Below are 56,928 nucleotides of genomic sequence, written 5' to 3'. Positions count from 1 at the left end.
CGAACACGGAAGTTAAGCTTCTCAGCGCCGATGGTAGTTGGGACGAAAGTCCCTGTGAGAGTAGGACGTTGCCAGGCTAAACTTTATTTTTTGGCGATTAAGGCGTCAAGATTTAAAGTGGCCCCTTGGTCAAGCGGTTAAGACACCGCCCTTTCACGGCGGTAACACGGGTTCGAATCCCGTAGGGGTCACCATTATTGGAGGATTAGCTCAGCTGGGAGAGCATCTGCCTTACAAGCAGAGGGTCGGCGGTTCGATCCCGTCATCCTCCACCATATAAATCAACTATATTTTTCATTCCTATGCCGGGGTAGCTCAATTGGTAGAGCAACTGACTTGTAATCAGTAGGTTGGGGGTTCAAGTCCTCTCGCCGGCACCACTTTACTTTTCATTTATACGCGCCCTTAGCTCAGCTGGATAGAGTGTTTGACTACGAATCAAAAGGTCGGGAGTTCGAATCTCTCAGGGCGCACTTTAACGGGAAGTAGCTCAGCTTGGTAGAGCACTTGGTTTGGGACCAAGGGGTCGCAGGTTCGAATCCTGTCTTCCCGACCAGTCCTAACTATTTAATAATTTGGGGGCCTTAGCTCAGCTGGGAGAGCGCCTGCCTTGCACGCAGGAGGTCAGCGGTTCGATCCCGCTAGGCTCCACCTTAATTAAATTTTATATTTGGCGGTGTAGCTCAGCTGGCTAGAGCGTACGGTTCATACCCGTAAGGTCGGGGGTTCGATCCCCTCCGCCGCTACCATATATGTACGGAGGAATACCCAAGTCTGGCTGAAGGGATCGGTCTTGAAAACCGACAGGCGGGTCATACCGCGCGGGGGTTCGAATCCCTCTTCCTCCTCCATATTTCTTTTAAAATTTTTACCGTCACGGGGTGGAGCACGTTCGAATAAGCTTCTTCGAATGATCTACAGCGCAACGATTGAGCCACAGCTTGAATATGCTTTCCGAAATCGGGGCGGTCTTCAAACTAAGGTCATGCACAAAATGTAATATTTTCTATTGTCGCGGGGTGGAGCAGTCCGGTAGCTCGTCGGGCTCATAACCCGAAGGTCGCAGGTTCAAATCCTGTCCCCGCAATATGGTCTGGTAGTTCAGTTGGTTAGAATGCCTGCCTGTCACGCAGGAGGTCGCGGGTTCGAGTCCCGTCCAGACCGCCATTTTTCTAGATATATTAAATCTAAATATGCGGGTGTAGTTTACTGGTAAAACCTCAGCCTTCCAAGCTGATGTAGTGGGTTCGATTCCCATCACCCGCTCCATTTAGGGGCCTATAGCTCAGCTGGTTAGAGCGCACGCCTGATAAGCGTGAGGTCGATGGTTCGAGTCCATTTAGGCCCACTAGAAAAGGAAAAAGCGATTGCTATTAAGCAGTCGCTTTTTTTGTGTTAATTTTAATTCCGAAATTTAAGCTGCCTCAAGTAGTTCCTTTTCTCTTTCCACTTCTAATGCTGATACAATGTAAGCAAACCCATTCATTAAAAAGTAAATAACATTAGACTGTACCCGTTCAGTTTCTCCTAAATAGGTATTTACGATAATGGTAACAGAGTATAAAATGACAAAAAATAAAGCAATTTTATTGAAAATATTCATTCAACCGACCCCTTTTTTAGGATTCTTATTTTAATCATATTTGTTATTAGCGTATCTTATGCAAGCCACATCCCAATTGCCTATTCAACAGGTCAATTTTAAAAAGAAGAAAGGAGCTATTTAGATGTCATTTTCCTTCGATCACTTAGTGATATTTCTAAAAAAGCCAGAGGAGGCACTAGTGCCTTTATACGAGAAAGGAATTCATGCCATTAACGGAGGTCATCATCAATGGTGGGGAACGTATAACTCTTTGTCCTACTATGGGTTAAGCTATATTGAGTTTTTAGGAATTGAAGATTTATCAATTGCGGTGAAACAAAGAAATAATCGATTGATTACAGAAGTTGTGGAGAAGCTCTCAAAAAAAGGGCAAGAGGGACCGGCTAAAATAGCGATTCGAACAAATAGAATCCATCAATTAGCTGCAAGGCTTAAAGAGGAGGGACGTACAGTGTATGGTCCATTCCCTGGTGAGCGAGTTCGTGCTGATGGGCAAATCATTAAGTGGTCACTATTATTTCTAGAAAATGACCCCAATGAACTTACCATGCCATTTTTCATTGATTGGGAAAAGTCTGATGAAGAGAGGTTTTTAGATTTAAAAGAGCAAGGATTAATAGGTAACCATCAGATAGGGAATCCAACATTTGGGAGTGTAGGGTCTGTGGTTCAAAACTTAGAAAATACCATAACCAAGTGGGGAGAATTATTAAACCTTGAGCCTAGTGAGGAATTTATTGATGCAGCCATGAATGCTATATGCCAAAAACTAGACCTCTCAGGCACAAGTCTATTGTTCTGTACACCACTTGGAGAGGGACCAGTCAAAAAGGTATTAGAGAAAAAAGGAGAGACTCCTTTCCTAATAAATCTTGAGGGAACAAGTCAGACTGGTATGTTTGAGTTGTTTGGTGGATTATGGAGAGAGCAGTAACCTAAAGCGATGTAGAAGAGTCATATTCTGCTATGGAAATGTATCATCAAAGTCGATCTGCGGTGCCTCTAATAAAAAATAGGCGTTTTGCTAGTTTTTGGGATAGCTAGACTATGTTGCTTGGTGTAAAATTACATCTTATCAGCGAATTTTTAACTTTTATCAGCGAATTCCATGCGTTTATCGGCGAATATACATGTTTTATCGGCGAATCATAAATCACCGCTACAAATTTTAAAGGCGAACAGAATCCAACTGTTCGCCTAACTCAGCATCTTACTTTATTTTCGCTACAATCTTCCCCTTCACATGTCGTTCAGCAAGACGGGATAGTGCTTCAGGTACTTGTTCAAGTGTGATCACTTCTTTTAACATAGACGAAATTTTTCCTTCTGCCAATAATGCGAGCATTTCGTTCCCCATCACACCTAAATCTTCTTGTGCCTTTCGATCTCCGGATTGATGGGCAGGCCCAAGAGCAATCTCATGGAAAGAAATTGCTTTGGTAAAAGGCTTCACCTGTGTGTAATCAGGGGCACCAGAAATATGAACGATGTGTCCTAAAAAGGCGAGCATGTCCAATGAATCGGTGGCACTTTGACGGCTTACCGCATCAATCACGGCATCTACTCCACGGCCATTAGTAATCTCCATTACCTTCGCCTTCACATCTTCTTCCCGATAATCGATAACATAGTCCGCACCAAGTGATTGCACATACTCGTGATTATGCCGAGAAGCCGTAGAGATAACTGTTTTACCAGCCGACTTCGCTAATTGAACAGCAAACCCACCTACGCCACCAGCACCGCCGTGAATGAGAAGGGTATCAATGTGGTCCATTGGAAGCTTACGGAATAAGGATTGATAAGCAGTATATCCCGCTGTTGGCAAAGCCGCAGCATCTTCGAAGGTTACTTGATCTGGAATCCGTGAAACTGTATGAGCAGTTGTCACTGCGTATTCAGCATAACCGCCTTTTTTCGTAAGATCCCCATGATACACTACTCGATCGCCTTTTGCCCAACCAGTTACACATTCGCCTACTTCTGCAACTACCCCAGCAACATCTAATCCTAGAATATGAGGGTATGCCCAATTTGAATTGCCGCCTGTTGCCGTTTTATAATCAACCGGATTGAGTCCTACTGCATGAACCTCAATCAATAACTCACCTGCACTTGGTTTCGGAATATCTATTTCTTCTACCTTCATCTCTTTCCAAAGACCTTTTTCATGTAAAAGTAATGCTTTCATCACTATCATCCTTTGTTAAAAATTGTTAATCTAATTTTTCCAACACAGTTAATAATATATACTGTTGAAAACTATCACAAGAAAACTGAACTTTTCTTAGTTGACTAAAATGATAATCCATGTTAATTTGTATATGCAAATGAAAAAAGGGACTGAGCAATAATGAATGAAGAAGAACAAATATTAATTCATTGTTTATATTTTACAGCAAGCCGTTTTGCTCGTAACATTTCAAAATTGGCAGAGAAGACGTTCGATTTCGGGGAACTTGCACCTTCTTATTTATACATGATCATGATTGTAAAATTCCATCCTGAGATCAATCAAAAAGATTTATGCCATAAGCTCTCCATTGCACCTTCGACCAGTACGCGGTTTATAGATAAACTAGAAAAACTTAAGCTGGTTACACGAAAAATGGATGGAAAACAAACGCATATCTCTTTAACTGATGAAGGAGAAAAAGTATACCATCAATTCCGTGTTTCTTTAAAAGAATTGTTCGTGGGTTATTCCGACATTTTAGGGCGAGAATTCAGTATGGATTTAAGCAAGATGCTTCATGAAGCAAGCAATAAGCTAGAAAAAGAACTGTAATTTTTTTACCCTATCATTTGCATATACAAATATAGATGGTTTAGAAACTTGAATATGGAGGCCATTTTATGAAAGAAAAGGTATTGTTGATTGTCGGTGCAGGGCCTGGAATTAGCTTAAGTACTGCAAAGAAATTCGGTAAAGAAGGCTTTAAAGTTGCCCTTGTATCACGACGTATAGATGCTTTACAGAAGTACGAAGAAGAGCTACGAGCTGAAGGAATTACGGCAAATGGCTTTCCGGGGGATGTTTCATCAGAAGTATCTTTAAAAGCAGCAATAGACTCAGTGATTAAAGTTTACGGAAAAATTGATGTTCTATTATACAACGCGGCAGCAGTTAGACTAGGTAAGCCGACAACATTAAGCATAGATGACTTAGTTAAAGATTTTAAAATCAATGTGGCTGGGGCCCTTTCAAGTGTAAAAGAAGTCCTTCCTTACCTTGAAAACGGAACGATCCTTTTAACTGGCGGAGGGTTGGCGATTCATCCATTTGCTGATTATGCATCCTTAGCGATTGGCAAAGCAGGCATCCGCAGCTTAGCACATAGCTTACATCAAGAATTAAGTGTTAAAGGTGTTTATGTCGGAACTCTAACAATTAAAGGATTTGTTAAAGAAGGAACGTACTACTCACCTGAAAATATTGCAGATACTTTTTATAGCATGTATGAAACAAGAAAAGAAGTAGAAGTCATTTTTGAAGAAAAGTAATATTTTTTTAAGTATTCATTTGTATGTACAAATAAATGCTATTTTGGAATGAAACATTTTTTGAGGCTAAACCTAATATTAGACAGAAAAAGGAGACTAAATGATGAAAACACTTGTAATTATTACTCACCCTAATCTTGAGCAATCTAGAATTAATCGTGCGTGGATGGAAGAGTTGAAAAAGCATGAAGAGTTAACCATCCATACACTTTATGAAGCATACCCTGATGGAAAAATAAATGTTGAACAAGAGCAAAAACTATTAGAGGCGCATGACCGTATTATTCTTCAATTCCCATTCTACTGGTACAGCACACCACCTTTGTTAAAGCAATGGCAGGATGAAGTGCTTTCCTATGGATGGGCATATGGAGAAGGCGGCGACAAGCTTCACGGAAAAGAACTAGGACTTGCGATTTCAACTTTTGGTCCAACAGATTCTTATCAGCCGACAGGATACAATCATTTTACCATGGAGACATTAACCACACCGTTACAACAAACAAGCAATTTGATTGGAACACGTTTCATGCCATTATTTGTGTTGAATGGTGTTGCCTATGTTACAGATGAACAGCTTGCACAAAGCACAAAAGATTACGTAGAATATGTTCTTCAACCGTCATTGATTAATGCTTAACCATTTAATAGAGGTGTTTTGAGAGAAAATACCTCTAGATATATTTTTTATTAATCATTTGTATATACAAATTTAAAGGAGAATTCATCATGAAGACATTAGTTATTGTCGCACATCCAAACTTAAAAAACTCAGTTATAAACAAAATGTGGGCTGATCGATTACATCAAGAAAAAGATATTACGGTGCATGAATTATACGCAGCCTATCCTGATGGAAAAATTGACGCCGCTCATGAACAAAAACTATTGCTTGACCACGACAGAATTGTCTTCCAGTTCCCATTCTACTGGTACAGCAGTCCTTCTCTATTAAAGGAGTGGCAGGATGTTGTTCTCACTTACGGATGGGCATATGGCTCTGAAGGAACGAAATTACGTGGAAAAGAATTTATGCTTGCGATTTCAACTGGCGGACCGGAAGCAGCTTACCAAGCGGGTGGTTATAATCACTACAGCATGAGTGAGCTAACGAAGCCATTCCAAGCCACAGCAAACCTGACAGGAATGCGCTTTTTACCAACATATACAGCACAAGGTGTCCGTTTCCTAACTAGCGAGCAAGTTCGAGAAAGCGCGGAAAAATTAGTAGAACAGTTAAAAGCTTCATATTAATCTTTTGGCTGTTTTCGCGAAGTTTGTTGTTATTAATATTAGAATTCATCAACCATGTCAGAAGTTGGCTCATGTTCTGACAGAGTTGACCAAAAATATATCAACCCTGTCAGAAGTTGGCTCATGTTCTGACAGAGTTGACCAAAAATTCATCAACCCTGTCAGAAGTTGGCTCATGTTCTGACAGAGTTGACCAAAAATTCATTAACCCTGTCAGAAGTTGACTCATGTTCTGACAGAGTTGACCAAAAATTCATCAACCTTGTCAGAAGTTAGCTCATGTTCTGACAGAGTTGACCCAAAAATTATCAACCTTGTCAGAAGTTAGCTCATGTTCTGACAGAGTTGACCAAAAGCTTATCAACCTAGTCAGAAGTTGGCTCATGTTCTGACAGAGTTGACCAAAAATTCATTAACCCTGTCAGAAGTTGGCTCATGTTCTGACAGAGTTGACCAAAAATTCATTAACCCTGTCAGAAGTTACCTTTAAATTAGGAACAATAATTGACAGAGAGAAACAAGTATACGAAATGAGCTATTTTTTAAGAAAAGAGGGCTGTTTCATGAAGTATAAATTACTAGGAAAAAGCGGATTAAGAGTATCAGAGTTAGCATTAGGTACAATGACGTTTGGGGAAGATTGGGGTTTTGGTGCCTCAAAGGAAGAAAGTCAAAAAATCTTTCAAGCATTCGTAGAAGCAGGCGGGAATTTTATCGATACGGCAGTAAATTATACGAATGGAACCAGTGAGAAATATGTGGGAGAGTTTATCCGGGAACAACGAGAGCAATATGTTGTGGCAACAAAATATACACTCAACACTCGTCCAAACGATCCGAATGGCGGAGGGAACCATCGGAAAAATCTTGTCCAATCCGTTGAAAAGAGTTTAAAGCAGCTTCAGACAGATTACATTGATTTACTATGGCTCCATGCCTGGGATTTCATGACCCCTGTAGAAGAAGTAATGAGAGCACTTGATGATTTAGTTCGTTCAGGAAAAATCCTTTATGTTGGAATCTCTGATACGCCTGCTTGGATTGTCTCTCAAGCGAATATGCTTGCCTCATTACGAGGTTGGACGCCATTTATCGGCTTGCAGGTAGAATACAATTTATTGCAACGGACTCCTGAAAGAGATTTATTACCTATGGCGCGAGCACTTGATATAGGTGTGACTGCTTGGGCGCCGATGGCCGGTGGTGCATTAACAGGAAAATATAATAACCCTTCCGCTGTAAACGGTAGATTATCTCCGCAAAGTGCACGATTAAATGAAAGAAACCGAGCGATTGCTGCAGTCGTGGAGGAAGTGGCGAAGGAACTTAACGTTTCACCTGCCCAAGTAGCATTAAACTGGGTGCGTCAGCAGTCAGGAACGGTGATTCCGCTAATTGGAGCAAAACGAGAAGAACAAATGAAAGATAATCTAGGAAGTTTATCCTTCGAGCTTTCAGATGAACATCTTAGCCAACTAAGTGACGCAAGTAAAATTGAACTAGGGTTTCCTCATGACTTTCTTGCATCTGAGCCTGTCCTAAATGCTATCCATGGCAAAACCTACAGAAAAATTGAAAAGAGAATGTACTAAATAAGATATTTTAAGGGGAGAACTCGAGATGAAGGGGAAAATTTGTTTAATAACAGGCGGTAACTCAGGGATAGGCAAAGCAACAGCAATGGAATTAGCAAGAAAAGGGGCAACGATTGTTCTGTTGTGCAGAAATGAGGAACGGGGACAAAAAGCGCGCCAAGAAATCATTGAAAATACAGGTAACATCCATGTAGACCTGCTTTTAGCCGATTTATCCTCTCAACGTTCAGTTAAACAAGCGGCAGAAGAATTCAAGAAAAAGTATACCAAGCTCGATGTACTCATCAACAATGCTGCTGTCTTTTTATCAAAGCGTTCTGAAACAGAAGATGGGATTGAGACGACATTTGCCACGAATTATTTATCTCATTTCATCCTCACACATTTGTTATTAGATTCGCTTGAAGCAAGTGGTGAGGGGCGCATTATTAATGTAGCATCGAAACATAATGGGATTAAAATGAATTTTGATGACCTCATGACCGAGCAAAACTATGCATTTTTCAGAGCGGTCGGTCCGACAAAGTTAGGATTAATCTTGTTTACAAACGAGCTTTCGAAACGCCTTGCAGGAAAGCCTATTACCGTCAACAGCCTGCACCCTGGAATTATTCGATCCAATCTTATGCATGACATGCCATGGGTTCTTCGGACATTATTTAAGACACTCTCAGCTAAAGCTGAAAAAGGTGCAGTGACACCTGTCTATCTTGCTTCTTCTCCTGCTGTTGAAGGTGTAAGTGGTAAGTTCTTTGTCAACTGTAAAGAAGCAGAAACCACTGATGCTGCAAAAGACCAAGAAGCAACACGGAAACTGTGGGACATTAGCATGAGCTTAATCAAGCCTGGAATTCTCTAAACATAAAAAGGAAGTGCGCATCGAGAATGAACCCCCGATGGCACTTCCTTTTCTCACATAATATGGAAGTGTGAAATTCGACTTCGAGAAATGTCCAGCTCCAGCGCCTAGCCCCTCGGGTCAAATAACCTTCTGCAATAAAAGTCAAAGAGCGACTTTTCTTGCAGAAGAACATTTGCCTGTCGGGGCTGACCAAGGCGCTTGGGCTTTTCTTATTTTACAATCCCAGAAAGAATTAATTTCCAAACAATCTCAAATTCCTGCTCAATGGTAGGCGAGGCCCATTCTTTTGCAAGGGCAGGATGATGGAAACGAGCCGTTGCCATAAAGACACCGCTAGCTGTGCCTGCAGCATCCGTTGATTTAAACTCTCCACTAGCAATTCCAGCTTCAACAATGGGGATGATTTGTCCAATCAATTCTCGAATATGAGTATCAATCGCTTCCACCGACTCTTCCACAAGCATCGAGTACATGGCAAATAACGCCGGGTCTTCCTTCACCTTGGAATGTTTAATCTGAATCAGCGTCTTTACCCATAAATATAAACGCTCTGTTGCAGAGCAATCCTGGTTAAAAACAGCCGCTAATGGTTCCGAGATACTATGAAGCCATCTTGCCGCCACCGCTTCCTTTAATGCTGCCTTACTAGGATAATGACGATAAATAGTTCCGTGACTGACATTTAATGCCCGAGCAACATCCACCACACTAGTTTTCTCAGGACCAAATCGGCGAAGGACTTCCTCCGCCGTATCTAGGATCGTTTCTTTGGTTAAGATTTGATCAGCCACTTTATTCTACTCCCAGTTGGTTCATTTGTTCAGCAGCATAACGGGTGCCAGCAACTGCTTCCGGTGGAACTGCCGCTTCAATTCTTTCAAGGTCAGCAGGACTTAACTTTAAGTTCACCGCATCAAGGGCATCTTGAAGCTGAGCCTGTTTACGCGCACCAATTAACGGAATGACATCCTCTCCGCGTGAAAGAACCCAAGCAATAGCAAGCTGTGCTACATTGGTTTGTTTTTCCTCAGCGATTACACGCAACGCCTCAACAAGTGCTAGATTCTTATCTAAATTTTCACCCATAAAGCGTGGGGCGAAAGAACGGAAGTCAGGTGCTCCTTGGCGATCCTTCGACCATTTTCCACTTAACAAGCCTCGTGACAGGACACCATATGCGGAAAGACTGATTCCTAGTTCACGTAAGGTTGGTAAAATTTCTTTTTCAATACCACGGCTAAAAAGGGAATATTCAATTTGAAGCCAGCTAATCGGATGGACGGCATGTGCACGCCGGATCGTGTTTGCATTTGCCTCTGAAAGACCAATGTTTCTCACATAACCCGCTTTCACCATGTCGGCAATCGCACCCACGGTTTCTTCAATAGGTACGTTCGGATCGACACGTGCTGGTTGATACAAGTCAATATAATCCACGCCTAATCGTTGTAACGTGTAAGATAAAAAGTTCTTTACTGCCTGCGGACGGGTATCAACGCCAACCCAACCTCCATCAGGAGAACGCATGGCACCAAACTTAACGGCAATAAAGGCATTATCACGCTTTGTTCCTATTAGTGCTTCGTTTAAAAGTAACTCATTGTGACCCACCCCGTAGAAATCTCCAGTATCAAATAAAGTGACACCTGCTTCTAATGCAGCATGAATCGTAGCGATACTTTCTTTACGGTCAGCTTTACCATAAAGATCGGACATTCCCATACAACCAAGTCCTATAGCAGAAACGTTTGGACCATTTTTTCCAAGTAGTTTATTTTGCATAAGTAACGTACCTCCACTGATAAGATGAATTTATTTTAGCAAAATCAATGACAATAATCAAATGACAAATTTTGTTTTTTGTCATTTGTTATATATGAGATTAAAATTTGTATTTTTCAAAACAAGCAAATCGTATCTATTTTTTGTTCAAAGTGTAAGAAAATACAATGTATAATAAATCCCCTTTGAATGGAACATGATAATTGATAAGTAAAGGAAATAAGCAAACATCGAAGGGGTCAACTTGAATGGTTTTATTCTTTTATATCGTCTTAAATGTGCTTGCTATATTTCTTTTTATCAAAAAAAAGAAGATGCTCCATATACTCGAAATCATCGTGTATTGGATGATCAGCACCTATCTCTATCAAAACTTCTCCGCGATTTGTTTTATGAATTTTAAAACATTGATTGTCCCTGAAAAACTAAGCTTGGAATTTTCTCACTTCCTTAACCGAACTATTCTATTTCCTATCATCATGGTTATTTTTCTTCATTTCTTTCTTATTTTAACGACAAACTGGAAAAAGTTTCTTTTATTCAGTAGCTTCGTCTTCTTTTTAACAGGCTTGGAATATTTATCAGATCTCTTAGGTGTTCTGATTCATAAACATTGGCGGGTGTGGTGGTCATTTGCTTATTGGGTGGCAACTCTATCGGTGTTACTTGTTTGTATGAAGGTCTTTCGCAGAATCCTTTATAAAGGGGGCAACCATTTATGAATGTGACCTTTGATTGGAATGAATGGTATTTTATTTTAACCACTGCTGTAATCATTTTATTAACTATACCAATTAGAAAGTATTTTCCTCTTGTTATTGTAATCATTATTTGGATATGGAATATCGGATTTGTTGCAACGATTGATTATTTTCTTCTTGCCACTCCTTTCAGATTATATATTTATGGTGACAATCCTACCTATGAGGCTTCTGGTGCACTATACCATCTGTTTATATATCCATGTGCCTCTTTACTATTTTTGTTTGGTTACGATAAATTTCAGCTCTATGGAAAAAAAACATTTTGGTATATTCTATTTTGGACAGGCTTTTCTCTCTTATTTGAATGGATTACTGTAAAAAATCATGCGCTGACATACACGGGATGGAAGCTTTATTATTCCATTCCTTTTTATCCAGTTACGGCAATATTGTTGATCCTTCTTTTCCGCTTTACAAAAAAGAAACTGCTGGAACTGCCGCTTCTAAATAATAATTAAGTTGCAATCCATTTCATTATTCTATTTAATAGATGCGTAATGAAAAATCTACAGAATGAGGTAATTTAGTTGAAAGCACTTGTGTTTAATACATTTGGAGGGCAAGAAGTCCTGGAGTATGCGAAAATCCCTAATCCGGTCATCGGTCCTAATGAAATATTGGTGAGAATGAAAGCAATTGGTTTAAACTTTGCTGATATATATAGAAGAAAAGGAAACTACCACCTTGCGGGAGAACCTCCCTATATTCTAGGGTATGAAGGAGCAGGTATCGTTGAAGAAATCGGGGCGAATATTCAAGGAATCCAAGTTGGCGACCGGATTGCTTTTGCGGATGTGCCTTATGCGAACGCTGAGTTAGTAGCGGTTCCGTTTGAAAAAGCGATACCTGTACCTGAAACAATTTCATTTAATGAGGCGGCATCCGTCATGCTGCAAGGCTTAACTGCCCACTATCTAACACGTGATAGCTATGCTGTGAAAAAGAATGATGTGGTTCTCGTCCATGCGGCAGCAGGTGGAGTCGGACAGTTGTTGGTACAAATGGTCAATTTGCTCGGAGGAAAGGTAATTGGCTTAACATCTTCTGCTGAAAAAGCAGCAGTAGCAGAAGAAGCTGGAGCATCCAAGGTATTCTTGTACAAGGATGATTGGAAGAAGCAAATATTCGAGGCAACAGACGGTAAAGGTGTGGACGTAGTTTATGAATCAGTAGGTTCAACGCTTCAAGATAGCTTTGAAGTAACCCGTATCGGTGGGACGGTAGTATTTTACGGAATGGCGGGGGGAGATCCAGCACTGGTTGATCCAAGAATGTTAATGGATACATCAAAAACCTTGACCGGTGGAGACCTATGGAATGTCCTTACTTCTCGTGAAGAGCGGGTAGCTCGTTCAAGTGAGTTGTTCAGCTGGATGCAGGAGGGAAAAGTACGATTAGCCGAACCAACAACCTTTGCACTAAGTAATGGCCAAGAAGCACATTGCTATCTAGAGAGCCGAAAAAGCACCGGCAAAATTGTATTAATTCCTTAGGGAAAGAGGAGAAGTAATGATTCTATTTAGAAATGAACACATCACCGTGTTTCAAAGTGCACTCTACCAAACGACATGTACGGTTGTAGATACGAAGGATTTTGTTCTCGTGGTAGACCCAAATTGGCTGCCTCAGGAAATAGAAGAGATCCAAAGACATGTTGCTAGCATTCAAGGGGAAAAAGAGCTTTACCTTCTTTTTACACACGGAGATTTTGACCATGTCATTGGTTACCTTGCTTTCCCAGGGGCAAAGGTTATCGGAAGTAAAGGACTCCAAGAGCATCCTGATAAAGAGAAAAAGGTAGATATGATTCGTCAGTTCTATAATGACTATTACATACAACCGCCATATCCGATTGCCTTTCCAGAGGTGGATATGGTGATTGGTGAAGATGGGCAGAAGCTTGTAATTGGAGGGTCAACGCTCACCTTCTATCTGGCGCAGGGACATACGCATGATGGGTTATTTACAGTGATCGAACCGCTTGGGCTTTGGATTGCGGGGGATTATCTTTCTGATTTTGAATTGCCGTTTATTTATCACAGTGCTAAAGCATACGAACAAACTCTTCGAAAAGCAGGGGAAATTCTTGTAAACCATAAGATTTCTGTATTGGTTCCAGGTCATGGCAAAACGACAACAAATCTTCAAGAGATTCAGCGCCGGATTCAAGTATCTCAAGATTATCTCGAGCGATTGATTTCTGCTGTGAAGAACGAGGACGCAGAGGCATTGACAGCCTTAGAAGAGGAAATGTCTTTTCCATCTAACTTTACGAAGCAATGCCATAAAGACAACATAGCGATTGTTCGGAAGGAATACGCGTAAGGGGGGGATCAAATTTTGGTAGACGTTTTTACAGAGATCATCATCGACCGCCCCGTTGGGCAAGTTTCACAGTATGCAATGGATCCTGACAATGCCCCCGAATGGTATATTAATATTCAGTCCTCTGAATGGAAAACGGAAAAACCGCTGGCCATGGGTTCACGAGTGGCCTTTAAGGCGCAATTTCTTGGGCGGGAGCTTGCCTATATATATGAAATTATAGAGCTTGAGCCGGAGAAAAAGCTGGTGATGAGAACCTCACAGGGTCCATTTCCAATGGAAACCACCTATACGTGGGAAGCTCTGGAGGGCAATCGAACACGAATGACATTAAGGAACAAAGGAATTCCAACAGGCTTTTCCAAAATCTTTGCTCCGTTTATGGCTCCCATGATGAAAAAGGCTAACAAGAAAGATTTACAAAAAATAAAAGAAATACTTGAATCGAGTAGTGAGAACTAGATAAAAAAGGGGTATCCATAGAAAAATAAACCGTTCTCTTTTGGAGTACCCGCATAGGAAAAAGCAAATATAAACACAAGTATAAAAGCAGTGGATTTCGCACCTGAAATCGCACTGCTTTTAGCATTATTTCGAACAAATATCTAGTAAGATAACCAGAGAAGCTTATTTTAACCATTGGGGTAGGTTAGAGAATAAAAATACGAGGTTTTCAATAGGTATAAATAAATTAATAAATTGGAGAGTGGAATAATTGGGGATTAGAACAGCAAATGTGGAGGATTGGAAGCAAATTTCTTTATTGTTAAACCAGCTGAACTATCCAGATACCGAGACTTTCATAAAAGAAAAAATAGAAACACTCCTTACTGACCCAAATGAGGAGTTATTGGTTTACGATAAAGATAGTAGGATTATCGCTTTAATTTCCATACATTTTATACCTCAATTGGCTGTCAAAGGAGATTTCGCAAGGATAAGTTATTTTGCAGTTGATAAAAACATTAGGGGTATGGGAATAGGACGAGAGATTGAGGAGTATTGTACTAATTTAGCCAATAAAAGAAATTGCGATAGAATCGAAGTGCATTGCCATTCAAGAAGGATAGATGCACATAGGTTTTATGTCCGACAAGGGTTTACCGAATCCCCAAAATACTTTGTTAAGATGTTACCCCAATCCGATTAATATCTACAATTTTAAAAAACACCTTCTAACCAAAAAAAGGCAGAGCGAATTCATATGCGAATTACTCTGCTATTTTTTCTGACTTTATATGTGTTTTTATAGCTGCGGGTACCTCAAAAGAGAACGGCTTAATAGAAAAAATGGGTGCCCTTTTTGTGTGAAAAAACTAATCAAACGTTTAATTGGATTTCTGAATATTCAAATTGGAATAAAAATACATTGACGGTCACTTTACTAATGTTATATATTTTTACATATTGATGTTAGGAAATATAACATTAGGGGCTGATTCTTTGAAAAAGATTGAGGCGATCATTCGACCGGAGAGGCTCACGGATACGATTAAAGGATTAAAGAAAATAGGAATTACAGGATTTACCGTTTCTCAGGTGGTAGGTAGAGGGAAACAAAAAGATACGCAAGGAGTATACCGGGGGAAAAATTATCAGGTCACCCTTCATCCAAAAGTGAAATTGGAAATTGTTCTTTCGGATTATTTGGTGGAATCCACTATTAAGACTATTGTTACTGCTGCTCAGACAGGTGTAGATGGAGATGGGAAAATATACGTATATCCTATTCTAGAAGCTTACAATATTCGAACAGGCACAATTGACTATGATATCGATGACTTAGCGAGCGAAAAGGGGTGATCTTTTGGAGTTAATGTATATCAATACGGTTTGGGTCGTCCTTGCTGCAGCGATGGTGCTGTTTATGGAAGGTGGATTTAGTTTATTAGAAGCCGGGTTTGTCCGTACGAAAAATGCAGTGAATGTGACGATGAAAATTTTCGTAGACTTAACCATTGGAGCCTTAGCCTTTTGGTTGATCGGATTTGGAATTATGTTTGGTGAGGATACCTTTGGATTTATAGGAACGACTCTTTTTGGAAGTCCCGATAAAATCGCTCTTTCGATGGAGCTGCCAAGCGTTGCATTTGTTCTTTTTCAAATGGGGTTTGCAGTAGCTTGCATTTCGATTATTTCAGGTGCAGTTGCTGAACGGATGAACTTTAAAGCCTATGTGGTTACAGCTGTATTGATCAGTATGATTATCTATCCGCTATCTGGTCATTGGATATGGAATAGCGATGGTTGGTTAGCAAAGTTAGGAATCAAGGACTTTGCGGGATCAGCAGCTATACATGCTGTTGGTGGGTTTGCCGCTTTTGCAATGGCCAAATTACTGGGTCCAAGAAGAGGAAGATTTAATTCGGATGGCAGCGTGAATGTGTTTGCACCGAGTAACATTCCATTAGCATCAGCGGGTGCCTTTATTTTGTGGTTCGGTTGGTTTGCTTTTAATGCAGGCAGTACATTGGATGCATCAAGTTCAGCGCTAGCACCCATTGCCATCAACACGATGTTAGCCGCAGCGAGCGGTGGTTCTGTTGCTTTGTTTCTAACGATGAAAAAGTTTGGAAAAGCAGATCCAAGTATGACGATCAATGGTGTATTAGCTGGATTGGTTTCCATAACTGCTGGCTGTGCTTATGTTTCTGAGTGGAGCGCTATTTTAATTGGAGCCATTAGTGGGTTGATAGTGATTTATGCTACCTTATTTGTTGATTTTTTGAAGGTGGATGATCCGGTGGGAGCTGTGGCTGTTCATGGTTTCGGCGGTGTGTTTGGAACCATTGCTGTCGGCTTGCTTGATAAGTCACAAGGATTATTGACCACTGGTGATTTCTCGCTCTTAAAGGTACAACTTTTAGGTGCAGCAGTTGTAATCGTCTGGGGCCTAATTGGTGGCACCTTTATTGCAAAAGTATGCCAAATGACAGTCGGTTTCCGAGCAACTATACAGGAAGAAGACGAGGGCTTGGATATGTCTTATCATGGTATTCCTGCTTACAATGAATTAGAGCGATTTACTGACTTGCCTTCAAGTCTATTTAATTTTGAGGAAACAACGGGAATCACCGTTGCTTCTCCTGCTATTAGGAAAGAGAAGCAAGTGATGTAGTTTGATTCTTTATCTTTTCGCTAAGGAATTCCTTCATAAAGGGATTCTTTTTTTGATAGCAGCGAGTGGGATCGACTAGTGCCTTTGAAAAAAGAAAAACAGAGTGTAGCGGTAACTAGTCGGAGCGACTAGTGCCCGAGAAGGGAGAAAAACAGAGTGAACGGTAACTAGTCGAGGTGACTAGTGCCCGTAAAGGAGGAAAAATGGATAAAACGGTAACTAGTCAAGGATACTAGTAATTTTAGGTAAAAATGGAAGAGGTTTATTTAGAATAGAAATACCGAGGATGACTTGTCGCTAGAAGGAGACTATGACAATATATAAGCATATGAAAAACTCCCAGGGAAGGTTTATTATTATGTACTGGGGGTGATTGGAGGATATGAGATCGTGTCTAATTTACCAAATTGCCCAAAGTGTAATTCAGAATACACATACGAGGATGGAAGCCTTTTTGTATGTCCGGAATGTGCGCATGAGTGGAGTGTAGTAACAGGACCCGAGACGAATGAAGACCAAAAGATTGTGAAAGATGCAAACGGGAATACGTTAAACGATGGTGATACGGTATCCGTCATCAAGGACCTGAAAGTTAAAGGAAGCTCATCCGTTTTAAAAATTGGAACTAGGGTTAAAAACATTCGTTTGGTTGATGGCGATCATGATATTGATTGCAAGATTGATGGTTTTGGTGCAATGAAATTAAAATCGGAATTCGTGAAAAAGATTTAAAAAAAGAGAGAAGAAGAGCGAGATGGAATGCTTTGCTCTTCCTCTTTCTTTTTGTGATTATCCGCTAATATTGTCCCATTTGTACATTGCAACTTTTCTCTAGTAGGGCATGATAAAGCTGTTCAATATGTTCGTGATTTTTTGTTTCAACAGAAATCTCGATTTGGGCAAAACCAGGATAGATATTTTTCCCCATCCGATGTAGATTAACAGATTGAACATTGGCGTCGAGATCAGTAATCGTGCTTAGGACTCTTTGAAGCTCACCAGGTTTATCTTTTAAGGTAATGGTAAAATCAGCATACCTGCCTGCCTCGACCATGCCGCGTTCGATGATTCTTGAGATAAAACTCATATCCACGTTTCCGCCGCTCAAAATGGCGACCACTTTTTTCTCTTTCAGCTTTACTTTTTCGAAAAGCAGGGAGGAGAGGGAAGTAGCCCCGGAACCTTCCACCAGCAACTTGTTTCGTTCTAAAAGCATCAACATCGTTCGGGCAATTTCCATTTCATCGACACAATAAATATCGTCCACGTACTTCTGAACAATCTCAAAGGTTTTCTCACCTGGTTTTTTAACAGCAATTCCATCGGCCATCGTGGGTGACGACTGAACTATTACAGGTTTATTCGCTAATATGGACTCTTTCATACTTGGACAGGCGACTGTTTGAACACCATAGACAGATACATGAGGATTCTTCTCCTTCACTGCCATCGCAACCCCGGCTATAAGTCCGCCGCCGCCAATAGGGCAAATAATGGCCTCAACTTCTGGCAGTTGCTCAAGGATTTCTAATCCGACTGTTCCTTGTCCGGCAATAATGGCTTCATCATCAAAAGCATGAATAAATGTGGTTTTCAGTTGGCCTTTCAATTGTAATGCATACGCGAGGGCATCATCAAAAACCGCACCTTCTAAAATAACCTCGGCCCCATATTGCTTAGTGGCTTCTATCTTACTAAGAGGAGCGCCTTTAGGCATGACAATTTTACAAGGAACGCCTAGCATTTGGCTTGAATACGCAACCCCTTGGGCATGGTTCCCAGCAGACGCTGCGACGACCCCATTTTTTAATTCATCTTTTGAAAGGGAGGTCAGCTTATTGTAAGAGCCTCTCACTTTAAAGGATCCTGTTTTTTGAAGATTCTCTAGCTTTAAATAGACTTCATTATGCGAGAGCCGGCTAAATGTCTTGGAATAGTCAAGGGGAGTGGTGTGGACAATTCCCTTCATTTTCTCCCGAGCAATGATAATATCATCTAGATTCACAAGTACAACCTCCTGTTTACTCTACTGATGTAAGTGATTTTTCATGGATTGATTTGATTAAGTGGAAAAATAATATCGTGCATGGCTGGACTATTAAATAAATAGGTAAGGAATAAATGGGTTTCCAGCTGCTATATTTTAAATATCCAATGAAGCTTGAACCTGTGAGCCATTCAAATCCAATACTTCCAATCGAAAGTATGACTATAAATAAAAGAAGGATAACCCCTTTCAATTGGAATTTGTCATAGAGATAGATAAAGACATATCCAAACGGGGCATAAGGCACATAGCACAACAAATCAAAAAGCTCAAAGTCCCCCGAGTCCATGATGTCGTATAAATCAACATGTGGACCTGCGATCACATGATCAACAACCCTTGCTACTGTTACCGTGAACATTAGTAATAAGATAGTAATAGAGGTTGGAAATCTCTTTGGCAATTTATATAATAAGATCACTAAAGCCAGGATATGAAAGAGAATAAACCATTCATTTGCATCGAATTTTTCCGGTAATGGTAAAATTGTCATTTGCTAATCCCCTCTTTAAAAAGGATCCGGCTAAAAAGACCTTGCAGGATTTGGAGGAAAGATAGAAAGGTGAACCATACGATAATGGAACCCCATACCTTCCACTTTTCATAGGTGAAAATATGGACATGGCTTAAAATCGTCTCTACTCCTACTAAAACACCTACCCAAAGCACAGTTATAATAAGCTTCTTTGAGAAGGTGCTGCCTCTTTTTACCGATTCAATATACCAAAGAAGCAGTAATGGAAAAACCACTACTTCAGTGACACGAAACATAATAAAATATCTGGTACTCTTTGTGACAGTCCATAGCTTGGCATTGTCTACAATAACAGAGATAAAACTGGTGAAGAAGAACTCGATCACCATCAATAGAAAAATAAGCGTTAAGGTATGATTAGCTTTTTTTATTGTAAAAAACGAAATAATACCAATTAAGGTGAAAGAAAAAAAGAGTGAAACGGTTATCATAATGACCTCATTTTAACAGACATAAATTACTTTTAGCTTTATCTTTAAGATGGAGTCCTATTCAAATGAATAGGAAAAGCCCCAACCAGCAAAAAGGTTAGGGCTAAATCTATTATAGGATTAAAGCTTACGTTCCCAAAAACGAGCCTGGGCAATGCCTTCGATAAATGGTTGGATATCTGTTTTTGTTAAATCAAAGACACCTGCTTCATCTAATTGAATGCGGCTGTACTCTAATGCATTAGGTTCACTGACAGAAATCGCCAATGGTTTAAAGTGTTTGTAGGTTGTTTCAATGAACTCCAAAGCAGGTGTAGGAAGGTTGGATTCACTGCTAACTAATAATGCGGCATCAAAAAGGCTTGAGTCGACTGTATCAAAGGTATCCGTTACTTTAAGAACAGCATTTAATGGTTGGACCTTATTAGCAACGATACTATAATTCAGGTTATGCTGTGCAAATGTTTTAATCCATTCTGTTAATTGGTCGATGTCAGGGGCGCCAGTTACTAGAATAGCTACACTTTTGGTATCTGTTTTTTTGATCGTATTGGCCATGCTTAGTGCAGGTGATTTCTTATCAGATTGGACTTCGAGATTCTCTTCTGGCAAGACCGCCCCTATATTTTCAGCCACTTCTTGGGCCATGTTTCGATCAATATGATTAAGAAGCGCAACCGCATTATTTTTAACCAGATCGGAATAACATTTGCCAAGTTCAAAGCTAAGAGCGTCTTTTATATGCTGCTGTTCATAGGGAGCCTGACTGTTATAAAATAATTTCGCTTGCGAGTAAAAGTCTAAGAAACTTTCACTCCGACCTCTGATTTTACGTCCATCCACTTTTTCTTGATAATGCTCAAATCCTCCTTGCTCGACAGGCACTGGCTCTGGTTGATTGGCATTTAAACCGTTTCGATGATAGCTTGTTTGACCACGGTGAATGGCCATTTGGTGTATGCCATCACGCTGGTTGTTATGGAAAGGACACACCGGTTTGTTGATCGGAATCTGATGGAAGTTAGGACCGCCTAATCGAGAAAGCTGGGTATCTGTATAGGAAAATAATCGACCTTGTAAAAGCGGGTCATTTGAAAAATCAATCCCAGGTACCAAATGGCCAGGGTGAAAAGCCACTTGTTCGGTTTCGGCAAAGAAGTTGTCGACATTGCGATTCAAAGTCATTTTACCGACGATTTTTACAGGGACCACTTCTTCAGGCCATAATTTAGTGGGGTCTAAGACGTCAAAATCAAATTTAAATTCATCCTCTTCGGAAATTAACTGGATACCCAGTTCCCATTCAGGATAATCGCCTTTTGCGATGGCTTCATATAAATCTTGACGATGGAAGTCAGGGTTTTTACCGGCAATTCTCTGTGCTTCATCCCAGACAAGAGAATGCATACCAAGGACAGGTTTCCAGTGGAATTTGACAAAATGTGCTTTCCCCTGTGCGTTGACAAGACGGAAGGTATGGACACCGAATCCCTCCATCATACGCAAGCTTCGAGGAATAGCTCGATCACTCATTGCCCACATGACCATATGGGCAGATTCAGGATTTTGCCCGATAAAATCCCAAAAGGTATCGTGAGCGCTGGCTCCTTGTGGGATTTCAGTATGTGGTTCAGGTTTAAGAGCATGGACAAAGTCAGGGAATTTAATCGCATCCTGGATAAAGAATACAGGCATGTTGTTTCCAACTAAATCAAAGTTTCCTTCATCTGTATAAAATTTGGTCGCAAATCCACGAACATCGCGAACGGTATCACTTGATCCTCTCGAGCCCTGTACGGTCGAGATTCGTACAAATACCGGTGTTGTTTTCGAGGTGTCAGTAAGAAAATTCGCTTTTGTGTACTCTTGTAAGGATTCATAGAGCTGAAAGACGCCATGAGCTCCTGTGCCGCGTGCATGAACAATACGTTCAGGAATCCGTTCGTGGTCAAAGTGCGTCATTTTTTCGCGAAAGTGAAAATCCTCCATAAGAGTAGGACCCCGTAGTCCAGCTTTTAAAGAAAACTCATCTTCCGTCATTTTCAATCCTTGGTTAGTAGTTAAACCAGCCTTTTGCTCGTTGTCGATCATTGATTGCTGTAATTGCGCCATCTTCTTATTTTCCATACATTTCCCTCCTATGTAAATGTTATCTACCTACTGCTCTCGATACCCCAATTATTGGATGCCCAAACGAATTTTGAGATACAAATCTTTTATCGTATGAAATTCATTGTTTGTTATTCAAACTGTTGTACAATAGGTAGTATCATGACATCTAGGAGAAATCGAAATGGATATAAAAGAGCAATCATTACTGAATTACTACTATAGAAAACTGACGGAAGGTACCTTTGATGAGAGGGATATCTATGGATTTTTACTTTTAATCAAAAATCAAGGTAAGGAAATACGCTGGATTAATGAGGTCACTGAATTTGTTTTGAACCGTGGCAAGTATAATGGGGTTATGAAGGAATACCTTTATGAGACAAGGAAAAAGTTTGAAAGTCTTGGTAGGACGAAAGCTGCGCTTAGAATCGAAGATGTATTTTCCTTCAAGGAAATCAAAGCGGGATTGAATAAAGTTTTGGCAGATTGTCAGCTAGAGGGGTTAGCCAATGAGAAAATCAATCATTTTGTTACCTGCCTGATTTCAATTTTACAGCAGATTTCCATTACGGATGAAAATGATAGAGAGATAGGAAAGCTTTTCTTTGCAATCTCCAATAAAGAAATTATTTTGATGGCGGAGATTGAGGTTGCTCAAAATCTATTCAAAAAGACTAACGCTGTTTTCCCAGTGTTGACTGCTAATAATAGCTATGCGGATATCAAAAAGCAAGATAGATTTGATACGCCATATTTGTTTGTGGACAAGGAGGTCGAAGTGACCAGTAAAGAAGGAAAGCTGGAGATTATCATTCCTTAATCATTGGGGACAGTCCCTCACTGCTTTAACGCAGCGGGGGACTGTCCCCTTGATTTTGCGGAATCATCGACCCAATGACATTCTTAAACGTTTGTTGGGTAGCAAAAAACAGGGAGAATCCCATTAAGGCCAACACCGGAATTAATAGAGAACCGTAAGCATTGTTAACCCCATGATGTTCAGCAATCCATCCTAGAAGCGGAGCCCCGATGGTAACGGCCCCTTGATTAATGGTTTGTCTCATGGCTGCCATCCGCCCGTAATAGCCAGGTTCGGTATACACCTGTTGAACGGATTGCATCAATACTCGGACCCATGTGGTACCCAATCCAATCAAGAGGATTGCGATAAAAGCAGAGAAATTATTTCGAGTAAACATCATCAATAACAAACCAATGGAAGTGATCCCGAAAGAAAGACCAGTAACATAGTTTTTGCTTTTATATAAAATGGAGGTTGCTGTTATACCGGCAATAATGGCTCCAATAGAAGTCGCGCACTCTAAAATTCCATATAGAGTACTTGTGCCGTGTAAGTACGAGCTTGTGTACACGGATAACATACCTGCACAAGTATGAACAACAAGCTGACCAACAAACATAATTAATAATAAGGAATACATAAGCCGATTTTTATGAACATAGACAAAACTGTCCTTTAAGTCAATCAACCCTGCTTTAAAACTACTATTTGAATTATTTACTCTAGGAACATATTTAATTAGCAACATACACACGGTGCCAATGGCAAAGGTAAGACAAACAAATAACATCACAATACTGGCTGGAAAAATAGTTAACATACCGCCGCATAATGAGGTACCAATTAAACCACCGACAGAAACAGCCGAACCCGTTTCACTGAAGATACGAGGGATGTCCTCTTTCTTATAAAGTTCAGTGATAAAGGCTTGTTGTGCCGTTCTAAATAGGGATGAAAAGGTCTGAACAATCATGTGCACAAGGATAATCATCCATGGTTTAAGGATATTACCAGTCATGGCTAGTAGAAGCATGATCATGGCAATGGTGACAATACCAAGTGATATGACCGTCAATTTCTTACGATTTTGTTTGTCTACTATTACTCCAAAGACTAAATTGAGCACCACTCCAGGCAGGAACCCCATGCCGACCATCAACCCTGTATAGGTCGCATTGGAAGTCATCTTATATAAAATCCAGGCAACGGCGATAAAATACATAGAGCTGCCAAGTGAAGATAAAGTGGAAGAAATCATTATATTCCAGTACTTACTGTCTCTCATGTGATAACCTTCTTTTCTTTAATTCCTATTTCGTCTTAATCATAACCTGTAGGTTCGATTAATAAAATTTACATTTATTTATGTTTTAGTATAAGATTTTCTTATGTGTAAAATCTACTCGGCAGGGTTCCCTGTCCACTTTTGTCGGTTTAGGTAGAATTATTTTTTCTTGAATTTAACAAAATGTGTAACAAATTTCCTGTTTTATAGTAAAATTAGCATATGAAAAAGGGGGTGCTAGATGAGATATTCGGGGAGAATTAGTATTGTTATCATTTATATCACTCTAGTTTTAGGCTGGCATTCTTTTTATTTTTTAATAGACTATGAAGGTTCCTATGTGTTTATGATAGAGAATGGTCAATATAAATGGGACTTAGTCTTTATTCCCTTGCTTTCCCCGTTTTTTTGGTGGTTAGGATTTCAATATGATAAAGCGAAATTTCTTTCGCAAAAAGATGCTTTGACGGGGCTATATAACCGGCGTTTTATCTCACAAAGTGCCCCAAAGCTTTTAGCCAAAATGGATAAAAAGATAGGAAACTTAACGATTTCTGTAATTGACTGCAATAACTTTAAACAAATAAACGATCAGCATGGTCATAAAATCGGGGATTTGATTCTCACGAGGATTACCAAAGTTCTTTTAAACAGCACCACTGAGCAAGATATTGTCGCTAGATGGGGCGGAGATGAGTTCCTTATTGTATCGCCGTATTCAGACTCGAAAAGAACGAGAGGCATTTCGAAAAAGATTGAAGCGGGTTTGTTTCAATTATCTAAAGAAATGGGAATGGATATTTCTGTTTCCATCGGAACAGCCGTTTATCCAAGTGATGCTTGTGAGATGAAGGAATTATTGATTATTGCGGATCGAAATATGTATAATTGTAAAACAAGGTTAAAGACAATAAAACAAGGATAAATAGACCATCCATAATGGAAGGTCTATTTTTATTGGCGTAAAGCAGTATTGTGACATTAATTGCTCATATGTCTTATATAAAAGATGACCAATGAAATAGCACCGGCCCCAACTAATGCAAGAAGGAACTGAATTACTTTGGGTATTTTATTTCCTTTACTTAATAGGAATTCTCTTGCTTTGTCTTCTAAGGTAATGACTGCAAGGAAGCCAATTATTCCAATTACTATATAATGCCATGACATAACCAAACACGCTCCTAAAACGATGTATACTATTTTTGACGTAATTGGTTATTTTTAGGTTACAAAGTAATGCGAATTTAATAATTTTAAAAGACGCATCACCGCAAAGAAATAGCGAACAGAAAGCACTGTTCGCCAAAAGTATTATATTCCAATCGTATCCAAGGAAAGGCGTAGTCCTTCCATCGCAAAGCCTCCGATATAGCGATAAACAAATAAGGCGATGATCGGTGAAAAATCAATCGGTCCTAGAGGCGGGATAAACCGTCTGAAGAGGCCTAAATATGGTTCAACTAGCTTGTAAACCCACCCACCAATTTTTGAAGTTTGAAATTGAGGAAACCAGGAACCAAAGATTGATATGAGAATAAGCCAATAATATGCTTCAAAAGCATAACTTCCTATAAGTAAAATTGTAGAGCCCACTATAAATCACCCATCTATTATTATTTTTTTTATTATCAGATAAACATTAGTGCCTATATGAACATACGTATGAAGCGACTTTAAGGTTTCAAGATAATCAAAGTTTTTTTTGAAATACCCTAAATAAAATATCTATTTTTCTTGTAGCTCATTTACAGTTACAAAGGTATACCCCTGTTCTGTAAGTGCTTTTAATATTCCCTCAATTGCTATGATTTCTTCACCAGTTTGATTATACATCGGATGCATCAAAATAATTGAGCCCGGGGTTATATTTTTCTTCACATAATTTATTTTATCAGTTGCTGAGGAGAAATAGCTATCTGGTTCAAGATTCCACATGATGGTGTCTCTATGATGCTTGCTAAGGTAATAAGGGAATCCAATCAGCTTTTTACCATTAGGCGGGCGAACATCAATTTCACCCTTATAGCCTGCTTCACGGATTCGTTGATCCGTTTTTTCTATTTCTTTCTTAATATAGGACGGTGTTTTGAACACCATTCGATTATGCGAATATGTGTGATTTCCTAGCTGGTGCCCCGCTGCAGCTATTTTTGCCGATTCCTCTGGATACTGTTCCATATCGTGACCAATGAGGAAAAATGTAGCCTTTGCCTTGTACTGTTCTAATAAGGGTAGAATAGAATTGACATTTTTAGACGGTCCGTCGTCAAAGGTTAAAGCAACTACCTTCTGATTGGTCTCCACTTTATCCGTAAGTCCTCCAAACACCTGGAAACTTCTCGAATTCATTAACTTATAGGTACCAAATAATAAAAGGAAAATGATTGAAACCCCAGTCGCTACAATTAGTAATCTTTTTTTCATAATAAAATGCCTTTCAATTCATAATATAAGCCCTCTATCATTCTAATTATAGCAAATAGAACGCTGTTTAATTCCATCTTAACACTTCTACAATGAACTTTTGTTATCGGTATATTTATATGGATTTATTAATAAGAATAGAGCGAATGCAGTTTTTTCTGGGGGGGATACGCATTGATTGGGGATGAGAACGTATTACATGCTGACACGGGTGTAACATCTGTATTGTTTGTTGAGCGATCGTTAAATGAAATACGATTTTGGTCTAGAATCATGAAAGAGCATTCTTTATTTCTTCGTTTAGGTTTTAGAGCAGAGGATACTCAATTAATTCAAGAGGCTAATCAATTTTACCGGTTGTTTGAACATATCGAACAAACAGCACATGCCTTTACTAATCAAACTGATCCAGAACAAATAAGAAGATTTAATTCAGAAGTACAACAAGCTGCAACCAATATTTTTGTTTTTAAACGAAAAGTACTAGAACTGATTCTCACATGTAAATTGCCAGGGGCAAATAATTTTCCACTGCTAGTTGACCATACAAGTAGGGAGGCTAACTATTTTAGAAAACGATTATTTGAATTAAATGAAGGTAAATTAAACGCTCTTCCGGATGCTATTATTAAAGAAAATGTTTTCTTCTTAAGGATTATGGCAGACCACGCTAAATTTATTGGTCATCTGTTGGATCCATCAGAACGGAAACTAATTGATGTAGCCAGAAATTTCAGCAATGACTTTGATCAATTGTTGTATCAAGCAAGGGACTTAGAATCTATGAAGCCACAATCTCAAACGGTACCTCTTTTAGATCAATTCCTGGATCAAAATCGTGTGTCAGTCTCTTCTCTTCGTGATTTCAAGAAAACGGCACGTGATCTAATTGAGCAATGTAAAATTAAGAGTATCATTCATCCGCTTTTAGCTGATCATGTCTTCCGTGAAGCTGATAGATTCCTTGAAATTATTGATATGTTTGATGCGCATCTTACGAGTGGTAATCCACAACCTAGATAGTAGACAATTTAAGAATATAGAGTAAATGGACCACTCCACAATGTGGTCTTTTTTTTATGAATCCCTCTAAAGATATTTTTCCCTCGTGAAACATTCTTATCTAAAGCCTACTTATATAAGTCCGCGCAAAAAGGTTGCTCTAGACCCACCCATAACATGGTTGATATGATATGGAAGGAATTTGTGGGGAGGTCAGGAAAATGGATGACCAGAAATATAAAGACCTTAAATTAGGGGAACGAGGCGCAATGGTTAGTATTGTTGCCTATCTTATTTTATCAGCCGTAAAACTAGTTATCGGATATATGAGTGATTCAGCTGCCTTAAGAGCTGATGGACTTAACAATACAACAGACATTATTGCATCGATTGCTGTCCTTATCGGGTTAAAAATATCGCAACGACCGCCTGATAACGATCATGGCTATGGCCATTGGAAGAGTGAAACCATTGCCTCCATGGTGGCTTCATTTATTATGATTGCGGTTGGTATCCAGGTGCTGACGGATGCCATTCCCTCAATGTTCCTGGGGAGGAATGAGTCTCCTGATATGCTTGCTGCTTATGTAGGGGTAGCTTCCGCGATCGTCATGGCTGGTGTTTATTTTTATAATAAAAAATTAGCAATAAGAATTAATAGCAAAGCCGTGATGGCCGCTGCCAAAGATAATCTTTCCGATGCATGGGTAAGTATAGGAACTGCTGTGGGGATCATAGGGTCACAATTACATATGCCTTGGCTTGATACATTAACGGCAATTATTGTCGGCGTTTTGATTTGTAAAACAGCTTGGGGCATTTTTTTGCAAGCTTCTCATGAACTTTCAGATGGATTCGATGAACAGAAGATTCAACTCTACCAGGAGGTCATTACAAAACTAGATGGCGTGAAAGGCATTAAAGAATTGAAAGGGAGAAACTACGGCAATAATGAAGTCATAGATATGGTCATCCTCGTTCAGTCAACATTAGATATTCGAGCCGCACATGACATTGCCACCCGTGTAGAAAAAGTTCTAATGAGAGACCATGGTGTCTATGATGTTCACGTCCATGTAGAGCCAGATTATGAAAAGGTTCGGGGATAAAGGGCGAGCAGTGAAAGATACTGTTCGCCCAATTCTATTTTACTTACAATAGCGTGCAGCTTTCTTGAATATGCATAACCCAAAGAGTAGAAAAGCAAGGAAGCCGATTAACGCAATAAGGATATTTAAAATATGACCAAGATATCCTAGTTTAAGTAATTCGAAGAAATCAGAAATGACCCCTAAAACTGCAAGTAGCAACCATATCGCACCAGTTAAAAATCCAAGAAAAACACCAAAAATACTACAGTGAGAATGACATTTACCATGATCCTGTCCCATAGAGATTCACCTCCTGTCAATGGTTGTTCAACATTATAGTATGCGTTACATTAAGTGCTTGTTTATTAGAACAATAAAATGAGGCTTGTATACTTTTAGGGATTCTTTATTATCATTTCAGGAATATCTAAAGTTGCCTTAAGATTGTTATAAGTATAATAATTACAACATTAATGAAACCTATTGAAGCAAAACACAACCTGAATTAGAATGATATCTATTCCTTAAATATTTATAACATTGTTATCCTTGTATAATATCAGTGTCGTTGGTCTGATAGTTTCTACCTGGCAGCCGCAAAATGCCGGACTACAAGGAAGTATGAAGAAACGTAGTCTTATGTCAGGTTGGCTTAGATGAATGGATTCTGTAAAATAAACAGTCCTTACTTTTTCATGCTTTCTGTCTGGTGGCGGAGAGTGTGAAAAGGGAAGGACTTTTTACATTGGATATAATCGTTTTGGGAAATGATAAACAAAAGGAGTGAGTAGCGTGTATTTTTTGTTGAATGTAGTTGGAGTACTAGTTGTTATGGGCCTTGTTTATTTATGCTCACCTAATAAAAGAAACGTAAAATGGAAGTCCATTTTGACCTTGTTGGTAGCTGAATTGGCGATTACCTGGTTTATGTTATCGACGAAAATTGGGTCATGGATTATTAATAAAATAGCTTCTTTCTTTACCTGGTTAATTGCCTGTGCTAATGAAGGAATTTCTTTTGTTTTCCCATCTGTCATGGCGAATGAACATGTAGATTTCTTTTTTAGTGCGCTAATGCCGATTATTTTCATTATTACGTTCTTTGATATTCTAACTTATTTCGGAATCTTAACCTGGATTATTGATAAGGTGGGCTGGGTCATATCAAAAATATCCGGCTTGCCAAAGCTTGAGAGTTTCTTCTCCATCCAAATGATGTTTCTTGGAAATACGGAGGCACTGGCTGTCATCCGTCAACAAATGACTGTTTTAAAAGAACATCGCCTATTAACATTTGGAATCATGAGTATGAGCAGTATCAGTGGGTCGATTATCGGGGCGTACTTAACGATGGTTCCAGCCACCTATGTATTTGTGGCTATTCCGTTGAATTGCTTCAATGCGCTTTTGATAGCAAACATGCTGAATCCTGTGGAAGTGAGTAAAGAGGAAGACATCGTGTATGTTCCTTCTAAGGAAGAGCGTAAAGATTTCTTTTCAACCATCTCTAACAGTATGCTTGTCGGCATCAAAATGGTTATTGTTATTATGGCTATGGTCATTGGTTACGTGGCCTTAACCGCTGGTGTAAATGGAATATTAGGATTTATTGTGAAGGGCTTAACCATTCAAAAAATATTCTCGGTTATCTTTAGTCCATTTGCCTTCTTGCTTGGTTTAGGGGGAGATGATGCGATGTATGTGGCACAATTAATGGGAATCAAGCTTGCTACTAATGAGTTTGTTGCAATGATGGACTTAAAGGGTAAGCTAAGTGGATTGGCTCCGCATACGGTTGCGGTGGCGGTCACATTCCTAACATCATTTGCTAACTTTAGCACAGTCGGTATGATTTATGGTACGTTTAACTCCATTCTGGGTGAAGATAAATCAAATATCATTGGGAAGAATGTGTGGAAGCTACTAGTAAGCGGTGTAGGAGTATCCTTACTAAGTGCAATGATTGTTGGATTATTCGTTTGGTAATAAGGATTTTGGGGACAGTCCCCCACTGCGTTAACGCAGTGGGGGACTGTCCCCTTTTTTTATGTTATGATTCAAGGATAGACGCTTTAATGATGCAAGTTTGTCTGTGTCTAAGGCAAGGATATATATGATTACACCTTATTTTTATGTGGAGGATTTTTCTTGATTACTCTCATCAAACCACTGATTGTTAACATTACGATATTATTATCTTTTACTTTTAATATGAATTTGTTTTTTCCGTTTAAATCGAAAGCTCCTCTATCACTAAAACAAAAAGTCATTTATGGGTTGGTGGGTGCCTTAGGAGCACTTTTCTGTATGTTTTATCCTATTCGTACCTTAGGTGAGACGCATTTTGATCTCAGGATGGTTGCCATCATCATCCTTACTTTATATGCTGGCTGGCTACCTGGTAGCATTATTTTAGTTAGCACCTGTTTGATCCGTTATTTCATTGGTGGAAAGTTTTTTTTCACGGGTATCCTAGTATGTGTTGTCGCTTTTTTCTGTGCGTTAGTATTTAGGGGGATTTTTTTAAAAGCAAAGGCTAGACTTGCGGCGGGTTCGATTGTCGTTGTGTGCTATCTTGTTGTTTATATTACCATTCTGTATTTTAGTGTTCATTTTTTAGAATTACACTTTTATTTAACTTACTTTTTTGCCTTTTATTTAACCACCATAGCCCTAATCTTTGTGATTGAAAGTCTGATAAAAATTAATAAGCAGTTTGAAGAAATGGTGTATATGGATAAGCTGACAATGGTTGGTCAGCTTACGGCTTCGATTGCACACGAAATTCGAAATCCACTGGCAACCGTTAGAGGTTTTATTCAATTTTTAAGTACAGATACAAAGGATGAGCAATTGAAGAAATACTCGCCATTAATCCTTGAGGAATTGGATCGGACAAACAACATTATTACAAGCTATTTGAAAGTAGCAAAGCCTGATTCATTTCAGTTAACAGTGATTCCCTTACATGAAGTTATAGACGATTGTGTCCAATTATTGAGACCGCTAGCGTCCTATTCTAACGTGATCATCGACTATGAAAATAAACAGCCCTACTATATCAATGGGGACAAGCCTCACTTAAAACAGGCTCTTATGAACGTCATTAAAAATGGAATTGAGTCCGTTGACAATCAAGGGAAGATTACGATTGAGCTACAAGCTGACTATATTAAAAATAGGGTGGAAATTAGGATCCAGGATAATGGCAGAGGAATGTCACCTGAACAGTTAAAGCAAATCGGCTTGCCTTTTTATACAACCAAAACAAAAGGAACAGGCCTTGGCAGTATGGTAACCAACAAACTCATTCGCGAAATGAACGGCTCCATCGAGTATAAAAGTGAACTCAACAAAGGAACAACCGTTATAATCGTCTTTCCATTACATAAATAAAAAACGTGCCTGTCCCCCAATGCTTTAAAGCGTTGGGGGACAGGCACGTTTTTATAATATTGGCGAAAGTTTGTGGAGAATGTCTTTCACCATGCAGTTTATTTCTTTGTGATTTATGTTTGTTAATAATTCGGGTCGTAGCACTTGGAAGCATTTCGCCAAGTAGTAATCATATAGAGCACGTTCTAATGTCAGTTCCTCATCCATTAAAAAAGAGGTATTGATTAGCTTATTTAAGACGGTTTCGTCCTGCATCATAAGAAGGGTAGGATTTAATTCATTAAAGAATCCTGCCTCCATTCCATTTTGATAAAACGTATAAATGGCGGCCATTTGTTCTTTTCGCGACTGCTTCTTTTTTTCATAAAGTGACATGCAACTAATCTGAAGGTCTTTCAAAAAAATCTCAGATGAATAGGCAGCTGACAAAACGGCATGTTCAAATACCTTTTGAAGACGTTGGGAATAGGAAAGCTCTGTATTGGAAATCATTTGACCTGCTTCATAAATATAGGAAATGCAAAAATCATTTAACTCCATAAGGATGTCTTCTTTTGAAGAGAAATAGTTATACAGAGAGGCTCGACTCATGTTCATCAACTGAGCAATTTCTTGGATAGATAAAGATAAGAATCCCTGAGTACGAATCACTTTTAGGATCTTCTTAATATGGGATTGTCTCATCAGTAATCGATCTTCAGTTGATATTTTTCTCATAGTCCACACTCTCTTTCCATCAAGAATTATAACATAAACCAATTGGGAAATTCTTTACATCGAAGCCAAGTTTTTTTAGTTTACAAAAATGAAAAAGAGGAGTAAAGTAATCCATTGTTAACACTTTAGACATTAAATGATTATTTTGTCTAAAATAAAATCAATAAAACACTTTAAACCCATGGAAGTTAGAGAGCTTGGGCAAGATAAGAATAGATTACATTACATTCACATGAAGAGAAGAGGAGTATACACCTATGACTACAGCTACAGCATCAAGACAACTCATAAATGACTTTAACCAAATTCTTAAAGGTCGCCGGTCTATTAAAAATTATGATAAATCCGTAAAAATTAGCCGTGAGGAAATGACTGAAATCCTAACGTTAGCGACAATGGCTCCATCTTCTGTAAATATGCAGCCATGGCGTTTCCTTGTAATTGAAAGTCCTGAGGCAAAAGCTACACTGGCACCACTTGCTAAATTCAATCAAAACCAAGTTGAAACTTCATCGGCAGTCATTGCTGTATTTGGTGATTTAAACAATTTTGAAAAAGCAGAGGACATTTACGGGGCAGCAGTAGAAAAGGGATTCATGCCACAAGATGTAAAAGATCGAATCCTGACATCTTTCTCCAGTTATTTTGACAACATTTCACGTGAAGATATGAAGGATGTTGTGTTAGTAGATGGCGGCCTTGTTTCCATGCAATTAATGCTCGCAGCTCGTGCTTTTGGATATGATACTAACCCAATTGGCGGTTATGAAAAAGACCAAATTGCTGAAGCTTTTGGTTTAGATAAAGAGCGCTACGTTCCGGTTATGCTTATCTCCATTGGAAAAGCAGCAGATAGTGGGTATCCATCCGTTCGTCTCCCAGTAGATCAAGTCGCACAATGGAAGTAAGGAAAGAGACTAGATCATTGATAAATGAAAGGATGACCTAACGATGATTATTATTCATGCGACATTTCATATTAATCCAACAATGCAGGATCAATTCTTAGACGAGATTCAACCATTAATTGCTGCATCAAGAGCAGAAGCGGGAAACATCTCCTACCGTCTTCAAAAGGATGTAGAAAGTGAAAACATCTTTACCATGGTGGAAGTGTGGAAGGATAAAGACGCCGTAGCAAGCCATAACGCAAGTGAACCGTTCACCACATTTGTGGCAAAGGTAAAAAAATTCCTCACTGCACCACTAGATGTAAAAGCATTCGAAGGGCAACCACTAAAATAAAAAAGGTGCCTGACCCCCGCCGCGTTAACGCATTACCACGCTGGGGGTCAGGCACCTTTTGTCATATTTAATCATCTTCTGTATAGGCTTCAGTAGTCGTGTCCATGCATTCCCAACACTCACATCTGTTCCTCTCAAATTTAGACAATTCCTTTCCACAAGAAATACAAACATCCATATCCATCGGCATATCTCCTTTCAAGTGAAAATTTTCTATCTCTATATACCCATTTATATTCATTTGAAAGCTTGTTAGAGAACTTGTTTACAGAATAGTTGCTAATAAATTTATAAAGCTGTCTGAAATAAGCACTGCTTTAAGTGTACAAATATCTACAGATACCGTTCAGTTGAAAGTAACTAGTCATAGTAACTTTTGAAAGGGATACGCTAAAGAAAAAAACTTTCATTTGTAAGGGGCAAATAATATGAAGGTTCTATCGATGATTCAACCATGGGCAAGTCTTTTTGTACTTAGAGAGAACCAATACGAAACCAGGTCATGGAAGACAAATTATCGTGGCCCAATGGCCATTCACACTAGTTTAAAAATAGATAAGGCTGTGTGCAAACATATTGCCATTCAGAAGTTGCTTGGTAAACATGGATACACAACTGTGAATCTTCCAACCGGAAAAATTATTGCTATATGTGAACTCGTCAATTGCATAAAAGTAACGGAGAATAACCAAACATGGGCCGTCCTGGAGGATGGACGAATCGTAGAAGGAAATGGCTTTTTTCTCGGGGACTTTCGAGTAGGTGGATATGCCTGGGAAGTGAAAGAGATGAAACTACTAGAAGAGTGGATCCCAGCAAAGGGAAAACTAGGATTATGGGAGCATCCAATTTAGGGTGCCTGTCCCCCGCCGCTTTAACACATTAATAGGCCGGGGGATAGGCACCTTTTTTGGCCAAGTTGGAACTTATTTTGTTTTCATTCGTATAAATAGTACAAAGATTAAAGGGAGTTGTGGAATTTTGTTCTTAGCAGAACTGCAGCCTGAGGAGAAAAAGGCGTTTCTTGAACTTGCTACGCTGATATCAACCATTGATGGCAAATTATCTATATATGAACATACTGTATTAAAAAAGTTTAAAAAGGAAGTTGGGCTTGAGGATTATCAAATAAAAGGTCAGGCAATAGAGGATGTTTTAACGATATTTCAATCTGAACGCTCTAAAAACATCGTCTTAACAGAACTCCTGCAATTGATTTATTCAGATGGAGTATTTCATGAACAAGAAAGTGAATCTGTCCGCACCATTAAGGAGTACTTCGGCTTCGATCCACATGAATTTGGAAGCTTTAAGGATTGGATTGGTAAAATTAATGAGCTATCTGGTAAAGGCCCGCATTCAGTGTAATTAACACTCTAGATTATATCCATTTAACAAACGAAACGCTCAGAGCAATATTTCTCTCTGAGCGTTTATTGTATCTTTCGAATGGAAGCTCTACAAATCGTATTCGCTGTCCTCGTTTGGCGGGATTGTATTAGGTTGAATCATGGGTTGCCCAGATTTGTATCTACGGTCATGGATGATTCAGCAGGTCTCTCCCCATTCTGTAAGTCGGCAACAGTCAATCCAAAATCCATCTGTAAATGAGGATAATCTTTAAATTGAGCCCAATCACCGCCCCATTCAAACCCTAAAGATTTTGCCATTCCTACAACTTCAGTCCAGTCGGCTTTCCCATTCTTATTTCCGTCATAGGTCATATCCCAAATGACATTGCCTAATGGATCCTTTAGCGCAAAATCAACGGCAAGACCAAAATTGTGATAAGACTCTCCTCCTTTTGCATATGTTACAATAGTTCCTTCGGTCGTGCGGCCTTGCTCATATAGCCGATCCTGGTCTTCCGCACTTCGGAAGTCATCCGTAATCACGACTCTAATTCCTTTGCTTGCGGATTGTTGGATTAATTGGTCGCTGCGTTCCTTTACAATTGGATGGAGTTCAGTAGGATAAGAAATAGACTGGTTTGTATTTGAATTGGATATGGGATTTTCTTCTATAAATAAAAGCATGATAATAAGAGCAAAAGAAATGATAAACACTAAACTTCCTATTCGCTTTAAATTCAAAACTGTATTCCTTTCGTATTTAAAAATGTTTTCATAATTAAGACGTAAAGTACAGTCGCATTGTTTCATGTTTTTATTTACCAACTTTTGGGGCCAGTCCCCCGATGCATTAAAGCGTTGGTGGGGAACTGTATTTTTACTTAGTGATAGATGATTTAGTATACTAATTCTCAACGATTAACAGAGGGGAATGATGTCCATTTCCCGAATGAATGTAGAGATTATTTATAATGGAGAAATATATGGAGGTTGATGATAGGCTATATTGAGGAGTTACGAGAAATAATTGGAACCCGGACGCTCATTTTAGTTGGCGCTGTTGTGGGTGTAGTTGATGAGGATGGAAAAATTCTTTTGTAAAAAAGACATGAAGGCGTCTGGGGGCTTCCAGGTGGTTTGTTAGAATTAGGGGGGCTGTTGAGGATGCTGGGAGAAGGGAAGTTCTTGATGAAACAGGCGTTGAAATTGGGCAACTTAAGTTAGTGGAAGTTTTTTCGGGGGTAAGAGTCGATTGATGCTGGATTTTTTCCTTTACACGAATTACCGGACCGTACAACTCCTTTAGTTAGGAAGATGATTCAAAAATTTTCTACGATGCTCAAAAAGACCTTTCTAATAGGAAGGTCTTTTTTCATGGCTAAAAAAACTAATCAAACGTTTGATTAAATCGCTGGAAGCCATGGTACCCAAGGACAGAAAAAACTAATCAAACGTTTGATTAAATAGTCGGAGGCCATGATACGTAAGGGCAGAAAAAACTAATCAAACGTTTGATTAAGTCGCTGGATGCCATGGTACGCAAGGGCTGAAGAAACTAATCAAACGTTTGTTTAAATTGCTAGAGGGCATGGTACGCAAGGGCAGAAAAAACTAATCAAACGTTTAATTAAATGAATGGAGGCCTTGAGGCTGGTAGGACTTATCAATTTACAAACAATCCTTCTCTAATAAATAGACTTTTCTTAGCAACAGCTCTACAAATTATCGGATATTCGCTAAACAAAAAAGGTTTTTGCCCAGTTTTTCTTATCTAACTATTTTCATGTAATTTAATATGAAAAAGTCTAATTTATTAAAATATGAGTATTATTTTAAAAAGAAGAGGAGGGGATTTGGTGAAATCAATTGGAATCTTGGGCGTAGGCCAAGCAGGCGGGAATATAGCGGAAATAGCATCAAGTATGGGCTTTGAAACAGCGCTTATCAATACGAACCAACGAGACGGCTTAGTAAACACGAGGGTGGAAAAGAAATATTTCGTCCCAGGGTATAATGGTGCTGGGCAGGATCGATCAATAGGATTAAAAGCGGTTAATGAAAACTATAAAGAGATCATTGACTTTGTACAGCGGTCCTTTAAGAACATAAAGCTTTTGTTGGTGGCCTTTTCTACGGACGGTGGTACTGGATCAGGTATGAGCCCGATATTAATAGATCTGTTATTAGACCAACTCCCAGGTGTCAACATAGGTGCTATTGCGATTGTGCCTGATCGTAATGTATTGGCCGGTAATCGAATCAATGCGGTTGAATGTATTGAAGAAATCTCTAAGATTGACTCGCTTTCATCTGTGTTCCTTGTAGACAATGATCAGATGCGCAAGTTGAACCCACAATCCAGTAAACATGAAATCTACCTTTCTTCTAATCATCAAGTCATGGAGGCTATTAAGAACGTACTGCAAGTAACGAAAAAAAGTTCCTTTTACGGAAACTTCGATGAAACGGATCTTATGAATATATTGAATACAAGAGGCGTCACGATTATATCTTCAACAACGCTTACAGACGCTAAAACGACCACAGAAGTAGCTAGTAAAATTGAACAATCTTGGGGAAACTCGATATTTTGTCCTGTTGAATCAATAGGTGTGATTCGAGCAGGTTTAATTTATGAAGGTCCAGAAAAAATGGCAAAGCTAGTTAACGTCCCATTGGTTTTTGAAAGGGTGGGAGAACCTCTTGAATTGTTCGAAGGAACCTATATCTCAGAATCAGACCCCACAATAACCTCGATTTTAGCGGGACTGTCATTTCCTACCCGCAGGATGAGGGCTCTTGAGGGATCACTTGAGAAGAATAAAGAGCGTTTACAAAGCCTAGTTAACAAGGAACATACCCAGAAATATGATTCAAAAATATCATGGGCATCCAACTTAAAAGCGAAAACACCTCAAAGACAGACCGGATCCGTAACTTCCAAGTTATCGAAGTATCAGAGATAATGAATGAAAGGGTCAGCTCCCTATCGCGGTAAAGTGATGGGGGCTGACCCTTTGTGCACGATGCATTGCTAAACATATTTTTTAGTATCATTTGAACTAAATTGTAATGTTTTAAATATCTATTTATTAGAGTTAACAGAACGAAACTTAAAGAAGTACTTCAGCAAGAGGGTGTGAATGAGGAATCTGTTAAAATTGCCACTATTAAAGAAACGGGTACTGCTTCTATCATTATTTCTGGACAGGACAATCGAATTATCGTAGTACCAGGAGCAAATAGTGAAGTAACACCTGAATGGGTTATAGCACATGAAGAAACAATAATAAATAGTAATTTATTATTGTTGCAATTAGAAATCCCATTAGATTCGGTCATAAAAATAACAGAAATTGCAAATAAGTATCAAGTTCCTGTCATTTTAAATCCTGCTCCGGATCAAAAGCTACCAAAAAAACTCATAGATGGAGTCACATACCTCACACCAAATAAGCATGAGTATAGTCAACTATTAGATGAAGCCTCGGGAGAAGAAAAAGCTCAAATTATAGCAAAAAGTATCGTGACAAATGGGGAAGATGGGGTTGAATTTCAATTTCATAACCAAAGAATTACATTGAATGGGGTGAAAGTGGAGGTTGTTGATACAACTGGTGCAGGGGATACCTTTAATGGGGCTCTTGCAGTGGAACTTAGCAAAAATAAGAATCTAAAGGACGCTGTTTTATTTGCACCCATGGCTGCAACCATATCAGTCACGAAAATGGGAGCTCAAACGGGAATGCCATATGTTGAGGAATTGGAAAAATTTTATGAACTGAATGCATCAAAACTGGTGTTATAAAAAATCTAACGATTGTAACAAATAGAAATTCTCTTGATAGTTAATAGCTGATTCCTGCCCCCCACAATACGTTATAGCATTAATGTATCAGGGGGGCAGGCACTAAATAGAACGGTCTTGCTGAAACAAAAGTTGTTCACACACATTTCTAACTTTATTTTTGCAGTGTTGATTTCATATTGGGCAAAGACCATTTCCATAATAGATTTCATGGAGATTTGGTAGAAGTTACCGTGCTTCTGTTTTTTTGATTTGTTTGCTTCTTAACTGTCCGCACGCGGCATCAATGTCTGTTCCATGTTCTTGGCGAATTTTACAATTAATCCCGCTCTTTTTCAACGTATCATAAAATGACAGTACCGATTCCTGTTCACTTCTTTGATATTGACTATGTTCATCGACCGGATTATATGGAATTAAGTTTACATAGACTTTCTGCCCTAGAGGACGCAGAAGTTCTGCGAGCTGCTCGGCTTCTTGCTTATGATCATTGACATCTCGCAACAGAATATATTCAATCGTAATCCGACGGTTGGTCTTATCTACATAATACTCCATCGCCTGCATCAATTTTTCAATCGGAATCGCACGGTTAATTTTCATAATACGCGTCCGAAGTTCATTATTTGGCGCATGCAAGGAAACGGCCAAATTTACCTGCAGCCCCATATCCGTGAACTCAATGAGCTCGTCCGCGAGCCCGCTGGTGGATACGGTGATCCGTCTAGCAGCAATCGCAAGCCCTTTATCATCTTTAATCACCTTGATAAAGTCTATGAGGTTTTCAAAATTATCAAAGGGTTCACCAATCCCCATCACAACCACATGACTGACGGTTTCACCTTGAACCTTTTTATCCAGGTGCAGTTGAACGTTCATAATCTGCTCGACGATTTCCCCACTGGATAAATCCCGGCTTTTCGCTAATAAACCACTCGCGCAAAAACTGCAGCCGATATTACAGCCTACTTGCGTTGTCACACAAACGGAAAGGCCATATTTTTGGCGCATTAAGACCGTTTCAATCAAGTTGCCATCCTGCAACTTGAACAAAAATTTAATCGTTCCATCGGCTGATTCTTGCTTGATATGCTCCTGTAAGGTTTGGATTGCGAAGTTTTCTGACAGCAATTGAACACAAGCTTGATTTACATCCGTCATATCCGAGAAAGCTGTTACACGCTTTCGATAAAGATATTCCCAAACTTGTTGTGCTCTTGACTTTTTATGACCGTGCTCGATAAGCCATGCTGTCAATTGATTTATAGTTAATCCATATATGGACTCTTTATTCATACTTTCCCCTCATTTCATAAAAATAAAACTTACATTTACCAATCAGATTCCTTTATATAAAGTGAATAAGCTCTATATGGAGCTGAATCAATTACAAACGATCACTTCTCGAATAAATACACTTTTTTTCGCAACCGCACGATCTATAATAGAAAACCCAGCTTTTATCAGAATTTCATCGATGGGTTCAACGGTCACCACGACTACTTTTTCTGCAATCCTTCGTGCACTTTGGAGCATTTCCAATTGTACTTCGGGGGATATCACCGAACACAAATTATAAGGCAAATCAATAATCGCTACATCATAATGACCAGTAATATCGCGAATATCTGCTAAGGTTATTTCTCCATCAAAACCAAAGTGTGCGATGTTTTCTCGAGCGCCAGGGAGAATCAACGGATTTCGGTCGCTTCCAACAATATCAATTCCCATTGAAAGTGCTTCAACTAGGACAGTTCCAATTCCGCAGCAAGGATCGATGGCCCTAATTCCTTCTGGTTTTGGGATGGCAATGTTTACGACCGCTCTAGCCACACGCGTGCTGAGCGCAGTGGAGTAGCTATTGGGTTTCTGCTGATGTCGAAACCACACCGACTCACTTTTCTTATACTCACCGAATACCCATCTGCGATTGACATTCATCACGCCAAACAATCGATCGGGGTGACGAAGGTCGGCCTTACCAACGATGTGTAATCCAATTTCTCGTTCAATTGCACGTCGTTTCTCGAATCCGTCTCTTTCACTTTTTTTCTGACCGCTATTTTTCACATAAGTGACTTTAAACGTGGCCCCGCATAGTTGTAAAGTATTCACCTGTATAAAAAGATCCTCAAGGATTTCTGCTTCAAATAACAGAGTAATTCTTTCCTTAATAAAAGGGCTTCGGCTAGGGTCAATTTTTACGATGCTTTCCAAGACATGTGATTGAGACTCCTCTCCGAATAATGAGCGCATTTCCAAAGCACACAAGGAGCGTTCATCCTCAGAATGGGCGTAAGTGTATATATAGGTCGTTCTTTTTTTGGGGGTAATATCTAATTCGTTATCATACTTTAATCTTTCTATTTCAACGTCACCTCAAGTGTTATCTGAAAAACATTATCTATTATACCAAGAAAAAACGCATTATTAAAAATTACCTATAATTGGGTGCCTGAAACCGTATTATGTAAGTTGTATATACATGTTATAATTGAATGTGAGTTATGTAGCAAAATTTAGGTTAAAGAGTGGATTATAAGATGAAAAGTATGAAGAAATGGTTTTTACATTTGAACTTGAGATATAAGCTACTAATCTCATTCTCCAGTTTTATTATTTTATCCTTTACGATTATTGGTGGAAGTTTGTTCTGGTTATTTGTTAATTCGAATCGGGATATGTTATTGGATGCGGCCGTTGAGAACAACCGACAAATTGTCAAAAACATTGATACTGCACTACATCCATTACTTTCCTTATCAATGTATCCAGTACAGGATCAACAAATTTATCAGATAATGGAAAAGGATTACTCAACGTTTAAGTATCCCTTATATGAAAGGCAAGGCAATAGTATATAAAATTTTATAATTGAGTCAATTTACCGTGTACAAGATAACTTGAGACGGGGATTCTTGAGCAGTGTTAGTTCGTATAAGTTAAAAGTCCACCAAAAGGTTATTTTAGGTGGACTTTTTCACATTTCTCTCTAAAATTGCAGCTATAACACCGTTTCGATTCCTTCATCTCAAACTGTTCTTTATCAAGTGGCTTATTCTTTACAGGATCCTCTAAATAGTTCAGCATATGATAGATGCTATCATTCATCAGCTGTTGAGCCGAGTCTATTTCGAACGGAGTCAATTGATACTCCTGGCTCTTACCCGATAACAAATATTCATTACGCAAGACAATATCTTCGACTGGTATTTTGTGTTCTCTTGAAAGAAAGAGGGCATAAAACGCAAGCTGTTTCCGGTCATCCTCTGACTCTTTCCCCGTTTTCCAATCGACCACAATCCATTTCTCCTGACTCACATCTTTGTACACAAAGTCCAACACCACGAATACGTCCACACCATTGACTTCAAACGTTTGAAAATCCTCCGAGTGTAATACATGCATTTCTACCTTTGTCAGGATATCTTGATAGGTTTTACTCGTGAAGAAATTTTTCACGCACAACTCTAGCTTGATTTTGGCAGCACTAATTTCCTCAGGGCTAAGGCCATCTCCATAATAGATTTCATGGAGCATTTGGTGTCGCTTCGGCTTCTGAAACCAATACTGACGAAACTTAGTGGAATCAAGATAGGCCTTATTAAGATTCTGAGTGACCATCCCCATCATCTCATTTTCAGTTAATAAACTTTTATCATTTAGGAAGTTCTTCAACTGCCGATCAATGACTTTATGGATTTCATCCCCCAAGAGGATCGGGATATTTTTAATATTTTTCAAACGGTACGCTGCCTTAGTTTCTTCCGGGGACTCATACAGCCAGCCATTATGAGATTCATAGTATTGATGATAGTACTTTCGCGCGCACTCTAAAAAGGTCTTATGCCTTGAATTCGACCACGAAAAATCAGGGGAATCACGGTGAACGTACATGGAATGTCCTCCACTAATGCTAGATTCTATAATAGAATTGTATTTTCTAAAGGCACTGAAAAGCAAATGGAATGTTTTGGAGGGCAAGGGACAGTAGCTATGGACAAAAAGTTAATCAATAAACCCATACTAAAATATCTGAATAGAGTTAGAAATTAAGTTGAATAATATGGAGAAAAGGAAAATTATAAATGCAGAATAAGTTAAGATTTATATCCATTGTATATATCATTTTACTTTCTGTGGGCCTTTTTGCACATGTTGAAATTATTCCCTTCCTTTTATCCACAGCAAAAAGAGGTTCTTGGATCACCATTTTATTAACAATCGTCATTCTACCTTTTTGGATTTATTTATTGTATAAGATTGTCACCATCATAAACAAACGGTCCATTATTCAGCTTTTAAGGGATCATGTGAGCTCATTTAGGTATTACCTTCTTCTCCTACCATTGGCCGCCTATATGCTTATTAATGCCTTTGTCACTGCGAAGGATATTATTTACTGGTCACAATTAAGCTATATGCAAGGATTTAACAGTATTACTCTTGCCCTTGTATTACTCGTTTTCTGTTTGTTTTGTACCGAAGCAGGATTGTTTTCGATTGGGCTGTTAAGCAGCATTCTCTGCCCGCTTGTCCTTTTATTAGGTTTTTTTATTTCCTTTGCGAATGTGAAGAAAAAGCATTATGAACTTTTATTTCCTTTGTTTACCGAGGGCTATTTACCAATAGCAAAGGGACTTCTTTATACTTCCTTACCGATTTTAGAGATATTTATCATTATTTTCTTAACGCCAGTTTTGCAAAAAGCTGTCTCAAGAAAGCAGTTATTCATCATTGGGCTGATTATAATCGGGTTAATGCTTGGCCCTACTATTGGAGCAATTGTTGAGTTCGGACCAGAAAAAGCATCGCAGTACCGCTATCCTGCTTATGAAGAGTGGCGTCTAATTTCCATTGGCCGATATTTTTCACATGCAGACTTCTTTGCGATTTATCAATGGCTTTCAGGCGGTGTAATCAGGATCAGTTTATTTGTATTCATTACCTGCCGAATTCTTACAAAAGGGATAGAGAATGTAAAGGTAATAAGGATCGTATATACCCTCCTCCTTATTGCTTGCGTCTATCCATTTGACCAAAGCCCCTTTGCGACCATTATCTATGGATATTTCAGACCGTTATCTTTCTTTTTACTTATCATACAAATTTCAATCTTAGCTATATTCATCGTGAAAAATAAACAGAAATGGTTAGGAGGCAGAGGTGAATGATAAATGAACAGATTTTCTCTATTAAAAACCTAAAGATGATTTTCAATTATTCAGCTGATATTGAAATAAAAGAGGAACAATGTCAGGAGCGGCCAGTGATTTTTGTTTATTGTAAGCCATTAACGGACACTAGTCTGATCTCATCATTGCAGTTGCCCTCCATGGAGGCGGCTAACTCCATTTATCAAACGCTACAGCTAGAGGTTCGAAGGAAGGATTCCATTGATAGAGAAACAATGGAGGAGGCTATTTTTTCGGGAAGGCTAATGGTGATACCTACTGGAGATTCCGTTTATTTTTATGATATTAGTAAAACTCCTACCAGGCAGCCGGATGAGTCGGTAGCGGAAGTGTCGATTCGAGGAGCGAAGGATGGTTTTGTTGAGGACATTACCATTAATCTTGGTTTAATTCGTAAACGGTTGCGGACGTCTTCATTAGTTGTAGAAGATTACTCCATTGGAAAACGGACCAATACGAGAGTTTCTCTTCTTTATATCAAGGATATTATTAACGAACAGGTATTGAGAGATATCCAGGGACGGCTTGCAACTTTAGATATTGATATTTTAACGAGTGCTTCGATGTTGATGGAGTATTTAATGGAGCAAAAATTTACGCTCATTCCATCAATTAATTATTCAGGTAGAGCTGATTTCGTCGTAGAATCGATCAACCAAGGGAGATTTGCCATTGTAGTAGATGGAGCGCCAACAGCATTGATTGCACCGTCCGACCTTTCCTTTTTATTTAAAACACCGGAAGATGCTAACACCAGTTTTTATTTTGCATCATTGGAACGTTCATTGCGTATTATAGGGCTTTTTACGACGACATTTCTGCCCGGGTTTTATACTGCCTTAATCACCCATAATGTAGGGCAATTACCTCTTCCTCTTATTGCTACGATTACCGTTTCAAGATTAGGATTGCCATTCTCACCCTTAATCGAAGTCTTGCTAATGCTCATCATGTTTGAGTTATTTAAAGAAGGCGGGGCCCGACTTCCTAAGGGAATTGGACAAACCGTTGCTGTTCTAGGAGGGTTGATTATCGGTGATGCTGCGATTCGAGGGGGAATTACATCTCCCACTATGCTCGTAGTCATTGGTATAACAGCTATTTCTAGCTTTACATTGGTCAATCAGTCCTTATCTGGAAATATTTTTTTCATAAGAGTGTTTGTTCTGATCTTCAGCTACATGATGGGGATATATGGTTTTTTCATCAGTCTGATGTTTGTTTTTCTCTATTTAACAAAGTTAAAGTCGTTTGGAGTTCCTGTATTAGCGGATATCTCCTCACCGGAAGGAAAAGACATCCTATTTACGATTATTCGCCTTCCCTATTCATTTATGAAAAAAAGAAGTGCGTCTTTATTTATAAAAGATGGCACAAGATCAGGTGAGTAAATGAGGAATCTCTTATTCATTATTTCGTTACTGCTGCTCCTTTCTGGTTGTGCAAATATTCGAGAAATCCAATACCAAGCTTATGCGGTAGGGATAGGAGTTGACTATAAAAATCATGAATATCACGTGGTGTTACAGTTCTTAGACTTTTCGAATGTAGCTAAAACCGAGCAAGGGAAAAGTGATCAACCCGTTCCTGTATGGATAGGAACTGGTAAAGGGAAAACGGTGGAAGATGCGATAATTCAGATCTACCATGGCATACAGATTCCAGTGAATTATGACCAGATTAGTCTGTTTGTTTTTGGAAAGTCTTTATTGGAACATCGATTAGATAAGACGCTTAAATCGTTAGATACAAATTTTAATATACGACAAACGGGTTTGGTCTACGGTACAGAGGAAAAGGTGGAAGAGGTATTTACAACGAAGGTTCCTTTTAATTATGCTTACTCAAATTCACGAATTAACCAGCCAGAATACATGCAGCAGCAAGATTCAACCGTTCCAGCTATTTCACTGCAGGAACTGATTTATCAATTTAATGAAAAAACAAAAACAATTTTGCTTCCAAGTATATCTATTAAAGATGAAATTGTGAAGAAAAATCTAGAAAAATTGCCTGTCACCATTGTTAATGGTGCATATATCTTGAAGAATGAAAAAATGAAGGGGTACTTATCGCAACAAGATATGGAAGGCTTTAATCGGGTGAATAACGAGGCTGTTCGATCTCCTGTAATCGTAGTTGAAGAGAAAGACGGAAATGAGGATCTGGTTCAAATTGAATTATTGAAACCGAAGGTCAAAAGGGTCATTGATAAAGACCAAAATGAAGTGAGAATAGGATTAGATATTAAAATATCAGCCATTATTAGAGAATCATCGCAAAAGGTGGTTCTCTCTCCGAGAATTAAAAGAAAGATTAAAGAAAAAATAAGAAACGAAGTGTACGCAGCCTATTCAAAAAGTCACCAAATCGGTGGGGATATTTATCAATTCGAGGACTTTATGTATCGATTCATGTACGAGGACTGGAAGACTACTAAGAAAAACGATGATTTCCCTATTTTAAAAAAAGAAAACATTCATGTAAAAGTAAGACCATTAAAAAGCATCAATAAAATCAACTCAGGCATTAAACTGCCTCTAAACTAGCGAAACAAAGGCATCTACCCTAAATGGGAAGGTGCCTTAGCTTTGGCACCCATGAGGATGGCTGATTTAAAGGATCACAAATTTCTGGTGCAATGTGGCGACCGTCATCGACAGGTGCCTGTCAACAATCGAAAGTATGTAGAGGTGAATAGAGATTGAATTTATATTTCATAAAAAGAATCATGGTTTTGTAGGGGTTTTTTATATAAGAGGAGAACTAGTTAATATAGAAATAAACAAGTGCTGGTGATGAGACATGAGAATCGGACAGTTCGGAAAAGTGAATGAAATAAGTATCGATGCGATTAGACACTATATGGATTTGGGATTGATCGTGCCTGAAAAGCAGGGTGGGCATTATGTTTTTGATACGGGCTGTCAAAAAGATTTAGAACTTATTCTGGATTTAAAAGGGATGGGCTTTCATTTAAATGAAATTAAGATGATTTTTCACTATAAGAACTTTGGGCAATTTGCGGAGTATGAAAGAGATGCCTTTTATCAATCCCTGTTCTTAGATAAATATGAGAAGCTAGAACAGGAAATTAAGAACTTAATAGAAATGAAAGACAGACTTAAAGGGAAAGTAGACCAGCTATCAACTTCATCTTCTGGCTCAAGTAATACGTTAGGTATTGATTTAAGCGTATTAGATATTCTCAAATGTAATAAATGTGATGAACCCCTCACTCTTCAAGACGGAATAATCAAGAAAAACCAGATAGTTGAAGGCAAACTGACCTGTGACTGTGACCAAGTGTACCTGATTGAATCAGGAATATTAAGAGTAGGTAGCGCAATTGAGTCAAACAATCAAATTTCCCTTTTAAATAATATTCCAGAGTATATTCAGGAAACGGATCCGCTTTATTTAGAAAATATGAACAAAGGGCTGCACTGGTCCAAAAGGAAACTGGGCCAAATTGATTTGCACCAAAAAGTAATTCTCGAATTAGGGTCTGGAGTCGGTTTTTTTCTACGGAATATTTATCAGGAATTACCGGAGGATTGCCTGTACATTGCAGTTGATCACAATTTAGAGAGGCATCAGTTTTTAAAAAGCTTACTTGAGAGAAGTGGTTCTAAGAAAAAAATCCTTTTTATTTGCGCAGACTTTCTAGACATACCAATATCCCAACATATTGTTGATATAGTTGTTGATCATTCAGGCACTAGCAATTATAGCTTTGAACATGAAACGTTTTTACTCCGAGAAGTGGAGTCACTTTTTAAATTTGATAGCTATTTATTGGGCTCCTATTTAGCTTTTAAAAATTTCAGCCATAAAAGTAAAATTGAAGTTAAGTATCGTGGTAACTTTTCTGTCAGTAACATTAAAAAAACTATAGGGGAATTAGAATATAAAACCATTGAGGACCGGACCTCTGAATCCATCGAGAAAGGCGGAAAGTACGAAGATTTTTTTGTGCAGGGTGAAGAAATATTTAGTTATTCATTTTTTGGTAAAAGGTAGGGTTAACCCTATCTTTTTTATTTTTTTTATTAAAATCCCTTCATTATGGCTATTGATGTAGGGTTCACTCCACCACTTACACTTTACTTATTGGCTATATTAAAGAACATTGTTAATTTTTATACCCTGTTGATTGGAGCGGAAGGAGCGAAGACTCCTGTGGGAGTATGGTTCAGGGGAGACCCCGCAGGCGCTTTTCGCCGAGGAGGCTCGCCGAAACACCCACGGAAAGCGAAGCTCCTGGAGCGGAAATCAACAGAAAAATTTAACAAAGCCTACTTATAAAAGTTAATGGAGGCGGATGATTAATGATTACATTACCATTTAGTGTTAATGGGGGAAAGAACCGAATTGAAATAAAAAACTTATTTCTCTTTTCATCAGGGAAGACCGTTTCAATATTTGGTACAGCGATTTATCAATTTGCGTTAGGTCTGTATGTTTTAAAGTTGACGGGATCGGCGATAAGCTTTGCAGCTACCCTTATATTAGGGATCATTCCGATGATTGTGATCAATCCGTTTGCGGGAGTCATTGCTGATAAATTCAACAAAAAGAGATTAATCGTATCAATGGATTTATTAAACGGAATGTTGTTAGTAGCGGTTTATGTGCTAAGTAATATAGTTGGCCTTAAGCTTTGGCTTATTTATGTTACGACCATCCTAATGACAGTGTTTAGCACCTTTTTTGGAGTAGCCCTGGAATCAGCAAAGCCAAACATCGTATCTAAAAACATGTTAATGAACATCAATTCCATTAGTAAAATTATTGATTCAGTATCATCCATTATGGGACCGATGCTAGGAGGGATTGTATTTGCGATCTTTGACATTAGAACGTTTATTATGATTAACGGAATCTCCTTTATTTTTTCAGGTATTTCAATGATGTTAATTAATTTCAAACAGTTCCAGCAACAATCCAATGAAGAACTGCCAAAAGAGAAAATTCATTTTCTGAGAGACATCAAGGACGGGTTTCATTATATAACGGCAAGAAAGAATATCCTGAATTTGTTTATCCTATTAATTTCATTAAATTTCTTTCTTGGCTTTACTGTGACGGTTCCAATCCCCTATATCATGAATACGGTATTAGGGCTTTGTTCAAAGAACTTTGGTATTATTCAGGGATCGTTTCCAGTAGGAATGATTGTGGGAGCGCTAATGGTAAATAAACTTACAAAGAAAATTCCTTATTCCTCACTCTTCCGATATTTAAGTATTTCATTATCCACTTTAATGATTATTACTGGTCTACCAGTCCTTCTTGAAAAATATCAATTCGCTCCAGTCTTTTACGTCATTTTTTACAGTATAGTCATGTTTCTTATTGGTGCGATTGTTGCTCTAATTGACATCCCTTTTTCATATATCATGCAAAATGAGATTCCAGAAGAATTTAGAGGACGGGTCTTAAGCATTGGTATAAGTATTGGAAAGGCCATGCTCCCATTGGCTCTGGTGACCTCTGGGATTCTGTTAACTCTTATACCATCGTATATGATTCAAATGATAGGCGGGGGATTGTTTCTTCTTTTTATTTTACAATCTACAACAAAAATGAAGGTGGAACTAAAAACCGTATCAATAGATACGTGAAATTCAGGATACTTTGCTATTTAACCAACCACTATCCTAAATATTTACTCAGATTTTGGAAAACATATCATAGATAGGAGGGCGGATGGGATGATAAGTCAAAAGATTACAGTCTTGCAGTTATTCTTCATTATTATGATTAGCACCGGACTAATGAATCATGTGATGGTCATCCCGGTTCTCCTAGATAAGTCTGGACGGGATGCTTGGATTACAGTTCTTGTAGCAGGAGCCCCCTTTCTAGCCTGGTCTGCAATCATCTTTTACATATACAAAAAATTAGCAGGTAAACACCTTTTCTTATGGTTGAAAGAAAGAGTTGGGACCATTGTTACATATATCCTAATCTTATCTTTATGTATCTACGTATTTGTCCTTGCTGTCATAACTTTACTTGATACGTTTAGTTTTATTAATACATTCTACTTAGAATTAACACCGAAAATCGTGGTCATCACAACCATCTTATTAGTCTGCCTTTATAACAGCTACAAAGGGATAAGATCAATAGGATTAATATCAGGCATTTTATTGCCGGCCATCGTAATCTTCGGCTTTTTTGTTATGACTGCAAATATGGAAAACAAGGATTATTCCCTGTTAAAGCCCTACTTAGAAAATGGATATACCCCCATCTGGAATGGGTTGGTCAGCGTTCTTGCAGGGTTAACAGAAATAGTCACCATTCTGTTCGTACAGCAACATTTAAATCAGAAGCTACGCTTTAAATACTTACTTATTTTATGTATTGCATTAATAGGTCTGATTATTGGTCCATTAACAGGAGCCATTGCAGAATTTGGCCCGTTTAGTACAAAGAACCAACGGTTTCCTGCATTTGAAGAATGGCGCTTAGTTTCGTTAGGGGTTTATATTGAACATTTAGACTTTCTCGCTTTTTACCAATGGTTATCGGGCGCCTACATACGGATTTCTTTTTTCATCTTCTTAGTCCCTAATCTCATAAATGTTGAAAAGGAAAAAAGAAGAGTCTTTTTTCTAATCGGTCTGTATGCACTACTTGCGATTATTGTACTTTTGCCAATAAGTGATATTGTCTACTTTCAATTACTTAAGGATTGGATCTTGCCAGTATCCTTCTGGTTCATTTTAGGAGTTTCGATTTTTCTTTTCACCATCTCCTTATTTAATCGAAAAAGAGGTGAAATTGTCATTGATGAAGCGTAAGGAATTAGTACTCAAACAAAAAAATCACTCTAGTTCAATCGAAAGTAAGGATTCGGCCGTAACGACGATGGATACCCTTCGTAAGCTGTTTGAACAGTGCAGCGACGTTCACATTCTCAATAAACATATTGTGGGGGAAAATGATTTTCAGTTGAACATCATTTATTGCGAGGAATTATGTAATTATCAAAAAGCAGTGGAAACCATTATTCCTCACATAACATTTGTTTTAAAGAATAATCAAGTCACTTCGGATTCATTAGAAGAGGTCTTAGAATTCCCTATAAAAAAAATGGATTCTACCAATATTGAAAGTAGTGTTATGTTTGAGGTTTTTAGTGGGAACCTTATTTTCTTTATTAAAGAATTGGATGCATTTTATCTTTTTAATTTTTGTAACATACCAAAAAGGTCTATTGAAGAACCGAATACGGAGGTATCCATTAAAGGCCCAAAAGAAGGGTTCATCGAGACCTTATCAGTTAATATTGCATTGATTCGAAAAAGATTGAAGTCAAACACCTTTAAATATGAGCAGATTGTGGTAGGAGAACGCTCGAATACTAGAATAGGTTTACTCTATATATCGGATATTGCTGACCCCAATTTAATATCGAACATTAAAGACCAAATCAAGAGGATAAATTACGATGGCATCATTTCAACAGATCAACTAACGGAACTAATAAATGGGAATAAAAAATTGTTTCCGATGTTTATGTATACGGGAAGACCAGACTTTGTTGTAGACTCGCTATTACATGGGAGATTTACCATTCTCATTGATGGCTTACCCACTGCAATTATTGGACCAACCACCTTGTCGTTCTTATTAAAATCACCAGAGGATGCCCACAGTCCATTCTTATTAGGTTCGTTTGGTCTCGCTATCCGATATTTATCGTTAATTATCTCATTATTCTTACCAGGATTTTGGTTAGCGCTCATGTCCTATCATACGGATCAATTACCGTATAGTTTATTAGCAACCATATTGCTGAATCGTCAAGGAGTCCCCTTACCTGTTCCAGTAGAAGTGATGATCATGGCGTTACTCTTTGAACTTTTTAAAGAAGCGGGTCTACGAATGCCTACGCCCTTTGGACAAACCTTATCAGTAGTCGGGGGCTTAATCATTGGTCAAGCGGCAATTAGTGCTGGATTAACGGCCCCAACCGTATTAGTGGTAATTGCCATATCAATGGTAGCCACCTATACCATTGGTAACCAGGAGTTAAACGGGATTATATCCATCATACGAATAATGATTATATTAACCTCATCGATTCTTGGCTTATTAGGCTATTTGCTTTCCGTGTTTTTCTTTTTAACGTATCTTGTTAATTTACATTCATTTGGAGTTCCATATCTAACACCATTTTCCCCAATTCGATTTAAAGAAGTACTGTCAGGCTTTATCCAATTACCTTGGAATTTTATTAAAAGAAGACCGGGTTCTCTCAATCCGACTGATCCAACAAGGCAAGGAGATTCCTAAATGAAATATGTTTGTTTAATCGTCTTTACGGTTGTGATTCTTTCTGGCTGTTGGGATATTAAAGAAGTAGAACAACAGTTATACATCCATGCGCTTGCTGTGGATTATAAAGATGGGAAATTCGTGTTATATGGACAGGTGATTAGTTTTAATAACCTTGCTAAACAAGAGGGGGGGGCTAGCAGACAGCCTCAAACGACTGCAACCGTGAAAGGTACAGGTGAAACCATCAATGATGCTGCATTTGATTTATATACTACCGCGCAACAGCGATTTTCATGGGAACATATAACCGCAATCGTTTATACTGAAAACACTTTAAAGAGTGGAAAAACCCTTCATGTAAATGATTTCTTACAGCGATATTATCAAATTAGAAATATCATTTGGACTTTCGGAACAAAAGAGCCAATAGAAGAAGTTTTTGCAGCTAAACCGATTCTGAATATTACCGTTTTATATTCACAGCTTAGTAATCCGGATGACATTTATAAACAAAGCTCTAGTATTAAACCGATTCAACTTTTTGAATTAAATAGAAAGTTGTCCGAGCCAGCCTATACAACCCATATCCCATACCTAAGTACTTCTAAAAAAACTTGGGAAGAAAATAAGAAAGAGCATCTGGTTGCATACATTGGTGGGAGTGGATATTTAAGAGGAAAAAAATATGTAGGTTATGTACCACGTGATCAGTTGTTTGGAGATAGATGGATGACAAAGGATGTAAATAGAACGAAGTTAAGTGTTAAAGAGGACAATAAAACGATTGTAGTAGGACCAACGATCAATATTAAATCTAAAATTTCTCCTGTCATGCTGAATAACAAAGTAAAGTTCACGATTGATGTTAAAGCGGATTTTAAAACAACGGAAATTTTGAAATTTAAAACGCATAAAGAATTAAAGGAATTGGCTGAAAATGAAATACGAAAGCAAATAGAAGAAACCTATAAAAAAGGACTAAATAATAAAATCGATATATATGAGCTATCTGATGTCCTCTACAAACAGAAGAATAAAGAGTGGAAAAAAATAGCGCAAAATGGAGTAATCCCACTCGAACCGGATACGATTAATAAAATCAATGTGAATGTAACGATATTGAATACGGAGCAGTTAAAAAATAGATAGCAAATTACATTTTTACATTAAACTATACTTTTAATAAACCAAAAATGCCCTGCTTTTTCTGTTCAGGGCATTTTGTTATGTTATGCAAATAAATTATTGTAAACCTGATGTGATTAGGAGTCTAGCAAATGTACTGTTAGTGAAGCTCTATTATATCTGGGTCTTCCTACAGGAGAAAAAGTATCAGCCATATATATTCCAACTTGATCGCCTACGTTTAGGAAGGCTTGGACGGTTTTTCCTGTCATTGTGCTCATGTTGATGGCATCAAAATATGAACCTGTCAGTGGAAGAGACCCATTTTCACAGAGGTTAATATTGAACAAAACAGATTGTCCATCATCTAATAAAACGGATACATCTGCCGTTATTTGATAAACGCCAGATTTGAATACACTAATTCGATTCGCAGCCACATCGGGTCTCGTATTTTGGAACGGTCCTGCAATATCAAAACCCACAAGGTCTCCGGAAACAACAGGCAGAATGATCCCATCCTGTTTATATAATGATCCATAAGCATCTGGTTTTATGTTTCTGGTTCGCATACTTCACCCACCTTAAAAAAATAGTAAACGGGGTTGGTTTGGCAAGTCTTTGATAGCTTTACTCTAAGTAAAGAACTTCCTTTTTAAAGATATCATGCAAGTTAGAGTTCTTCTTGGTGTTTACGACTGATTTACTTTTACCTGCTAACATGGCGTGCGGGAAATAGGACATGTCTTTTAATTGAGAGGGTAACGTTTGGTGCGGTACTTCCACACGATTTCCTGACCACGTGATGGACTTTGGCGATCCAATATGGAATCCCCAATCTCCAAAAGATGGAACGATCGTATGATAACTAAGTGTACGAAATCCCGCAGCTTCTATTGTTTTACCTATACTCCAAAAAACAATAGGGGTATCCTCGGGAGAGTTGGATTGACAAACGAACAGTCCATCATTCGTCAAAGAACGTTTTAACATCGAATAGAATTCAGTAGTGTAAAGATCGCTGATGATTTGGTCTGTTGGATCAGGAAAATCTACAATAATAATATTGTAGGGTGTTGGGTTGTCAGCTAGAAACTTAACAGCGTCCATCGGATGAAGCTTTACACGCGGATCATGAAGAGAGGACTCGTTAATAGCTACTAAACTTGAATTATGTTTGGCCGCCTTAAGTACCTCAGGGTCCAAATCCACAAGATCTACATGTTTGACGTCTTTATATTTAAGAACTTCCCTTACTGCTAGCCCATCGCCACCGCCAACAATAAGGACGCGTTTCCTCGAACGGGTAAGACTAAAGACCGGATGAACCAATGCTTCATGGTAAATTCGTTCATCTAATGTGCTGAATTGCAACTGATTGTTTAAATACATCCTAATATCACGGGCTTCGACAATTTGAATGTCTTGAAAGTCACTTTTTACCTTTAATAGATTTTTGTGTTTACCTTGTTGTAACGTTTTTAATGCAATGTGGTCCCATAGATCAGCAATTTCATTTGAAGTATCTTTCTGTTGTTGTTTTTGTTGTTGTTGGATGGGCCTGTTTGTGTGGGTAAATGCTGGCGATAACCAGGCGTTAGTCGGTCGATACATTCTATTCATACTCATTTCTCTCCTTTAGAATCGTCAGTAGCGGTGATTTCATTACAATAGATTAATTGAGGTTGAGTAACACCCCTGTCAATGGAGTAGACCATTGCTTTTTGGGCAGACAATTCTTTTAAAAGTAAATTTACAGGGGCAGTAAGATCAGAATCTCCGCAGGTATAAAAATCTAGTGACGCATACCTCTCTTCAGGCCAGGTATGAATAGATAAATGAGAAGTGGATAAAACAAGGACACCAGTTACCCCTTGTGGTTGAAATTGATGAAAATAAGAGTATAAAATCTCCATTCCTGCATCTAACGCTGCCTTTTTGCAGAGGTTTTCTAAAAAGGCAATGTTATTCAAATGTAAAGAATCACACTCAAATCCATCAATGATTATGTGCTTTCCTTCAATGGTCAAAGCTAATCATTCCCTCCATGTTCCTTTTCATTATGGTATGGGATTTTGAATGAAAATCCTGTGTGCTTGTCTTAGTTTTTAGGAATTTGGACAAATTTAAGAGGTGTGCGGAAGGGGAACTTTCAAAGGAGAAGCAGAAATGATCATTGCACAGCACAAGCTCGAAGAAGCGTTGAAGACAAGGCAACTTCGGACAGGGCAGGCGAAAAAAGTGAAAACCTGTCAGAAGGTAAGGCACTTCGGACAGAGTAGGTGGAAAAAAGAGAAACACTGTCAGAAGGCAAGCGAACTTCGGACAGAGTAGGTGGAAAAAGGTGAAACACTGTCAGAAGGCAAGGCAACTTCAGACAGTGTAGGCGTTAAAAATAGAAACATTGTCAAAAGGTAAGGCAACTTCGGACAGAGTAGGTGGATAAAATCAAAACACTGTCAGAAGGGAAGGCAACTTCTGACAGTGAAAGCTTTAAAAATAGAAACATTGTCAGAAGGCAGGCCAACTTCTGACAGAGTAGGTGGAAAAAATCAACACACTGTCAGAAGGGAAGGCAACTTCTGACAGAGTAAGCGTTAAAAGTAGAAACATTGTCAAAAGGGAAGGCAACTTCTGACAGAGTAAGCGTTAAAAGTAGAAACATTGTCAAAAGGGAAGGCAACTTCTGACAGAGTAAGCGTTAAAAATAGAAACATTGTCAAAAGGGAAGGCAACTTCTGACAGAGTAGGTGGATAAAATCAAAACACTGTCAGAAGGTAAGGCAACTTCTGACAGAGTAAGCGGAAAAAATAGAAACATTGTCAAAAGGCAAGGCAACTTCTGACAGAGTAGGTGAAAAAAATCAAAACACTGTCAGAAGGTAAGGCAACTTCTGACAGAGTAAGCGTTAAAAGTAGAAACATTGTCAAAAGGTAAGGCAACTTCGGACAGAGGAAGCGTTAAAAGTAGAAACATTGTCAAAAGGTAAGGCAACTTCTGACAGAGTAAGCGAAAAAATAGAAACATTGTCAGAAGGCAAGGCATTTTCTGACAGAGTAAGCGAAAAAATAGAAACACTGTCAGAAGGCAAGACAACTTCGGACAGTGTAGGCGAAAAAAATAGAAACACTGTCAGAAGACAAGTCAACTTCTGACAGTGCATGAGGAAAAAAGTCAAGCCCATTATTATGTGTAAATTCATTCCTCATGAAAAACAATGTTAAGCAGATGAATTATTTTTGGTGTACT

General features: G+C 38.6%; 59 protein-coding genes, 12 tRNA genes, 1 rRNA gene, 1 pseudogene and 1 riboswitch. Of the genes and pseudogenes, 52 read left to right on the top strand and 21 right to left on the bottom strand.

Annotation, left to right across the window (positions count from 1 at the left end):
* The 13 genes from rrf to AC3A54_RS24040 all read left to right on the top strand — a co-directional run.
* Positions 1–77 (top strand): 5S ribosomal RNA (rrf, locus tag AC3A54_RS24100); the annotation flags it as partial.
* Between the two features lie 42 nt (positions 78–119).
* A tRNA-Glu gene (locus tag AC3A54_RS24095) sits at positions 120–194 on the top strand.
* Positions 195–199: 5 nt separating this feature from the next.
* A tRNA-Val gene (locus tag AC3A54_RS24090) sits at positions 200–275 on the top strand.
* 29 nt (positions 276–304) lie between these two features.
* Positions 305–380: transfer RNA gene (locus tag AC3A54_RS24085), tRNA-Thr, on the top strand.
* A 19-nt stretch (positions 381–399) separates the two neighbouring features.
* Positions 400–473 (top strand) — tRNA-Arg (locus tag AC3A54_RS24080).
* Between the two features lie 6 nt (positions 474–479).
* Positions 480–556 (top strand) — tRNA-Pro (locus AC3A54_RS24075).
* 22 nt (positions 557–578) lie between these two features.
* A tRNA-Ala gene (locus tag AC3A54_RS24070) sits at positions 579–651 on the top strand.
* A 21-nt stretch (positions 652–672) separates the two neighbouring features.
* Positions 673–749, top strand: a tRNA-Met gene (locus AC3A54_RS24065).
* 9 nt (positions 750–758) lie between these two features.
* Positions 759–851 (top strand) — tRNA-Ser (locus AC3A54_RS24060).
* A 162-nt stretch (positions 852–1,013) separates the two neighbouring features.
* Positions 1,014–1,087 (top strand) — tRNA-Met (locus tag AC3A54_RS24055).
* Between the two features lie 3 nt (positions 1,088–1,090).
* Positions 1,091–1,167: transfer RNA gene (locus tag AC3A54_RS24050), tRNA-Asp, on the top strand.
* 28 nt (positions 1,168–1,195) lie between these two features.
* Positions 1,196–1,269: transfer RNA gene (locus tag AC3A54_RS24045), tRNA-Gly, on the top strand.
* A 5-nt stretch (positions 1,270–1,274) separates the two neighbouring features.
* A tRNA-Ile gene (locus AC3A54_RS24040) sits at positions 1,275–1,348 on the top strand.
* A 66-nt stretch (positions 1,349–1,414) separates the two neighbouring features.
* Here the strand turns inward: AC3A54_RS24040 and AC3A54_RS24035 are convergent.
* On the bottom strand, positions 1,415–1,603 hold the full coding sequence (locus AC3A54_RS24035; RefSeq protein ID WP_308081275.1) for a hypothetical protein: 189 nt from the start codon (positions 1,601–1,603) through the stop codon (positions 1,415–1,417).
* A 124-nt stretch (positions 1,604–1,727) separates the two neighbouring features.
* On the opposite strand from AC3A54_RS24035, the gene AC3A54_RS24030 reads away from it, so the two are divergent.
* Positions 1,728–2,540 carry a VOC family protein gene (locus AC3A54_RS24030; RefSeq protein WP_487656508.1) on the top strand — a complete coding sequence of 271 codons (813 nt, stop codon included), beginning with the start codon at positions 1,728–1,730 and terminating at the stop codon, positions 2,538–2,540.
* Positions 2,541–2,816: 276 nt separating this feature from the next.
* Here AC3A54_RS24030 and AC3A54_RS24025 read toward each other — a convergent pair whose 3' ends face one another.
* Positions 2,817–3,797 (bottom strand): zinc-binding dehydrogenase, encoded by a 981-nt coding sequence (locus AC3A54_RS24025; RefSeq protein ID WP_487656507.1) that lies wholly within the window; start codon positions 3,795–3,797, stop codon positions 2,817–2,819.
* A gap of 162 nt (positions 3,798–3,959) precedes the next feature.
* Between AC3A54_RS24025 and AC3A54_RS24020 the strand changes: the two genes are divergently transcribed.
* The 6 genes from AC3A54_RS24020 to AC3A54_RS23995 all read left to right on the top strand — a co-directional run bounded on the left by AC3A54_RS24020 (position 3,960) and on the right by AC3A54_RS23995 (position 8,818).
* Positions 3,960–4,394 (top strand): MarR family winged helix-turn-helix transcriptional regulator, encoded by a 435-nt coding sequence (locus tag AC3A54_RS24020; RefSeq protein ID WP_487656506.1) that lies wholly within the window; start codon positions 3,960–3,962, stop codon positions 4,392–4,394.
* 68 nt (positions 4,395–4,462) lie between these two features.
* Entirely contained in the window at positions 4,463–5,110 is a 648-nt protein-coding gene (locus tag AC3A54_RS24015) for an SDR family oxidoreductase (protein WP_487656505.1), read from the top strand.
* Between the two features lie 103 nt (positions 5,111–5,213).
* Positions 5,214–5,750 (top strand): NAD(P)H-dependent oxidoreductase, encoded by a 537-nt coding sequence (locus AC3A54_RS24010; RefSeq protein ID WP_487656504.1) that lies wholly within the window; start codon positions 5,214–5,216, stop codon positions 5,748–5,750.
* An 89-nt stretch (positions 5,751–5,839) separates the two neighbouring features.
* Positions 5,840–6,364, top strand: coding sequence for an NAD(P)H-dependent oxidoreductase (locus AC3A54_RS24005; protein WP_308081270.1), 525 nt, complete (start codon positions 5,840–5,842; stop codon positions 6,362–6,364).
* A 563-nt stretch (positions 6,365–6,927) separates the two neighbouring features.
* Positions 6,928–7,956: an aldo/keto reductase gene (locus AC3A54_RS24000; RefSeq protein ID WP_487656503.1), complete on the top strand. Its 1,029-nt coding sequence runs from the start codon at positions 6,928–6,930 to the stop codon at positions 7,954–7,956.
* A 28-nt stretch (positions 7,957–7,984) separates the two neighbouring features.
* Positions 7,985–8,818, top strand: a complete 834-nt coding sequence (locus AC3A54_RS23995) for an SDR family oxidoreductase (RefSeq protein WP_487656502.1) — start codon at positions 7,985–7,987, stop codon at positions 8,816–8,818.
* A 212-nt stretch (positions 8,819–9,030) separates the two neighbouring features.
* Here the strand turns inward: AC3A54_RS23995 and AC3A54_RS23990 are convergent, their stop codons facing one another.
* Positions 9,031–9,612, bottom strand: a complete 582-nt coding sequence (locus AC3A54_RS23990) for a TetR/AcrR family transcriptional regulator (RefSeq protein WP_487656501.1) — start codon at positions 9,610–9,612, stop codon at positions 9,031–9,033.
* Position 9,613: 1 nt separating this feature from the next.
* On the bottom strand, positions 9,614–10,603 hold the full coding sequence (locus tag AC3A54_RS23985; RefSeq protein WP_487656500.1) for an aldo/keto reductase: 990 nt from the start codon (positions 10,601–10,603) through the stop codon (positions 9,614–9,616).
* Between the two features lie 248 nt (positions 10,604–10,851).
* Between AC3A54_RS23985 and AC3A54_RS23980 the strand changes: the two genes are divergently transcribed.
* From AC3A54_RS23980 to AC3A54_RS23940, 9 genes are all read left to right on the top strand, one after another.
* Positions 10,852–11,325, top strand: a complete 474-nt coding sequence (locus AC3A54_RS23980; protein ID WP_487656499.1) for a hypothetical protein — start codon at positions 10,852–10,854, stop codon at positions 11,323–11,325.
* Positions 11,322–11,825 carry a hypothetical protein gene (locus AC3A54_RS23975; RefSeq protein ID WP_487656498.1) on the top strand — a complete coding sequence of 168 codons (504 nt, stop codon included), beginning with the start codon at positions 11,322–11,324 and terminating at the stop codon, positions 11,823–11,825. Before AC3A54_RS23980 ends, AC3A54_RS23975 begins: the two co-directional genes overlap by 4 nt.
* A gap of 69 nt (positions 11,826–11,894) precedes the next feature.
* Entirely contained in the window at positions 11,895–12,860 is a 966-nt protein-coding gene (locus tag AC3A54_RS23970) for a quinone oxidoreductase family protein (protein WP_487656497.1), read from the top strand.
* Between the two features lie 16 nt (positions 12,861–12,876).
* The gene (locus AC3A54_RS23965) at positions 12,877–13,692 is read left to right on the top strand and encodes an MBL fold metallo-hydrolase (RefSeq protein ID WP_487656496.1); all 816 of its coding nucleotides are present in this window, start codon (positions 12,877–12,879) and stop codon (positions 13,690–13,692) included.
* Between the two features lie 15 nt (positions 13,693–13,707).
* Entirely contained in the window at positions 13,708–14,154 is a 447-nt protein-coding gene (locus AC3A54_RS23960; RefSeq protein ID WP_487656495.1) for an SRPBCC family protein, read from the top strand.
* 253 nt (positions 14,155–14,407) lie between these two features.
* Positions 14,408–14,842: a GNAT family N-acetyltransferase gene (locus AC3A54_RS23955; protein ID WP_487656494.1), complete on the top strand. Its 435-nt coding sequence runs from the start codon at positions 14,408–14,410 to the stop codon at positions 14,840–14,842.
* Between the two features lie 293 nt (positions 14,843–15,135).
* A complete protein-coding gene (locus AC3A54_RS23950; protein ID WP_309867518.1) occupies positions 15,136–15,495 on the top strand; it encodes a P-II family nitrogen regulator in 360 nt (119 codons plus the stop codon).
* Between the two features lie 4 nt (positions 15,496–15,499).
* Positions 15,500–16,810, top strand: coding sequence for an ammonium transporter (locus AC3A54_RS23945; protein ID WP_487656493.1), 1,311 nt, complete (start codon positions 15,500–15,502; stop codon positions 16,808–16,810).
* A 390-nt stretch (positions 16,811–17,200) separates the two neighbouring features.
* Positions 17,201–17,542 carry a zinc ribbon domain-containing protein YjdM gene (locus tag AC3A54_RS23940; protein ID WP_487656492.1) on the top strand — a complete coding sequence of 114 codons (342 nt, stop codon included), beginning with the start codon at positions 17,201–17,203 and terminating at the stop codon, positions 17,540–17,542.
* A 64-nt stretch (positions 17,543–17,606) separates the two neighbouring features.
* On the opposite strand, the gene ilvA is transcribed toward AC3A54_RS23940, so the two are convergent.
* The 4 genes from ilvA to AC3A54_RS23920 form a co-directional block, all read right to left on the bottom strand.
* The gene (gene ilvA / locus AC3A54_RS23935; RefSeq protein ID WP_487656513.1) at positions 17,607–18,779 is read right to left on the bottom strand and encodes a threonine ammonia-lyase; all 1,173 of its coding nucleotides are present in this window, start codon (positions 18,777–18,779) and stop codon (positions 17,607–17,609) included.
* Between the two features lie 52 nt (positions 18,780–18,831).
* Positions 18,832–19,350: a hypothetical protein gene (locus AC3A54_RS23930; RefSeq protein ID WP_487656491.1), complete on the bottom strand. Its 519-nt coding sequence runs from the start codon at positions 19,348–19,350 to the stop codon at positions 18,832–18,834.
* Complete coding sequence (locus AC3A54_RS23925; protein WP_335547355.1) at positions 19,347–19,823, bottom strand: hypothetical protein; 477 nt, start codon at positions 19,821–19,823, stop codon at positions 19,347–19,349. The genes AC3A54_RS23930 and AC3A54_RS23925 overlap by 4 nt, the downstream gene beginning before the upstream one ends.
* A gap of 120 nt (positions 19,824–19,943) precedes the next feature.
* Complete coding sequence (locus AC3A54_RS23920; RefSeq protein WP_487656490.1) at positions 19,944–21,950, bottom strand: catalase; 2,007 nt, start codon at positions 21,948–21,950, stop codon at positions 19,944–19,946.
* A gap of 166 nt (positions 21,951–22,116) precedes the next feature.
* Here AC3A54_RS23920 and AC3A54_RS23915 point away from each other — a divergent pair, with 166 nt between their 5' ends.
* Entirely contained in the window at positions 22,117–22,755 is a 639-nt protein-coding gene (locus AC3A54_RS23915) for a hypothetical protein (RefSeq protein WP_487656489.1), read from the top strand.
* 25 nt (positions 22,756–22,780) lie between these two features.
* Here AC3A54_RS23915 and AC3A54_RS23910 read toward each other — a convergent pair whose 3' ends face one another.
* Positions 22,781–24,022, bottom strand: coding sequence for an MFS transporter (locus AC3A54_RS23910; protein WP_487656488.1), 1,242 nt, complete (start codon positions 24,020–24,022; stop codon positions 22,781–22,783).
* A 241-nt stretch (positions 24,023–24,263) separates the two neighbouring features.
* Here AC3A54_RS23910 and AC3A54_RS23905 point away from each other — a divergent pair, with 241 nt between their 5' ends.
* On the top strand, positions 24,264–24,947 hold the full coding sequence (locus tag AC3A54_RS23905; RefSeq protein WP_487656487.1) for a GGDEF domain-containing protein: 684 nt from the start codon (positions 24,264–24,266) through the stop codon (positions 24,945–24,947).
* A gap of 56 nt (positions 24,948–25,003) precedes the next feature.
* Here AC3A54_RS23905 and AC3A54_RS23900 read toward each other — a convergent pair whose 3' ends face one another.
* The 3 genes from AC3A54_RS23900 to AC3A54_RS23890 form a co-directional block, all read right to left on the bottom strand.
* Positions 25,004–25,192, bottom strand: a complete 189-nt coding sequence (locus tag AC3A54_RS23900) for a hypothetical protein (RefSeq protein WP_487656486.1) — start codon at positions 25,190–25,192, stop codon at positions 25,004–25,006.
* Positions 25,193–25,336: 144 nt separating this feature from the next.
* A complete protein-coding gene (locus tag AC3A54_RS23895) occupies positions 25,337–25,618 on the bottom strand; it encodes a YggT family protein (protein WP_308081254.1) in 282 nt (93 codons plus the stop codon).
* A 132-nt stretch (positions 25,619–25,750) separates the two neighbouring features.
* The gene (locus AC3A54_RS23890; protein ID WP_487656485.1) at positions 25,751–26,449 is read right to left on the bottom strand and encodes a polysaccharide deacetylase family protein; all 699 of its coding nucleotides are present in this window, start codon (positions 26,447–26,449) and stop codon (positions 25,751–25,753) included.
* A gap of 174 nt (positions 26,450–26,623) precedes the next feature.
* Between AC3A54_RS23890 and AC3A54_RS23885 the strand changes: the two genes are divergently transcribed.
* Complete coding sequence (locus AC3A54_RS23885; protein WP_308081252.1) at positions 26,624–27,472, top strand: DUF2935 domain-containing protein; 849 nt, start codon at positions 26,624–26,626, stop codon at positions 27,470–27,472.
* Between the two features lie 200 nt (positions 27,473–27,672).
* Entirely contained in the window at positions 27,673–28,560 is an 888-nt protein-coding gene (locus tag AC3A54_RS23880) for a cation diffusion facilitator family transporter (protein WP_487656484.1), read from the top strand.
* Between the two features lie 39 nt (positions 28,561–28,599).
* On the opposite strand, the gene AC3A54_RS23875 is transcribed toward AC3A54_RS23880, so the two are convergent.
* Positions 28,600–28,842, bottom strand: coding sequence for an ABC transporter (locus AC3A54_RS23875; protein ID WP_335547339.1), 243 nt, complete (start codon positions 28,840–28,842; stop codon positions 28,600–28,602).
* Positions 28,843–29,071: 229 nt separating this feature from the next.
* Positions 29,072–29,174: riboswitch (purine riboswitch) on the top strand.
* A 160-nt stretch (positions 29,175–29,334) separates the two neighbouring features.
* Between AC3A54_RS23875 and AC3A54_RS23870 the strand changes: the two genes are divergently transcribed.
* Both AC3A54_RS23870 and AC3A54_RS23865 read left to right on the top strand, forming a co-directional pair.
* Entirely contained in the window at positions 29,335–30,528 is a 1,194-nt protein-coding gene (locus AC3A54_RS23870) for a nucleoside transporter C-terminal domain-containing protein (protein ID WP_335532060.1), read from the top strand.
* Between the two features lie 162 nt (positions 30,529–30,690).
* A complete protein-coding gene (locus AC3A54_RS23865) occupies positions 30,691–31,938 on the top strand; it encodes an ATP-binding protein (protein ID WP_487656483.1) in 1,248 nt (415 codons plus the stop codon).
* A 51-nt stretch (positions 31,939–31,989) separates the two neighbouring features.
* Here the strand turns inward: AC3A54_RS23865 and AC3A54_RS23860 are convergent, their stop codons facing one another.
* Positions 31,990–32,655 carry a TetR/AcrR family transcriptional regulator gene (locus tag AC3A54_RS23860; protein WP_487656482.1) on the bottom strand — a complete coding sequence of 222 codons (666 nt, stop codon included), beginning with the start codon at positions 32,653–32,655 and terminating at the stop codon, positions 31,990–31,992.
* Between the two features lie 257 nt (positions 32,656–32,912).
* On the opposite strand from AC3A54_RS23860, the gene AC3A54_RS23855 reads away from it, so the two are divergent.
* The 4 genes from AC3A54_RS23855 (at position 32,913) to AC3A54_RS23840 (ending at position 35,268) form a co-directional block, all read left to right on the top strand.
* Entirely contained in the window at positions 32,913–33,563 is a 651-nt protein-coding gene (locus AC3A54_RS23855; protein ID WP_487656481.1) for a nitroreductase family protein, read from the top strand.
* Between the two features lie 43 nt (positions 33,564–33,606).
* Positions 33,607–33,900, top strand: a complete 294-nt coding sequence (locus tag AC3A54_RS23850) for a putative quinol monooxygenase (protein WP_487656480.1) — start codon at positions 33,607–33,609, stop codon at positions 33,898–33,900.
* Positions 33,901–34,328: 428 nt separating this feature from the next.
* On the top strand, positions 34,329–34,754 hold the full coding sequence (locus AC3A54_RS23845; protein WP_487656479.1) for an ASCH domain-containing protein: 426 nt from the start codon (positions 34,329–34,331) through the stop codon (positions 34,752–34,754).
* 127 nt (positions 34,755–34,881) lie between these two features.
* On the top strand, positions 34,882–35,268 hold the full coding sequence (locus AC3A54_RS23840; RefSeq protein WP_487656478.1) for a TerB family tellurite resistance protein: 387 nt from the start codon (positions 34,882–34,884) through the stop codon (positions 35,266–35,268).
* Between the two features lie 140 nt (positions 35,269–35,408).
* Here AC3A54_RS23840 and AC3A54_RS23835 read toward each other — a convergent pair whose 3' ends face one another.
* Positions 35,409–35,936, bottom strand: coding sequence for a M15 family metallopeptidase (locus tag AC3A54_RS23835; protein ID WP_487656512.1), 528 nt, complete (start codon positions 35,934–35,936; stop codon positions 35,409–35,411).
* Positions 35,937–36,248: 312 nt separating this feature from the next.
* Here AC3A54_RS23835 and AC3A54_RS23830 point away from each other — a divergent pair.
* The 3 genes and pseudogenes from AC3A54_RS23830 to AC3A54_RS23820 all read left to right on the top strand — a co-directional run.
* Positions 36,249–36,493, top strand: a pseudogene (locus AC3A54_RS23830) (NUDIX domain-containing protein); the annotation flags it as partial.
* A gap of 615 nt (positions 36,494–37,108) precedes the next feature.
* Complete coding sequence (locus tag AC3A54_RS23825) at positions 37,109–38,218, top strand: FtsZ/tubulin family protein (RefSeq protein WP_487656477.1); 1,110 nt, start codon at positions 37,109–37,111, stop codon at positions 38,216–38,218.
* 125 nt (positions 38,219–38,343) lie between these two features.
* Positions 38,344–39,060 carry a PfkB family carbohydrate kinase gene (locus AC3A54_RS23820; RefSeq protein WP_487656511.1) on the top strand — a complete coding sequence of 239 codons (717 nt, stop codon included), beginning with the start codon at positions 38,344–38,346 and terminating at the stop codon, positions 39,058–39,060.
* 228 nt (positions 39,061–39,288) lie between these two features.
* Here AC3A54_RS23820 and rlmN read toward each other — a convergent pair whose 3' ends face one another.
* Both rlmN and AC3A54_RS23810 read right to left on the bottom strand, forming a co-directional pair.
* The gene (gene rlmN, locus AC3A54_RS23815; RefSeq protein WP_487656476.1) at positions 39,289–40,356 is read right to left on the bottom strand and encodes a dual-specificity RNA methyltransferase RlmN; all 1,068 of its coding nucleotides are present in this window, start codon (positions 40,354–40,356) and stop codon (positions 39,289–39,291) included.
* Between the two features lie 87 nt (positions 40,357–40,443).
* Positions 40,444–41,322 carry a TRM11 family SAM-dependent methyltransferase gene (locus AC3A54_RS23810; protein ID WP_487656510.1) on the bottom strand — a complete coding sequence of 293 codons (879 nt, stop codon included), beginning with the start codon at positions 41,320–41,322 and terminating at the stop codon, positions 40,444–40,446.
* A gap of 281 nt (positions 41,323–41,603) precedes the next feature.
* Here AC3A54_RS23810 and AC3A54_RS23805 point away from each other — a divergent pair, with 281 nt between their 5' ends.
* Positions 41,604–41,924, top strand: coding sequence for a hypothetical protein (locus tag AC3A54_RS23805; RefSeq protein ID WP_487656475.1), 321 nt, complete (start codon positions 41,604–41,606; stop codon positions 41,922–41,924).
* A gap of 97 nt (positions 41,925–42,021) precedes the next feature.
* Here AC3A54_RS23805 and AC3A54_RS23800 read toward each other — a convergent pair whose 3' ends face one another.
* Positions 42,022–42,957, bottom strand: coding sequence for a PD-(D/E)XK nuclease family protein (locus AC3A54_RS23800; RefSeq protein ID WP_487656474.1), 936 nt, complete (start codon positions 42,955–42,957; stop codon positions 42,022–42,024).
* 191 nt (positions 42,958–43,148) lie between these two features.
* Here AC3A54_RS23800 and AC3A54_RS23795 point away from each other — a divergent pair, with 191 nt between their 5' ends.
* From AC3A54_RS23795 to AC3A54_RS23760, 8 genes are all read left to right on the top strand, one after another.
* Entirely contained in the window at positions 43,149–44,234 is a 1,086-nt protein-coding gene (locus AC3A54_RS23795; protein ID WP_487656473.1) for a GerAB/ArcD/ProY family transporter, read from the top strand.
* The gene (locus AC3A54_RS23790) at positions 44,231–45,646 is read left to right on the top strand and encodes a spore germination protein (protein WP_487656472.1); all 1,416 of its coding nucleotides are present in this window, start codon (positions 44,231–44,233) and stop codon (positions 45,644–45,646) included. The genes AC3A54_RS23795 and AC3A54_RS23790 overlap by 4 nt, the downstream gene beginning before the upstream one ends.
* The gene (locus AC3A54_RS23785) at positions 45,647–46,804 is read left to right on the top strand and encodes a Ger(x)C family spore germination protein (RefSeq protein ID WP_487656471.1); all 1,158 of its coding nucleotides are present in this window, start codon (positions 45,647–45,649) and stop codon (positions 46,802–46,804) included.
* A 256-nt stretch (positions 46,805–47,060) separates the two neighbouring features.
* Positions 47,061–48,278 carry a methyltransferase domain-containing protein gene (locus AC3A54_RS23780; protein ID WP_487656470.1) on the top strand — a complete coding sequence of 406 codons (1,218 nt, stop codon included), beginning with the start codon at positions 47,061–47,063 and terminating at the stop codon, positions 48,276–48,278.
* A 308-nt stretch (positions 48,279–48,586) separates the two neighbouring features.
* The gene (locus tag AC3A54_RS23775) at positions 48,587–49,882 is read left to right on the top strand and encodes an MFS transporter (protein ID WP_487656469.1); all 1,296 of its coding nucleotides are present in this window, start codon (positions 48,587–48,589) and stop codon (positions 49,880–49,882) included.
* A gap of 90 nt (positions 49,883–49,972) precedes the next feature.
* Complete coding sequence (locus AC3A54_RS23770; RefSeq protein ID WP_487656468.1) at positions 49,973–51,070, top strand: GerAB/ArcD/ProY family transporter; 1,098 nt, start codon at positions 49,973–49,975, stop codon at positions 51,068–51,070.
* Complete coding sequence (locus tag AC3A54_RS23765) at positions 51,060–52,568, top strand: spore germination protein (RefSeq protein ID WP_487656509.1); 1,509 nt, start codon at positions 51,060–51,062, stop codon at positions 52,566–52,568. Before AC3A54_RS23770 ends, AC3A54_RS23765 begins: the two co-directional genes overlap by 11 nt.
* On the top strand, positions 52,569–53,702 hold the full coding sequence (locus AC3A54_RS23760; protein ID WP_487656467.1) for a Ger(x)C family spore germination protein: 1,134 nt from the start codon (positions 52,569–52,571) through the stop codon (positions 53,700–53,702). It begins immediately after the preceding gene.
* Between the two features lie 113 nt (positions 53,703–53,815).
* On the opposite strand, the gene AC3A54_RS23755 is transcribed toward AC3A54_RS23760, so the two are convergent.
* The 3 genes from AC3A54_RS23755 to speD are packed head-to-tail and all read right to left on the bottom strand — an operon-like array spanning position 53,816 to position 55,708.
* The gene (locus tag AC3A54_RS23755) at positions 53,816–54,250 is read right to left on the bottom strand and encodes a hypothetical protein (RefSeq protein WP_487656466.1); all 435 of its coding nucleotides are present in this window, start codon (positions 54,248–54,250) and stop codon (positions 53,816–53,818) included.
* Positions 54,251–54,308: 58 nt separating this feature from the next.
* Entirely contained in the window at positions 54,309–55,301 is a 993-nt protein-coding gene (locus tag AC3A54_RS23750) for a spermine/spermidine synthase domain-containing protein (RefSeq protein WP_487656465.1), read from the bottom strand.
* Positions 55,302–55,303: 2 nt separating this feature from the next.
* Complete coding sequence (gene speD / locus AC3A54_RS23745; RefSeq protein ID WP_335546658.1) at positions 55,304–55,708, bottom strand: adenosylmethionine decarboxylase; 405 nt, start codon at positions 55,706–55,708, stop codon at positions 55,304–55,306.
* A 139-nt stretch (positions 55,709–55,847) separates the two neighbouring features.
* Here speD and AC3A54_RS23740 point away from each other — a divergent pair, with 139 nt between their 5' ends.
* Complete coding sequence (locus AC3A54_RS23740; RefSeq protein WP_487656464.1) at positions 55,848–56,012, top strand: hypothetical protein; 165 nt, start codon at positions 55,848–55,850, stop codon at positions 56,010–56,012.
* The last annotated feature ends 916 nt before the right edge of the window (positions 56,013–56,928 follow it).

This window comes from Neobacillus sp. Soil_C_43 (assembly GCF_057656715.1).
The sequence above is the reverse complement of the archived record's forward strand: the minus strand, read 5'-3'. Positions and strand labels throughout refer to the sequence as shown.

Coding starts and splice junctions, on each gene's coding strand:
- AC3A54_RS23850 (WP_487656480.1), top strand. CDS start 33,607: ATGATTATTATTCATGCGACATTTCATATTAATCCAACAATGCAGGAT.
- AC3A54_RS23795 (WP_487656473.1), top strand. CDS start 43,149: ATGCAGAATAAGTTAAGATTTATATCCATTGTATATATCATTTTACTT.
- AC3A54_RS23765 (WP_487656509.1), top strand. CDS start 51,060: ATGAAGCGTAAGGAATTAGTACTCAAACAAAAAAATCACTCTAGTTCA.
- AC3A54_RS23780 (WP_487656470.1), top strand. CDS start 47,061: ATGAGAATCGGACAGTTCGGAAAAGTGAATGAAATAAGTATCGATGCG.
- AC3A54_RS23805 (WP_487656475.1), top strand. CDS start 41,604: ATGAAAAGTATGAAGAAATGGTTTTTACATTTGAACTTGAGATATAAG.
- AC3A54_RS23845 (WP_487656479.1), top strand. CDS start 34,329: ATGAAGGTTCTATCGATGATTCAACCATGGGCAAGTCTTTTTGTACTT.
- AC3A54_RS24000 (WP_487656503.1), top strand. CDS start 6,928: ATGAAGTATAAATTACTAGGAAAAAGCGGATTAAGAGTATCAGAGTTA.
- AC3A54_RS23975 (WP_487656498.1), top strand. CDS start 11,322: ATGAATGTGACCTTTGATTGGAATGAATGGTATTTTATTTTAACCACT.
- AC3A54_RS23750 (WP_487656465.1), bottom strand. CDS start 55,301: ATGAATAGAATGTATCGACCGACTAACGCCTGGTTATCGCCAGCATTT.
- rlmN (WP_487656476.1), bottom strand. CDS start 40,356: ATGAATAAAGAGTCCATATATGGATTAACTATAAATCAATTGACAGCA.
- AC3A54_RS24010 (WP_487656504.1), top strand. CDS start 5,214: ATGAAAACACTTGTAATTATTACTCACCCTAATCTTGAGCAATCTAGA.
- AC3A54_RS24025 (WP_487656507.1), bottom strand. CDS start 3,797: ATGAAAGCATTACTTTTACATGAAAAAGGTCTTTGGAAAGAGATGAAG.
- AC3A54_RS24005 (WP_308081270.1), top strand. CDS start 5,840: ATGAAGACATTAGTTATTGTCGCACATCCAAACTTAAAAAACTCAGTT.
- AC3A54_RS23915 (WP_487656489.1), top strand. CDS start 22,117: ATGGATATAAAAGAGCAATCATTACTGAATTACTACTATAGAAAACTG.
- AC3A54_RS23910 (WP_487656488.1), bottom strand. CDS start 24,022: ATGAGAGACAGTAAGTACTGGAATATAATGATTTCTTCCACTTTATCT.
- AC3A54_RS23920 (WP_487656490.1), bottom strand. CDS start 21,950: ATGGAAAATAAGAAGATGGCGCAATTACAGCAATCAATGATCGACAAC.
- AC3A54_RS23995 (WP_487656502.1), top strand. CDS start 7,985: ATGAAGGGGAAAATTTGTTTAATAACAGGCGGTAACTCAGGGATAGGC.
- AC3A54_RS23890 (WP_487656485.1), bottom strand. CDS start 26,449: ATGAAAAAAAGATTACTAATTGTAGCGACTGGGGTTTCAATCATTTTC.
- AC3A54_RS23925 (WP_335547355.1), bottom strand. CDS start 19,823: ATGATAACCGTTTCACTCTTTTTTTCTTTCACCTTAATTGGTATTATT.
- AC3A54_RS24015 (WP_487656505.1), top strand. CDS start 4,463: ATGAAAGAAAAGGTATTGTTGATTGTCGGTGCAGGGCCTGGAATTAGC.
- AC3A54_RS23855 (WP_487656481.1), top strand. CDS start 32,913: ATGACTACAGCTACAGCATCAAGACAACTCATAAATGACTTTAACCAA.
- ilvA (WP_487656513.1), bottom strand. CDS start 18,779: ATGAAGGGAATTGTCCACACCACTCCCCTTGACTATTCCAAGACATTT.
- AC3A54_RS23775 (WP_487656469.1), top strand. CDS start 48,587: ATGATTACATTACCATTTAGTGTTAATGGGGGAAAGAACCGAATTGAA.
- AC3A54_RS23965 (WP_487656496.1), top strand. CDS start 12,877: ATGATTCTATTTAGAAATGAACACATCACCGTGTTTCAAAGTGCACTC.
- AC3A54_RS23770 (WP_487656468.1), top strand. CDS start 49,973: ATGATAAGTCAAAAGATTACAGTCTTGCAGTTATTCTTCATTATTATG.
- AC3A54_RS23755 (WP_487656466.1), bottom strand. CDS start 54,250: ATGCGAACCAGAAACATAAAACCAGATGCTTATGGATCATTATATAAA.
- AC3A54_RS23880 (WP_487656484.1), top strand. CDS start 27,673: ATGGATGACCAGAAATATAAAGACCTTAAATTAGGGGAACGAGGCGCA.
- AC3A54_RS23800 (WP_487656474.1), bottom strand. CDS start 42,957: ATGTACGTTCACCGTGATTCCCCTGATTTTTCGTGGTCGAATTCAAGG.
- AC3A54_RS23785 (WP_487656471.1), top strand. CDS start 45,647: ATGAGGAATCTCTTATTCATTATTTCGTTACTGCTGCTCCTTTCTGGT.
- AC3A54_RS23790 (WP_487656472.1), top strand. CDS start 44,231: ATGATAAATGAACAGATTTTCTCTATTAAAAACCTAAAGATGATTTTC.
- AC3A54_RS23875 (WP_335547339.1), bottom strand. CDS start 28,842: ATGGGACAGGATCATGGTAAATGTCATTCTCACTGTAGTATTTTTGGT.
- AC3A54_RS24020 (WP_487656506.1), top strand. CDS start 3,960: ATGAATGAAGAAGAACAAATATTAATTCATTGTTTATATTTTACAGCA.
- AC3A54_RS24035 (WP_308081275.1), bottom strand. CDS start 1,603: ATGAATATTTTCAATAAAATTGCTTTATTTTTTGTCATTTTATACTCT.
- AC3A54_RS23835 (WP_487656512.1), bottom strand. CDS start 35,936: ATGCTTTTATTTATAGAAGAAAATCCCATATCCAATTCAAATACAAAC.
- AC3A54_RS23900 (WP_487656486.1), bottom strand. CDS start 25,192: ATGTCATGGCATTATATAGTAATTGGAATAATTGGCTTCCTTGCAGTC.
- AC3A54_RS23740 (WP_487656464.1), top strand. CDS start 55,848: ATGATCATTGCACAGCACAAGCTCGAAGAAGCGTTGAAGACAAGGCAA.
- AC3A54_RS23980 (WP_487656499.1), top strand. CDS start 10,852: ATGGTTTTATTCTTTTATATCGTCTTAAATGTGCTTGCTATATTTCTT.
- AC3A54_RS23860 (WP_487656482.1), bottom strand. CDS start 32,655: ATGAGAAAAATATCAACTGAAGATCGATTACTGATGAGACAATCCCAT.
- AC3A54_RS23760 (WP_487656467.1), top strand. CDS start 52,569: ATGAAATATGTTTGTTTAATCGTCTTTACGGTTGTGATTCTTTCTGGC.
- AC3A54_RS23905 (WP_487656487.1), top strand. CDS start 24,264: ATGAGATATTCGGGGAGAATTAGTATTGTTATCATTTATATCACTCTA.
- AC3A54_RS23985 (WP_487656500.1), bottom strand. CDS start 10,603: ATGCAAAATAAACTACTTGGAAAAAATGGTCCAAACGTTTCTGCTATA.
- AC3A54_RS23930 (WP_487656491.1), bottom strand. CDS start 19,350: ATGACAATTTTACCATTACCGGAAAAATTCGATGCAAATGAATGGTTT.
- AC3A54_RS24030 (WP_487656508.1), top strand. CDS start 1,728: ATGTCATTTTCCTTCGATCACTTAGTGATATTTCTAAAAAAGCCAGAG.